The organism is Kutzneria sp. 744 (assembly GCF_000568255.1).
Classification (GTDB): domain Bacteria; phylum Actinomycetota; class Actinomycetes; order Mycobacteriales; family Pseudonocardiaceae; genus Kutzneria.
The window spans coordinates 6,791,874-6,832,809 of record NZ_KK037166.1 but is presented as its reverse complement, the minus strand read 5'-3'; the positions used below and the strand labels follow the sequence as shown (position 1 = coordinate 6,832,809).

Genomic DNA, 40,936 nt, shown 5'->3' with positions numbered 1-40,936 from the left:
GCAGCTCCGGCGCGGAGGCCAGGGCCATCGCCGCGCCGAGCAGCACGGCCGTGTGGGCGTCATGCCCGCAGGCGTGGCAGGCACCCTCGTTGGTGGACGAGAACGGCAGGCCGGTGTTCTCGGTCAGCGGCAGCGCGTCGATGTCCGCACGCAGCGCCACGCAGCGCTCGCCGGAGCCGATGTCGCAGATCAGGCCGGTGCCGCCGGGCAGGATCTCGGGGTGCAGGCCCACGGACCGGAGCACGCCGGCGATCAGCTCCGTCGTCTCGTGTTCCTGCCGGGACACCTCAGGGTGGGCATGGATGTGCCGTCGCCAGGCCACGACGTCGGCCGCTCCCGATGTCAGCCACTCGTCGAGCCAGGCCGGGCCGCGCCCGGCGCCCATGTCCACCACGTCGGACATGCTGACCCCGGAATCGGTGATCAGCACGTCGGACGCCTCGTCGTGCCGGCGGCCGTCGCCCTCCATGGGCAGTTCGGGCCGCGAATCCAGCACGGTCACGCCGCACCTCCAGCGCGTGCCACGCGGTGTCCAGCGCCGGTCAGCAACCGCTCCCGCTGTACGGGGTCGGTCGCCGCGGCCACCGCCGTCCACGCCAGGGCGAGCGCGCCGTCCAGCACGGCTCGGTCCCCGGTCGGCGTGGCGCAGGCGGCGGCGAACTCCGGCTGGTGGTTCACCGCGTCTCCGCAGTCGATCGATATTGACGGGTGGATACCGGGCAGCGCTCGGGTGACGTTGCCCATGTCGGTGCTGCCGGTCAGGCGGAGCAGCTCGTCTTCGTGACTCATCGGCGCGCGGCCGAGTTCCGTCACGGCCTCGCGGTACGCGGAGGCCAGCCAAGGGTCGGGCGCCAGCTCGGTGTACTCCGCCGAGATCGCCCTGACCTCGTGCGTGCACCCGGTGCCGACGGCGCCGGCGGTGAAGCAGCCCTGGATCCGGTGGACCAGGCGCTCAAGGGATTCGTGATCGGCCGCGCGCAGGTAGAACTGGCCGGCGGCCGTCACGGGACGATGTTCGGGGCGGCCCCGCCGTGCGTGACTATGCCGTGCACCATCTGCTTGGGCTCCAAGTGCTGCCTGGCCAGGCCGATCGCGACCTGCGCGATGGTCAGCGCGTCGGCCGCGTTCACGCCCAGCTCGGGGGCGGCGGCGGCGTGCGAGGCCCGGCCGGAGTACTCGACCTCCAGGTCGACGATGGCCAGCGACGGCGAGGCGACCGCCTCCCACGGCGCCGGGTGCACCATCATCGCCAGCCCGACGCCGTCGAACACTCCGTGTTCCAACAGTTGGACCTTGCCGCCGCCGGATTCCTCAGCGGGGGTGCCCACCAGTTTGACCGTCACACCTAGATCGTCCGCCACATCGCGCAGCGCGATGGCGGCCCCGGTCGACGCGGCGGCGATGATGTTATGTCCACAGGCGTGGCCGACCTCGGGCAGCGCGTCGTACTCGGCGCACAGGCCGACGACCAGGTCGCCCGAGCCGTAGGTGGCGGTGAACGCGGTCTCGAGGCCGGCGACGCCCCGCTCGACCTGGAAGCCCTCGCGCTCGGCCAGATCGGCGACCTTGGCGGCGCTGCGGTGCTCCCGATAGGCCAGTTCGGGCTCGGCGTGGATGCTCCGGGAGAGTCCCACGAGGGCGTCCGCGTACCGCTCAACGGATGAACGGCAGGTCGCCTTGGGGTGGCTCACCCTGTTCATCCTGCACCAAGCGTGCTGGGGGCTCGCTCGACTTTCGCCCTTCCAGGGCTAGCCGGCAGCCATATTGCGACGAACGGCGCAACCGACCCGTGGAAGTTATGCCTGGCTGTAGCGGGTGCCCGGCCGATGATCATGAAATCGGCGACAGGCGGTCAACTGTCCCACATAGTGAGACAGGGGATCAGCTGGCCTTCTGGCGCTTCTTGCGCACCCGGCGGCCGTACCAGACGATCGCGAACAGCACGACGACCACCACGAAGATGATCACGCGCTGTCGGGCGTCGTCGCTGAGGCTCTGGTTCTGCGGCGGGTTGAGCGACGGTCCGGGCGGCGGTGTGGTGGTCTGCGCCCAGGCCGGGCCCGCGAACAGCACGCCGAACACCAGCACGGTGACGAACGCAGTCACCCGGGCCATGAACCGCCTCCTCCTGTTGATCACAAGCCTACGTGGCCGTGGATCTGGGCGACAGCCGCCGTGTAGGCGGTGCGCACCGCGCGCCGCCCTCGCTCCGCCCGATCGCCTCGGCCCGCATCGACCACTCGGCCGGTTCCGCCGCGCCGGACAAAGCCCACGCGGCCTGCCGTGCCGCGCCCAGCGCCACGTACTCGGCGGGCTCGGGGACCTCAACCGGCGCGTCGAACAGGCCAGACGCGACCGCCTGCACCGCAGCCGACCGCGCGGCGCCGCCGATCAACAGCACCCGTCGCGCCTGCACGCCGACTCGACGCAGTTCGGCGAGCCCGTCGGCCAGGCCGCACAGCATGCCCTCGACCGCCGACCGGGCCAGGTTCTCGGGCGTGAGGTTGCCGCGCCGGATGCCGGTCAGGGTGCCCGACGCGTCCGGCAGGTTCGGCGTGCGCTCGCCGTCGAGATAGGGCACGAAGACCAGGCCGCCCGATCCGGGTTCGGCCCGCAGGGCCAGCTCGTCGAGGCCGGCGAGGTCGGTGCCCAGCAGCGCGGCGGTCGTGGTCAGCACCCGCGCGGCGTTGAGCGTGCAGACCAGCGGCAGGTAGCGGCCGGTCGCGTCGCAGAAGCCGGCGACGAAGCCGGTCGGGTCGGCGGTGCCCTCCTCCGTGACGGCGAAGACCGTGCCGGAGGTGCCGAGCGAGACGACGACATCGCCCGGTCCGGCGTTGAGGGCCAGGGCCGCGCCCATGTTGTCGCCCGTGCCGGCGGCGACCAGAACACCGTCGGCGGTACGTCCGGTGACCTCGGCCGGCCCGAGCAGCCGGGGCAGCCTGGGCGTGCGGCCGCCGAAGGCCTCGGAGAGCAGGTCGGGCAGCCATTCGCCGGTACGAGGCGAGAAGTAGCCGGTGCCGGACGCGTCGCCACGGTCGGTCGCCGGTTCCGTGCCCGGCTCGGCCAGCGCCCAGCTCACCCAGTCGTGCGGCAGCATCACGCGGTCGACCCGGTCCGCGGCGGCCGGCTCGTGCTCGGCCAGCCAGGCCAGCTTGGTCACGGTGAAGCTGGGCACCGGGACCGAGCCGGTCAGCTCGGCCAGCCGGTCGGCACCGTGCTTCGCGACGAACTGCTCGGTTTCCGCCGCAGACCTGGTGTCGTTCCACAGCAGCGCCGGACGCACCGGCTCGCCGTCGGCGTCCACGGTGACCATGCCGTGCTGCTGGCCGGCGACCGCGATCGCGGCGATCGGCTCCGACACACCGGCCCGCGCCTCGGCGATCGCCCGGTCGCAGGCGACCTGCCAGGCCCGGGGATCGACCTCGGTGCCGTCCGGGTGCGGCTGCCGGCCCTCGCCCACGACACGGCCCGTCTCGGCCACGACCACCAGCGCTTTTGTCGACTGCGTCGACGAGTCGACACCGATCACCAAGGTCACGGCGTCGATCCAACCGGAGCAGCGGGCCGTGCGGAAGGCTTCAGCGCCGCTCGCCGCCGTAGACCGAGGCCGCGATCGCCGACTCCACCGCCGCCAACACCTCGCTCGCCGCCGGCGGCATCGGCTTCGCGGCGCGGTCCAGCCACGCCCGCAGCATCCGTCGGTCCAGCTGCGGCTCGCACAGGTCGTCCAGGCCCAGGTGCCAGGCCAGCAGCGCCAGGCTCACGTTGTAGACGTCCGGTTTGCCCGGCCCCAGCACCGCGGCCCGGATCTCGGCCCGGCCGCCGGCCGCCACCAGCAGGTCGACCGGCGGATAGCGGTGCGTGCGGCGAAGGAGGCTCCGCTCGGCGATCGGCGTGACCAGACCGGCGTCGGCGAGCTGGGTGACGACCTTGTCCACGACGACCGGCCGCAGGTGGTCGATCCACTCCCGCAGCGGGTATCCAGTCGGCTCGGCGGCGATCTCGGCCAGCACTTCGGCGGATGCCCGGTCGCCGCGCGCGGCCTTTCCCGTGGCCTCGGGACAGCCGTCGTTGACCGATATCCGCCCGGTGAACAATAGGTCGCAGATAATTGCGCCCGACAAACATATTTCCAGCGACGCCCGCGCCACCTGGGCTTTTCCCGTGAACTCGTCGTGCGCGAGGAAGAACAGCGCCTCCGCAAGGGGCAGCCGGGAGTTCGTGTGGGCCACGTGCCGGAAACGTAGCCGCTGCGGGAAGCGGTGTCGAATGGCTAGGGTTGCCCGGAAATGGTGGGACGACTCCTGGGGGAGTAACAAAGGTGGCCACTCGTACGCCGCTGCGTGAACGCGGCCTCGCCCGACCTCGTCTCGGTGTCGCGCAAATTCTGTTCTTCGTCGTCGCCGCGTCCGGCCCGCTGTACGCGATCGCCGGCGGCGTCACCGCGACCTATGCGGTGACCGGTGTCGTCGGCGTGCCGCTGTCCTTCGTGCTGCTGGCGCCGGTGCTCGCGCTGTTCGCCGTCGGCTACGCGGCCATGAGCCGGTACATCACCGGCGCGGGCGCGTTCTATCCGTACGTGGTGAACGGCCTGGGCCGGCCCGCCGGCGTGGCGATCTCGTTCGTGGCGCTCGTCGCCTACAACGCGATCCAGATCAGCGTGTACGGCCTGTTCGGCTGGTCGCTGTCGAACTGGATCAACCCGCTACTCGGGCTGGACACGCCGTGGTGGCTGTGGGGCCTGGCGATCGCGCTGGTCATCGGCGTGCTCGGCGTGCTTCGCGTGGACATCAACGCCAAGGTGCTGGGCGTTGTGCTCCTGCTGGAGTGCGCGGTGATCGTCGTGACCGACATCGCGCTGCTCGGCTCGCCCGCCGGCGGCGGCGCGCCGTCACTCGCGCCGCTCGCGCCGAGCAGCCTGTTCACGACCGGTGTCGGCGCGGTTTTCGCCTTCTCCGTCGCCGTGTTCACGGGCTTCGAGGGCGCGGCCTCGTACAGCGAAGAGGTGCGGGATCCCCGGCGGACCGTGGCTCGCGCGACCTACCTCGCGGTGGCCCTGACCGCAGTGCTGTACACCCTGTCCGCACTGGCCATGGCCGACGCCGCCGGTCCCGCCAATGTCGTCGGCGCCGCGCAGGCCCAGGGGCCCGGCCTGTTGTTCGGGCTCAACGCGCAACGGCTCGGCAGCCTGTTCTCGGACGTCTCCTATGTCCTTTTCCTCACGAGCCAATTCGCGTCGCTGCTCAGCTTCCACAACTCGATCGCCCGCTACTTCTTCGCTTTGGGCCGCGAAGGCGTGCTGCCCGAGGCTTTGGCGCGCACCAATCGCCGCACCGGCGCGCCCGCCGCCGGGTCCGGATTGCAGACCGCGCTGGGCCTGATCGTGGTGGCCGTGTTCGCCATCGCCGGCCGGGACCCGTTCACCGAATTGTTCAGCTGGCTCGGCACGATGGCCTCGACCGGCGTCGTTTTCGTGCTGGCCGCGGTGTCCGTGTCGGTCATCGGCTTCTTCCGCAAACGGGAACACGACGAGCCCGCGTGGCGGCACACCATCGCGCCCACGCTGGCCGCCGTGGCTCTGCTGGTGATCCTGGTGCTCATTCTCTGGAACTTCGACGTGCTTCTCGGCACCGCCGGGGATTCGCCGCTGCGCTGGATCCTGCCCGGCATCCTGCTGCTGGCCGCCGTGATCGGCCTCGTGCGCGGCTCGATCCTGCGCCGCCGCAAGCCCGAGGTCTACGCCGGCATCGGGAAGGTGGAGTGATGGACGACGTCGTCCGGCCCGCCTCACGGTCCGAAGTGGACATCGTGGCCCGCATCCTGTCCGAGTCCTTCCAGGACGATCCGGTCAACGCGTGGGTGTTCCCCGGCGCCGAGCACCGGCGCTCGGCGCATCCCGTGTTCTTCAAGGCCTTCACCGAGGCCGCCTTCGCCGACGGCGAGGTGTACCTGGCCCACGACCACTCCGCCGCGTCGCTCTGGTTCCGCAGCGAGGGCGGCGAGAGTCCCGAGGAGTTCCTGGACCGGTTCGCCGCCCTCGACGCCGAGGACTTCGCCCGCCTTGTCGCCGTCACCGAGCTGCTCGGCGCCCACATGGGCCCCGAGCCGCACCTGCACTGGCAGTTCTGCGGCGTTGTGCCCACGTCCCAGCGTCATGGCCTCGGCAGCGCCATCGCCCGCCAGCATTTCCGGCGGATCGACGCCGAGGGCATCCCATGCGCCGGCGAGGCCAGCAACCCCGACAGCGCCCGGCTCTGGCGGCGGCACGGTTTCGTCGACGCCGGCGAGCCGTTCGGTCTGCCCGGCGGGCCGCGGTTCTTCCCGATCTGGCGGGAGCCCCAGGGCTGACGCCGGGGGCCGACAACACCCGGGGGTCTGCGAAAACCGGGCGGACGCGACTCGTGGAGAATGGCCGCATGTCCACGCCGGAAACTCCACCGCCCGCCCGGTCCCGCGTGATCGCCGGCCGGTACCGGCTCGAACACGTGCTGGGCAACGGGTCGATGGGCACGGTGTGGGCGGCCTATGACGAGTTCCTCCAACGCAAGGTGGCGGTCAAGGAGGTGCTGCTCCCGCCGGGCATCCCGGCGGGAGAGGCGGACGCGCTGCGGGAGCGGACGCTGCGGGAGGCGCGGGCGATCGCGGTGCTGTCGCACCCCAACGTGGTGACGCTGCACGACATCGCCCGCCATGACGGCGAGCCGTTCGTGGTGATGGAGCTGGTGCCCTCGCGCAGCCTGGCGGAGGTGGTGCGCCAGCAGGGCCCGCTGAACACGCAGCAGACGGCGGCGGTGGCCGACGCGGTGGCGGCGGGACTGGAGGCGGCGCACCGGGCCGGCATCACGCACCGTGACGTGAAGCCGGGCAACGTGCTGGTCGGGGACAGCGGCCAGATCAAGCTGACGGACTTCGGCATCGCCCGCAACGTCGCCGAGAACACGATGACCAGCACGGGCATCATGCTGGGCTCGCCGGCCTACATCGCGCCGGAGGTGGCCTCGGGCCAGGAGGTGACGCCGGCGGCGGACCTGTGGAGCCTGGGGGCGACGCTGTTCGCGGTGGTGGAGGGCGTGCCGCCGTACGACGCGGACGACGACCCGCTGGCCACGGTGACCGAGGTGGTGCACGGCGACGTGCCGACGCCGACCTCGGCCGGCCCGCTGGAGCCGGTGATCACGGGCCTGATGGTGAAGGACCCGGATTCCCGCATGACGCTGGCCGAGATGCGCCGGCGGCTGCGCCCGCTGCTGCCGGAGCCGGGCACGGTGCTGTTCCCGGTGCCGCACGCGGACACCCCGCCGGTGGCGCCGCCGCCGAAGCGCCGTTCGCTGTCCCAGCAGTTCGCGCCGCCGAAGGCCCCGCCCCCGCCGACCGACACGCCGCTGGCCAGCGACCCGGGCCCGCTGCCGTTCATGGTGACCAACCCGGCGGCGCCCGCGGTCCCGACAACACCGGCCACGAAGCAGCGGCGGCGGCGCGGCAAGGTCGCCACGGCGGTGCTGGCGCTGGTCGCGGCGGCGATCGTGGTGGTGTCCATGGCCGGCGGGTTCGTCCTCACCCGCTACCTCGGCGGCCAGGTGCTGCTGCCGACGACGGTGGCGTTCGGCAGCACGCCGAGCTCGATGCCCACCTCGGCCACCGTGGCCAAGGTGCCGACGACCCGGATCCGCGCGAAGGCGATCGTGAAGGTCGGCGACGGCGCCAGCGACTTCGCGGTGGACGTGCCCAACGACTGGCAGCAGTTCACCCAGAACCGGCCGGCCACCGACTCGCTGCCGGCACGGGCCCAGGTGTTCTTCCTCAGCAAGGACGGCACTCAGGAGCTGTCCGTGCAGCACTTCACCAACTTCCCCAAGCCGGACGCCTACCTGGACGCGGTCCGGGCGCTGCCCAACGTCAACGTGTCGCCGGTGCAGCCGGCGTCGGTGCCCGGCTTCACCAACGGCCAGCTGCTCGACTACAAGCAGGACACCGGCGGCTCGCTGCTGCCGCAGACGGTCGCGGCGGCGCTGGTGAAGGGCAACGACCTGTGGGTGGTGGCGGTGAAGGGCACGACCGGCGGCAACAGCAACGCCGACGCCTCGGCCCGCAACCTGTTCAACCAGATCTACCCGCAGTTCGAGGTCACCGGCTGAGGGTGTTTTAGGCTCGCCGGTGTGACCGGTATCAGCGAAGACTCCATTTCCCCCGACGCGCTGGCGACGGCCGCCGCGGCGGCGCTCGTCGAGCGCACCGGCGTCGACCAGCACGACGTCGCCGTCGTCCTCGGCTCCGGCTGGCGGCCGGCGGCCGACGTGATCGGCGCGGCCGAGCACGAGGTGCCGATGTCGGAGTTGCCGGGATTCCGCGCGCCGACCGCGGTCGGGCACGGCGGCACGATCCGTTCGCTGAAGCTGGGCGACAACCGCGTCCTGGTGATGCTCGGCCGGACCCACCTGTACGAGGGCTTCGGCATCGACCCGGTGGTGCACAACGTGCGCACCGCCACCGCGGCCGGCGTCCGCACCGTGATCCTGACCAACGCGGCCGGCGGCCTGCGGCAGGGCATGACCGTCGGCCAGCCGGTGCTGATCAGCGACCACCTGAACCTGACGGCCCGCTCGCCGCTGGTCGGGGCCCGTTTCGTGGACCTGACCGACCTCTACTCGGCCCGGCTGCGTGACGTGGCCCGGACGATCCGCCCCGATCTTGAGGACGGCGTGTACGCGGCGCTGCCCGGCCCGCACTTCGAGACGCCGGCCGAGATCCGGATGCTGCGCACGATGGGCGCGGACCTGGTCGGCATGTCGACGGCGCTGGAGGCGATCGCCGCCCGCGCGGCCGGCGCCGAGGTGTTCGGCCTGTCGCTCGTGACGAACCTGGCCGCCGGCATCACGGGCGAGCCGCTCAACCACGAAGAGGTCCTGGAGGCCGGCCGCCTGGCCGCCACCGACATGGGCACCCTGCTGCGTGACCTGGTGGCGAAGGCGTGAGCCTGGCGCCGTCTGCTCGTGACGCCGCGTTCCGGTGGATCGCCGACGACCCCGACCAGGCCACACGGGCCGAGCTCCAGGGCGTCGTGGCCAAGGCGATGGCCGGTGACCAGGGGGCGATCGACGAGCTGGCCGATCGGATGTCCGGGCCGCTGACCTTCGGCACGGCCGGGCTGCGTGGCCCGGTGCGGGCCGGCGCGAACGGCATGAACGAGGCCGTGGTGGTGCGGACGACCGCGGGCCTGGCGGACTGGTTGCGCCGCAACGGTCATGGCGGCGGCGTGGTGGTCGTCGGCCGGGATGCGCGGCATGGATCGGAGCAGTTCCACCGGGCCGTCGCGGGCGTGCTGGCGGCCGCCGGGTTCGACGTGCGGGTCCTGGACCGGCCGCTGCCGACGCCGGTGACGGCGTTCCTGGTGCGGCAGCTGAACGCGGTCGCCGGCGTGCAGATCACGGCGTCGCACAACCCGCCCGCGGACAACGGCTACAAGCTGTACATCGAGCATGGCGCCCAGATCGTGCCGCCGACCGACCGCCAGATCGAGGCCGCGATCGCCCAGGTGCCGGCCGCCGTGTCGGTGCCGAGGGCCGAGACCTGGACCACCGTCACGGAGGCCGAGGTCGGCCAGTACGTGACGCGGGCGGCGAGCCTGCCGGTCGGCGGCGTTCGAGAGCTGCGGGTGGCCGCGACGCCGATGCACGGTGTCGGGGCCGTCACGCTGGCCGAGGTGCTGACCGCCGCCGGCTTCACCGATGTGCACTTCGTCACGCAGCAGCAGGATCCGGACGCCGACTTCCCGACGGTCTCGTTCCCGAACCCGGAGGAGCCGGGCGCGACGGACCTGCTGCTGGCCCTGGCCGCCGAGGTCGACGCCGACCTGGCGATCGCCCTGGACCCGGACGCCGACCGGTGCGCGCTGGGCGTCCGCGACCGCGACGGCTCGTGGCGCATGCTGCGCGGCGACGAGACGGGCGTGCTGCTCGGCGAGCACGTTCTGTCCACAATGGACTCCACCGACGCCTTGGTGGCGACCACCATCGTGTCGTCCTCGCTGCTGTCCAAGGTCGCGGCCGCGCACGGCGCCCGCTACGACGAGACGCTGACCGGCTTCAAGTGGCTCGTGCGGGCCGGGGACGGCGCCGGAACCGGTCTCGTCTACGCGTACGAGGAGGCGCTCGGGCACTGCGTCGACCCGGACCACGTGCGGGACAAGGACGGCATCTCGGCCGCGGTGCTGGCCTGCGACCTGGCCGCCGGGCTGAAGGCCGAGGGCCGCTCGCTGCTGGACGTGCTGGACGACCTGGCCGTCGCCCATGGCTGGCACCTGACCGACCAGGTTTCGCTGCGGGTGACCGATCTGAGCCGCATCGGCGAGCTGATGGCCAAGCTGCGCACCGATCCGCCGACGGCGCTGGCGGGCGTTTCGGTGACTGCCGAGGATCTCCGGCCGCGAGCCGACGTGCTGGCGCTGCGCGGCGAGGGGGTGCGGGTGTTGATCCGGCCCTCCGGCACTGAGCCGAAGCTCAAGGCGTACCTGGAGAGCGTGGAACCGGTACCGGACAAGGACCGGCTGGCCACCGCGCGGGAGCGGGCCGTGGCCCGGCTGGCCGCGCTGCGCGGCGAGGTGGCTGCCCTGTTCGAATAATGCGCTGTTCGAGTAGGCGGCTCAGGCGGCCGCGATGACCAGTGAGACCACCGCGATCGCCAGGAATCCGCCGGCCAGCAGGTAGGGCAGGTTGCCCGGTCCCGACACCGGTCGGGGCCGGTCTTCCGTCATGCCCGCGACGGCCGCGCGGCCGAACGCGTAGGCGATGGTGCTCAGGCACAGTCCGAAGGCGAGCAGGACCGTGTTGGCCGAGTAGGGGGTGTGGTCGATGCCGGGCCACAGCGACAGGACCACCAGGGGTGCACCGATCAGGCCGATGCCTACGGCGAGCCAGCCCGCGTAGATGACACGCTTGCGCCGGCTGCCGGACAGGAGAGTAGTTGTGACGTCCACAGTTCTTCCATCTATACCAGCGTTTCCTCTTTGTGAGACGGCCGGGGTGGCGGTGCGGTTGCCTGTTTCCCGCACCGTTTTTCCTTGACCCGCCGGCACATCCGTGCGCCACACTGCGTCACCCGATCGGACACGCTCCGCCGGAATCGTGCTGGCAGCCCGGTTTTCGCCCGGTTCGGCGACTACGCACCGTCGACCGGTTGCGCTCCCGGCGGCCGCTCGGCATCGTCCTACCGGTGCCCCGACTGCTGATCGTGCACCACACTCCGTCGCCGAACCTGCAGGCGATGTTCGAGTCAACTGTGGCCGGAGCCACAACCCCGGAGATCGAGGGCGTCGAGGTCGTCCGCAAACCGGCGCTGGCCGCCACCGCCGTCGACGTCCTCGAAGCAGACGGCCTGATCCTGGGCACGCCCGCCTCTTTGGGCTATATGTCCGGCGCGCTGAAGGTGTTTTTCGACCTCGTCTACTACCCGTGCCTGGACGCGACGCAGGGCCGCCCCTACGGCCTGTACGTGCACGGCAACAGCGACATGTCCGGGGCTGTGCGCAGCGTGGAGGGCATCACCAAGGGCCTCGGCTGGAACCGCGTCGCCGAGCACGTGCTGGTCACCGCGACGCCGTCCAAGGACGACCTCCAGGCGTGCTGGGAGCTCGGCGCGACCGTGGCCGCCGGTCTGATGGCATGACAAAGCCGCCGACCCCCCGACGGCCGGCGGCTTTGTGGAGCTACTTGCTGAGGGAGCGCATGCCCGCCTCGGGGTAGCGCGCGCCGGCGACCGCGTCGAGCGGAACCGCGGCCTCGATGGCGGCGAGGTCGTCGGCGGACAGCTCCAGACCGGCCGCGGCGACGTTCTCCTCCAGGTACTTGATCCGCTTCGTGCCGGGGATCGGCACGACGTCCTGGCCCCGGTGCTGCACCCAGGCCAGGGCGAGCTGGCCGGGAGTGACGCCGCGCTCGGCGGCGACGGCCTTCAGCGCCTCGACGATGGCCTGGTTCTTGGCCAGGTTCTCCTCGCTGAACCGCGGCTGCGCGGTGGCCCGGAAGTCGCCCTCGCCGAACGAGTCGGTGGAGGTGAAGCGGCCGGTGAGGAAGCCGCGGCCCAGCGGCGAGTAGGCGACGACGCCGACGCCCAGCTCACGGCAGGTCGGGACGATCTCGTCCTCGATGTCCCGCGACCACAGCGACCACTCCGTCTGCACCGCGGCGATCGGGTGCACGGCGACGGCGCGGCGGATCGTCTGCGGGCCGGCCTCGGACAGGCCCAGGTGGCGGACCTTGCCGGCCCGCACCAGCTCGGCCATCGCCCCGACGGTCTCCTCGATCGGCACGCTCGGGTCGACGCGGTGCTGGTAGTAGAGGTCGATGTGGTCCAGGCCGAGCCGGGCCAGCGACTTGTCGACGGCCGCACGCACGTAGGCCGCGTCGCCGCGGACACCCCGCACGCTCGGGTCGTCGGGGTCGCGGACGAAACCGAACTTGGTGGCCAGCACGACCTGGTCGCGACGGTCCTTGAGGGCCCGCCCGACCAGCTCCTCGTTGGCGCCTATGCCGTACATGTCGGCGGTGTCGAACAGGGTGACGCCGAGGTCGATCGCGCGGTGGACGGTCGCGATCGACTCGGTGTCGTCGCCCTGTCCGTAGAACTCGCTCATCCCCATGCAACCGAGGCCCTGAGCGGACACCTCAAGGTCGCCGAGCTTGCGCGATTCCATCTGTCTCCTTCTCAGCGTCCTACGAGCTTCTGCATTTCGGGCCGGTACCGCTCGCCGGCGACCGCGTCCACGGTGCCGGCGATGGCCGCCAGGTCGTCGGCCGTGAGCTCCAGCTCGGCGGCGGCGACGTTCTCTTCGAGGTACTTGCGGCGCTTGGTGCCCGGGATCGGCACCACGTCGTCGCCCTGGTGCTGGACCCAGGCCAGGGCCAGCTGGCCGGCCGTCACCCCACGCTCGGCGGCCAGGGTGTTGAGCCGCTGCACGATCGCGAGGTTGCGGTCGAAGTTCTCGCCCTCGAACCGCGGCAGGCTGCGGCGCATGTCGTCCGCGGCCAGGGTCTCGACCGAGGTCACGTTGCCGGTCAGGAAACCCCGGCCGAGCGGGGAGAACGGCACGATGCCGATGCCCAGCTCGCGGCAGGTCGGCCGGACCTCCGCCTCGATGTCCCTGGTCCACAGCGACCATTCGCTCTGCAGCGCCGTGATCGGGTGCACGGCGTGGGCCCGGCGGATCGTCTCCGCGCCGGCCTCCGACATCCCCAGGAATCGGACCTTGCCGGCCTGCACCAGCTCGGCCATCGCCCCGATCGTCTCCTCGATCGGCACGTTCTCGTCCACGCGGTGCTGGTAGTAGAGGTCGATGTGGTCCACGCCGAGCCGGGCCAGCGAGCGGTCCACCGCCTCGTGCACGTAGGCACGGTCGCCGCGGACCGCGGGCCCGCCGCCGTCACCGGGCACGAACCCGAACTTCGTCGCGATCGCCACCTGGTCACGGCGTCCCTTGAGGGCCCGTCCCACCAGCTCCTCGTTCGCGCCGAGGCCGTACTGGTCGGCCGTGTCGAACAGGGTCACGCCCAGCTCGACGGCCCGGTGGATGGTGGCCACCGACTCGGCCTCGTCGCCCTGGCCGTAGGACTGGCTCATGCCCATGCAGCCCAGGCCCTGCGGGCCGACCTCCAGCTGGCCGAGCCGCCTCACGCCGACACCTCCTGGACCAGGGTCTGGCCGGCCAGCTTGGCCTCGACCTCGGCGTAGTTGGTGATCTTGTAGTCGAGGATGGCCAGGCACGCCTGCAGTTCGGCGATGCGCTGCCGAACGTCGGTCCGGTGGTCGTGCAGCAGCTGCTTGCGACGGCCGGCGGTGGCCAGCCCCTTGTGCCGGAGCTGGGCGTACTCCCGCATCATCCGGATCGGCATGCCGGTGGTGCGCAGCTTGGTGAGGAACTCCAGCCAGCTGAGGTCCTCGTCCGAGTACGAGCGACGTCCCCCGGAGTCCCGGGCCGGCGGATCGACCAGCCCGATTCGTTCGTAGTAGCGGAGGGTGTCGATGGACAACCCGCTTCGTTCCGCTGCCTGGGCGATCGAGTAAGTCACGACACCGACCGTAGAAGCTGGAGTGCGCTCCAGGTCAAGCGCAAAGGCCCGACCGGGTGCCGCAAACGTTTGCTGGTCCGATTGTGGCAGGCTCGGATCCATGATCGACGAATTCGCGAAGGAGTATCTGCACGGCGACCTGCGCGAGGTCCGGGCCGAGCTCCTCGGCAAGCTGGACGGACTGGGCGAATACGACATCCGGCGGCCACTGACCGTGACCGGGACCAACCTGCTCGGCCTGGTCAAGCATCTGACGCTGTCGGAGGCCCGGTACTTCGGCGAGGTGTTCGGCCGGCCGTGCCCGGACCCCATGCCGAGGTGGGACGACCTCGCGGAGCGCGGCAAGGACCTGTGGGCCACCGAGCACGAGACCCGTGGGGAGATCGTCGACCGCTACCGGCGCGTGTGCGCGCATTCGGACGCGACGATCGACGCCCTGGCCGTGGACGCCGCCGGGCACGTGCCGTGGTGGCCGCGGCCGGACGTGATGCTGTTCAACGTCCTGGTCCACATGCTCACCGAGACGAGCCGGCACGCCGGGCACGCGGACATCCTGCGCGAGCAGCTCGACGGCGTGACGGCGGCCCCGCGGCGGGATGCGGCGTTCTGGCAGGAGCGGCGGGCGGAGATCGAGCGAGCGGCGATCAGGTTTTCGGCAGGGACCAGTTCTCGAACCGAGTAGCCAGGTCCGTGACGTCGAGGCGGCCGTGGGCGACGGCGCGGACGACGCCGAGGGCCTCGTCCTCGTCGGCGTCGATCCACCAGCCGTTGATGTCGCACAGGGCGACGGCTGCGACCCAGCCCAGACGCCAGTTGCCCTCGGCCAGCGGCCGGGTGCGGACCACGGAATGCAGGACGGCGGCGGCCTTGAGCCACAGGGTGTTGTAGGCCTCCACGCCGAGCACGGTGGCGCGGGGACGGTAGGCGGCGGAGTCGAGCAGCCCGAGATCGCGGACCACCAGGTCGCCGCCGGTGACGGCGGTGGCCAGCACCAGAAGGTCGCCGGCGTCGAGGTACTCGGTCAACTCAGGCGGAACCGAGCCGTTCGAGCAGGCCCTGGTACCGGGGCAGGACCCGGCCGAGCACCTCGCCCAGCTGCTCTTCCTTCTGCAGCCGGGCCCAGCGCTCGGCCAGCGCGAGCCGCATGATCTCCTGCTTGGAGCGCCCCTCGGCCGCCGCCAGCGCGTCGAGCTGGCGGTTCTCCTCTTCGCTCAACCGCAGAGTCATCGCCACGCGGCCACGGTACCAATCTGGTATCAGGCGGGTCCAGCGGTCGCCAGGCGCTTGCGCGAGCTGTTGCTGTCCTTGGTGATCTGCTCGTGCGTGAAGGCCGCGCCGAGGCCGAAGGCCGGCATGTTGGCGTAGACGACCTCGGCCTGCCCCGGCTTCACGACGTAGGTCTCGTGCCAGACGCCGACGGTGCCGTCCGCGCCGACGGCCCGGTTGTAGGCCTTCCACGCCTCCAGGTGCGGCGCCTCCTTGGCCGCGGCGAAGTTGATGAGGTCCTCGGCGCTGCGCCAGTACGACATGAGGATCGTGGTGCGCCCGAACCACGAGTGCCCGCCGAGAAAGCCCAGCTCGGGGTGCTTGCCGAGGTGCACGAGCATGCGCGGCATGGCCGAGGCCACCGGCAGCCACTTGTCCACCCGCCACGGCTTGTTGACCCGCATGCCGATCAGGAAGACCGCACCGCCCTCGGCCGGCAGCCGTCCCGTCCATCGTCCGTCGAAAACCATCTCTGACCCCTCCCCGCGATTTGTGACGCCGTTATAAAACACCGTTTCGGATACACTCGTCAAGTGCCACGACCGAAGACCCACGACGAGGCCCTGCGCGGCCGACTGCTGACCTGCGCGGCGGAACTGATCTCCCTGGACGGGGTGGACGCGCTGAGCCTGCGCAAGCTGGCGGCCGACGTGAACACGTCGACGACGGCGGTGTACTCGCTGTTCGGCGGCAAGCCCGGCCTGATCAGAACCGTCTACCTGGAGGCGTTCGAGGGCTTCTCGCGGGAGCTGCGGGAGACGCCGGTCTCCGACGATCCGGCCGAGGACCTGATCCAGCTCGGCCTGGCCTATCGCCGGTACGCGCTGGCCCAGCCCCACCTCTATGCGCTGCTGTTCACCGACGCCGCGCGGGCGCACATCAACCAGGACGTGCTGCTGGCCGAGGTGTCGGGCTCGGCCTTTCGCGTGCTGCGCGACACCGTGCTGCGGGGCGTCGACCGAGGCGTTTTCGTCGACGAGAACCCGGACCTCATCGCGATGGCCGCCTGGGGCATCGTGCACGGGCTGTCATCACTGGAGCTGCAAGGGAATCTGCCGCCGCGGGAGCTGATGGACCCGGCCTTCGAGCGGGCGGTCCGGGCGCACGTCGACGGCTGGCGCCGGGTCCGCGGACACGAAACGAGGCCCGGGGAAGTGGCCGCCACGTGACCTCCCCGGGCCTCGCCCCTCGAATAATGTGGTCCAGACCACCTTTCGTCAAGGTCTAGACCAGTGCGGACACTCGAAAGACGCAGCCGGAAAACTGGCAAACGTTAGATGTAAAGCTTTTCTCAGACCGCCCCGTACTGACGGTCGCCGGCGTCGCCGAGACCCGGCACGATGAAGCCGGACTCGTTGAGCCGCTCGTCGATGCTCGCCGTGACAACCCGCACCGGCAGGCCGGACTCCTCCAGCCGACGGATGCCCTCGGGCGCGGCCAGGGCGCACACGGCGGTGACGTCGGTGGCGCCACGCTCGGTGAGCAGATTGATCGTGTGGACCATGGACCCGCCGGTGGCCAGCATCGGGTCGAGCACCAGCACGGGCCGGCCGGCCAGCGACTCGGGCAGCGACTCCATGTACGGCGTCGGCTGCAGGGTCTGCTCGTCCCGGGCCAGCCCGACGAAGCCCATCTGGGCGTCGGGAATGAGCTTGTGCGCCTGGTCGGCCATGCCCAGGCCGGCCCGCAGCACCGGCACGAGCAGGGGCGGGTTGCTCAGCCGGTAGCCGTCGGTGCGGGCGACGGGCGTGTGGATCCGCTCGGTGGCCACGGGGGCCTCCCGGGTCGCCTCGTAGACGAGCATCACAGTCAGCTCGTGCAGGGCGGCCCGGAACGCGGCGCTGTCGGTGCGCGCGTCCCGCATGGTGGTCAGGCGGGCCCTGGCCAGCGGGTGATCGACGACGAGGACGTCCATGGGTGGTCACGTTAGCCGCCGGATGTCCGGCTTTCGCGTGACAGGTCCCCCATCTGGTTGACAGTGCGCCACGGGCTGTTTTAGATAGCCTCGCCTTACCTACAGGTTAGGCACGCCTATTGGGAGACCTGATGCTGCCCACGTTCGTGATCGGACTGCGCGAAGGCCTGGAGGCCTCGCTGATCGTCGGGATCATCGCCGCGTTCCTGGCCCAACAGGGCCGCAAGGACACGCTGCGGCAGGTCTGGATCGGCGTCGGCATCGCGGTGGCGCTGTGCGTCGTCATCGGCGTCACCCTCCGGATCGTCTCCCAGGAGCTGCCGCAGCAGGGCCAGGAAGGCCTGGAGACCGTGGTCGGCGCGCTGGCCGTGGTCATGGTCACGTACATGGTGCTGTGGATGGCCAAGCACTCCCGCGGCCTGAAGAAGGAACTCGAGGGCGCCGCCGCCAGCGCGCTGGCCCAGGGCTCCACCATGGCGCTGGTCGTCATGGCGTTCCTGGCGGTGCTGCGCGAAGGCTTCGAGACGGCGGTGTTCCTGCTGGCGCTGACCCAGGCCAGCGGCAACGCCACGCTGTCGTTCCTCGGCGCGCTGCTGGGCATCCTGGTCGCCGCGGCCATCGGGTACGGCATCTACAAGGGCGGCGTGCGGCTCAACCTGAGCCGGTTCTTCCGCATCACCGGCATCGTCCTGGTGATCGTCGCCGCCGGCCTGGTGATGTCCACGCTGCACACGGCGTTCGAGGCGCACTGGCTCACGTTCGGCCAGGAGCGGGCGCTGAACCTGTCGTGGCTGGTGGTGCAGGGAACCCCGCTGTACTCGCTGTTCAGCGGCGTGCTGGGCGTGCAGCCCTACCCGACGGTGATCGAGCTGACGGGCTGGCTGGTCTACGCCGTCCCGATGCTCGCGTACGTGTTGTGGCCGAGGACGGCCGCGAAGAAGAAGCTGATTGGAGCGAGCAACCCGTGAGAAGCACCATCGGCCTGACCGCGATCGCGGCGGCGGCGACCCTGGCCCTCACCGCCTGTGGGGGCAGCAGCACCAGCGGAAGCGCCCCGCAGAACAACGCGCCCGCAGGCGAAGGTGGCGACGTCACGGTGGCGATCACGGCCGACGGCTGCCAGCCGACGCCCTCGTCGATCTCCAGCGGCACGGTGAACTTCAAGGTGTCCAACAAGGACGCGGGCGCCGTCACCGAGGCCGAGCTGATGTCCGGCACGCAGATGCTCGGCGAGCAGGAGAACCTCACGCCCGGCCTCGACGGCGGCTTCTCCCTGGAGCTGGCCAAGGGCGACTACCAGATCTACTGCCCCGGGGCCAAGCAGGAGAAGTGGGACTTCCACGTGACCGGCCAGGCCAGCAAGTCGTGGAAGGACAACCCGGCCCTGGTCACGGCGACCACCGACTACGGCAAGTGGGTCCTCGACCAGGTCAACCAGCTGGTCACCAGCACGCAGACGTTCGCCGACGCGGTCAAGGCCGGCGACATCGCCAAGGCCGGTGTGACCTACGGCCCGGCCCGCGTGTTCTACGAGAAGGTCGAGCCGGTCGCGGAGATCTGGGGCGACCTCGACAAGAACATCGACGGCCGCGCCGACGACTTCGACAACCCCGCCGACTTCAAGGGCTTCCACAAGATCGAGCAGGCCGTCTTCGAGGCCAAGAAGCTCGACGGCATGGGCCCGATGGCCGACGAGCTCGTCGCCAACGTGACCAAGCTGCAGCAGCTGGTGGCCAAGGCGGGCTACCAGCCGGCCGAGATCGCCAACGGCGCCACCGAGCTGGTCGACGAGATCCAGAAGTCCAAGGTCACCGGCGAGGAGGAGCGCTACTCGCACATCGACCTGGTGGACTTCAAGGGCAACCTGGACGGCTCCATGGAGGCCTTCAGCGTGCTGCTTCCGGCGTTGCAGCGCAATGCGCCCGACGTGGCCAAGACGGTGCAGGACCGGGCCGCTGCGGTGTCGGCGGCACTCAAGCCGTACGAGCAGAGCCCCGGCTACCTCAACACCGGCTACGTCGACTACTCGACGGTGACCAAGGACCAGCAGAAGGTGTTGTCCCAGGCCGTGAACGCGTTGGGTGAGGCGATGTCGCAGGTGGCCGGGAAGGTCGCGCAGTGACGCCGAGTCTGTCCCGCCGCCGGTTGCTCTCCGGGTTGGGCGCGGTCGGCATCGGCGGTCTCGTCGCGGCCGACGCCATGGCGACGTCGGTCAGCGCGGCCAACGCCACCCAGGTGGTGCCGTTCAACGCCGAGCACCAGGCCGGAATCACCACGCCGCAACAGGATCGGCTCACGTTCGCGGCGTTCGACGTGATCACCAAGGACCGTGACGAGCTGGTCCGCGTGCTGAAGACGTGGACCGCCGCGGCCGAGGCGATGACCAAGGGCCACCTGGTGCCGGGCGGCGCGGCCGATCTCCAGGCGCCGCCGGCCGACACCGGCGAGGCCGACGGTCTCAAGCCCGGCAACCTGACTGTGACGATCGGCTTCGGCACGTCGCTGTTCGACGACCGGTTCGGACTGGCGGCCAAGAGGCCGAAGGCGTTGACACCGCTGCCGAAACTCGTGCCGGAAGACCTGGATCCCGCCTACACCAACGGTGATCTGTGCATCCAGGCCTGCGCCGACGACCCGCAGGTGACCTTCCACGCGGTGCGCAACCTGGCCCGGCTCGGGGCGGGAACCGTTGTGCTGCGATGGATGCAGCTCGGATTCGGCCGCACGGCGTCGACCTCCAGCGCGCAGGCCACGCCGCGCAACCTCATGGGCTTCAAGGACGGCACCCGCAACCTGCGCTCGGAGCAGACCGACCTGATCGACCAGAACGTGTGGGTGGGCCAGGAAACCGACCAGGAGTGGCTGCGCGGCGGCAGCTACCTGGTGGCCCGGCGGATCCGGATGTACATCGAGACCTGGGACCGTGACTACCTGGGCGACCAGCAGAAGGTGTTCGGGCGCTACAAGACCAGCGGCGCCCCGCTGGGCGGCGCCGAGGAGTTCGACACGCCCAACCTCGGCAGCACCGACATCCCCGACGACGCCCACATCCGGCTCGCCTCGCCGGAGCACAACGGCGGCATCCACCTGCTGCGCCGGGGTTACTCGTTCACCGACGGCACCGACTCCACCGGAAACCTGTTGGGGGGCCTGTTCTTCATCGCCTTCATGAAGGACCCCAAGCAGTTCGTCACCGTGCAGAAGGCATTGGCCGCCGACGCGCTCAACGAGTACATCCAGCACATCGGCAGCGGGCTGTTCGCGTGCCCGCCCGGGGTCACGCCGGGACAGTTCTGGGGACAGGGCCTGTTCACGTAGCGTTCCCGCGGTTCCCGGCGATGTTCACGTCGTCGGGAGCGGTCTCGGGAGGCGGTGCGGCATGGCGGATTCGGGCTGCGTCGGGGTGCCGTGCCGATGTTGGGCGTGCACCCTGCGCCGGTCACGGCGGCCGGTGCCGCGCCGGCCGCCCAATGGGCCTGCGCGGGGGTAGGCCGGGGCTCTAGGCTTTCGACGTGAGCGAGCAGCCTGACCCCATGTCCATGCGGGCCTCGGACGCCGACCGTGAGCGGGTGGCGCAGGTGCTGCACAAGGCGATGGCCGACGGTCGGCTGACCGTGAGCGAGCTGGACGAGCGGCTGGCCGGGCTGTACAAGGCCAAGACCTTCGGTGAGCTGGTGCCGTTCACCCGTGACCTGCCGGACGCGCCCGTGCCCATGCCGCTGGTGCCGGCCGTGGGCGGGCAGTTGTCGCCGATGGTCGGCGGCTCGGCCACGTCGACGGCGTCCATGGCGATCATGAGCCAGACCGTGCGCAGTGGCGACTGGGTCGTGCCGGCGCACTACACCGCCTCGGCGTTCATGGGCGAGGTGAAGCTGGACCTGCGGGACGCCGGCTTCGAGGCCGCCGAGTGCACCATCACCGCCACGGCGATCATGGGCGCGATCCGGATCATCGTGCCGCCGGACCTGACCGTGCGCATCGACGGCATCGGCTTCATGGGCGAGTTCAAGCGCGCCGCCGACGGCCCCGGCGTCCCCGGCTCCCCCGTCCTGCGCATCACCGGCCTGGCCCTGATGGCCGAAGTCTCCGTCAAACGCCGCCCCCGCAAACCCAACCCCCGCCAACTGGACCGCTGAAAACCGCGAATCCCGCTCTCGGGCAACCCTGTGTCGACTTCCGTGAGTCACGCTCTCGGACCCACCGAATCACGGTTTCGGCACGCCTGTCCCTCAATGGCGGGACACCAGGCGTTTTCACCCGCCTGGCCGGCGATCCCGGATCTAACCTGTGGCGAACATCGGGTCAACTCCAGGAGTCGTCATGGTGAACGTGGTGGCTTTGACGCTGGACGACGGCGACAACGTGCTGGTCGAGGTGGACGGGGCGCTCGACCGCTCCGGCAACCTCGTAACCGAGGCCGGCGGCGCGCTGCGCGAGGCGGTGGAGAAGGTCCGACCGACACTCCAGGCCGCGCTGGCCAACCTCCGCAACGGCGCTGAGCCGCCGAGCGACGTGACCATCCAGTTCGGCTTCACGGTCACGGGCGGCACCGCCTCGGAGGCCCGCTGCACCATCACGGCGAACTGGGTCCCGTAGCCGAACCCACGTGTCCCCAACCGGTTTCATGGTTGCCCGAGAGCGGGACTCGCGGTGTGCCGGAAACCGTGTTTCGGTGTGCCGGAGAGCGTGACTCGCGGGGGTCACATGGCGGGGCGGTAGTGGGCGGCGGCCAGTTGGACCTCGATCATGTCGATGAAGGCGTCGACCTCCTCCTGGTCGTAGCCCTCGCCCTCGATGAGGGCCTCGCCGAAGGTCACCTCGCGGACCTGGGCGGCGGTGAGGCGGCCACGGCCGCGCAGGGTCGCCTCCACCCGGTCGAGGAAGCTGTCGACCTCGTCCTCGTTGTAGCCCCGGGTGCCCTTCTCGGCGGTGTGGAAGCCGACGGCGACGATGTCGTCGGCGGTCAGCGCGCGCGGCCGGCCGCCCAGGCGCTCCAGCACCCGGGCGATGATCAGCAGGAAGGCGTCGACACCGTCCTCGTTGTAGCCGTCGGCCCCGCCGGTGGCCCGCCGGAACTGCACGCCCCGGACCTCCTCGACGGTGAGCCGCTCGGTGCCGTGCAGGGCGTTGACCACCCGGTCCAGGAAGGCGTCGACGTCGACCACGTCGTAGCCGCAGCCGAGCGACTCGGCGGCCAGGGCCAGGAACTGGTCGACCTCGTAGTCGAAATAGCCCTCCTCGCCGGCCGGCGGCTTGTGGAACTTGACCTTGTTCACCTCCTGGCCGGTGAGGGTGTCCTCGCCGCGCATCGTCGCCTCGATGCGGTCGACGAAGTCGTCCACCTCGCCCGAGTGGTAGGCCCGGCGGCCGGGCGGCGGCGGGTTGAAAACGACTGCGTGCACCTCGTCCGGGGTCAATGTCACGGCGCCCTCCTCACGTCTATGAGGACATACGCACGCAATGGCCACTTAGACTCGATCCCATGTCAGCCCCTTCTCAGACAGAACTGTCGGAGGTCACGCGCGACGACGCGTCCCTGCGGCGCTTCCTGCACGGACTGCCCGGGGTGGACCAGGTCGGCGTCGAACAGCGCGCGGCCACCCTCGGCACGCGGAGCATCAAGAAGGCCTCCAAGATGTGGGCCATCGACACCGCGATCTCCATGGTCGACCTGACCACGCTGGAGGGCGCCGACACGCCTGGCAAGGTCCGCACCCTGGCCGCCAAGGCCCGCAGGCCCGACCCCGAGTACGCGGACGTGCCGCACGTCGGCGCCGTCTGCGTCTACCCGGACATGGTCGCCACGGCCGTGGCCGGCGTGGGCGACAGCGGGGTGGGCGTGGCCAGCGTGGCCACGGCCTTCCCGTCCGGGCGCTCCAACCGCGCGGTCAAGCTGGCCGACACCGCGATGGCCGTCGAGGCCGGCGCCACCGAGATCGACATGGTGATCGACCGGGGCGCCTTCCTGTCCGGCCGCTACGGCCAGGTGTATGACGAGATCGTGGCGATCAAGGCGGCCTGCGGCGGCGCGCACCTCAAGGTGATCCTGGAGACCGGCGAGCTCTCGACGTACGACAACGTGCGCCGGGCCTCCTGGCTGGCGCTGCTGGCCGGCGGCGACTTCATCAAGACCTCCACCGGCAAGGTCTCCCCCGCCGCCACGCTGCCCGTGACGCACGTGATGCTGCAGGCGGTGCGCGACTGGCGGGACCGCACCGGCGAGCTGCGCGGCGTGAAGCCCGCGGGCGGCATCCGCACCACCAAGGACGCGATCCGCTACCTGGTCGCGGTACACGAGGTGGCCGGCGAGGAGTGGCTGACGCCGACGCTGTTCCGATTCGGCGCGTCCAGCCTGCTCAACGACCTGTTGATGCAGCGACGCACCCAGCTTGAGGGCCACTACAGCGGCCCCGACTACGTGACGGTGGACTGACGAATGAGCAATTGGGAGTACGCACCCGCGCCGGAGTCGCGCGACATCGCGAACCTGAAGCCGGCCTACCGCATGTTCGTCGACGGCAAGTTCGTCGAGGGCTCGGGCGATCCGCTCAAGACCGTCAACCCGGCCACCGAGGAGGTGCTGGCCGAGGTCAGCACGGCCTCGCCGTCGGATGTGGACACCGCGGTCAAGGCCGCGCGCCGCGCCTACGACCGGGTGTGGAGCAAGATGCCCGGCGCCGAGCGGGCCAAGTACATCTTCCGCATCGCCCGGCTGATCCAGGAGCGCTCGCGCGAGCTGGCCGTGCTGGAGAGCCTGGACAACGGCAAGCCAATCAAGGAGTCGCGCGACGTCGACGTGCCGACGGCCGCCGCGCACTTCTTCTACCACGCGGGCTGGGCCGACAAGCTCGGTTACGCCGGCTACGGGCCTGATCCGCGGCCGCTGGGCGTGGCCGGGCAGGTCATCCCGTGGAACTTCCCGCTGATGATGGCCGCCTGGAAGATCGCGCCCGCCCTGGCCTGCGGCAACACCGTGGTGCTCAAGCCGGCTGAGACGACCCCGCTGACCGCGCTGGTGCTGGCCGAGATCTGCCAGCAGGCCGAGCTGCCGCCGGGCGTGGTCAACATCCTGCCCGGCGCCGGCGACGTGGGCTCGGAGCTGGTCAACCACGCCGGCGTCGACAAGGTGGCGTTCACCGGGTCGACCGAGGTCGGCAAGCTGATCCAGCGCGCGCTGGCCGGCTCCGGCAAGAAGATGACCATGGAGCTCGGCGGCAAGGCGGCCAACATCGTCTTCGACGACGCGCCGCTGGACCAGGCCGTCGAGGGCATCGTCAACGGCATCTTCTTCAACCAGGGCCACGTCTGCTGCGCCGGCTCCCGCCTGCTCGTGCAGGAGTCGATCGCCGACGAGCTGCTGGACAAGCTGCGCCACCGGGTCTCGACCCTGCGCGTCGGTGACTCGCTGGACAAGAACACCGACGTCGGCGCGATCAACTCCCGCGCCCAGCTGGAGAAGATCCAGGAGCTGGTGGCCGCCGGCGACGCCGAGGGCGCGCAGCGCTGGACCAGCCCGGTTCCCGTGCCGGACAAGGGTTTCTTCTTCGCCCCCACGGTGTTCTCCGACGTGCAGCAGTCCATGCGCATCGCCCGCGAGGAGATCTTCGGGCCGGTGCTGTCGGTGCTCACCTTCCGCACTCCCGACGAGGCCGTGGCCAAGGCCAACAACACCCCGTACGGGCTGTCGGCCGGCATCTGGACCGAGAAGGGTTCCCGGATCCTGTGGGCCGCGCAGCGGATGCGGGCCGGCGTGGTGTGGGCCAACACGTTCAACCGTTTCGACCCGACCGCGCCGTTCGGCGGCTACCAGGAGTCGGGCTTCGGCCGCGAGGGCGGCCGCGCCGGGCTGGAGGCGTACCTCGATGTCTGACCGCATTTCCGTCGCCAAGACGTACAAGCTCTACATCGGCGGCGCGTTCCCGCGCTCCGAGTCCGGCCGGTCCTATCCCGTGAACGACTCGCGCGGCGGCTTCCTGGCCAACGCCGCGCAGGGTTCGCGCAAGGACGCCCGTGACGCCGTCGGCGCCGCCCGCAAGGCGTTCCCCGGCTGGTCCGGCGCCACCGCCTACAACCGGGGGCAGGTGCTGTACCGGGTCGCCGAGCTGTTGGAGGGCCGGCGCGAGCAGTTCGTCGCCGAGGTCGCCGCCAGCGAGGGCACCAAGCGCGGTGAGTCCATTGTGGACGCCGCCATCGACCGCTGGGTCTGGTACGCCGGCTGGACCGACAAGATCGCCAGCGTCTTCGGCGCCGCCAATCCCGTTGCCGGGCCGTACTTCTCCTTCACCGTGCCCGAGCCCACCGGCGTCGTCGCCGTGCTCGCGCCGCAGGCCTCGTCGCTGCTCGGTCTGGTCAGCGTGGTCGCCCCGATCATCGCCGCCGGCAACACCTGCGTCGTCGTGGCCAGCCAGGACCGTCCGCTGCCGGCCATCACCCTGTCCGAGGTGCTCGCCACCTCCGACGTGCCCGGCGGCGTCGTCAACGTGCTCACCGGCCGCACCGCCGAGATCGCCCCATGGCTGGCCGCCCACGCCGACGTCAACGCCCTCGACCTCACCGGCGCCCCCGAGGCCATCAGGGCCGACCTCGAACGCGCCGCCGCCGGCACCGTCAAACGCCTCGTCCGCGGCGGCCGCGGCGAGCCCGACTGGGCCCGCGAACCCGACGTCAGCCGCATGCGCGCGGTCCTGGAGAGCAAGACCGTCTGGCACCCGATGGGGGTCTGAGAGCTAGCAGGCGGGCCCGACCAGGGCTTGGGCGAACACCGACCGCAGTGGACCGGTCGGGCCCGTCATGCTCTCCCGGCAAGCGTCGAGGTACTCCTCCCGGTCGACAAGCGCGAAGTCCACGCGCCAACCGGCCTGGAGGCCGAACTGTCGGAAGAAGGCTCGCTGCGTCCGACCGTTGCCCTCCCGAAACGGGTGCAGGGCATTGACCTCGCTGAAGTAGTGCGTGAACCGGTCGAGGAACACGTCGCGGTCCAGACCCGCGAGCAACTTCTCGTCGGCTAGCTTGGTGAGTACCTCGCCGCCGTAGGACTCGATGTGCCGCCAGTGCGCGAACGGCGCCGTCCGAGCGACATCGACCCGTCTGAGCTCGCCGGCCCAGTCGTACACGTCGCCAAATATCCTGCGGTGGAACGCCGCGAGATGCGCCAAGTCGTAGCGACCAGGCAGCGGACGCTGCTTGAGCTCCTGGTCACGCAGGTAGCTCATGTCCGCCTCAGCCTGGCACAGCCTGCCGGCGTCGGTGATGTCGAGCCGGTTCCTCAGGACACCAGCTGCCTGATCGAGGTAGGGGTCGTCGAACGTCACCGGCCGCGCAGAGCCTCAATCCGTTGCGCCACAGCTTGATCCGTCGACAGCTCACCATTGCGCACCCGCTCGGCCGCCGTGACCGCGTCAGCCGAGACCTGAAGTCCCTCGATGTGGACGGAAGCCAGGGCCTCGGCTGCGGCAGTAAGAGGATCCGTCACCTGTCGGCGGAAGTACGCAGCCATCACCGCCCGCGACAGCGGAGCGCTACTCGGCTCTGAGTCGGGCAGGCCAGCGCGCGCACGCTGCCACGGCTCCTCGTCGTGGGTCATAGCGCTGAGGTCGTCGCGGTTGAATCCGCCGTACCGAGCCACAACCGACGCCACCAGTTGACTCTCGCGCGGAGTCAGCGCAGTCGCGTCGCCCTCATCCCATGCTTCCACTCGGTTCTGGTGTCGGTGCCGATCCCAGACCGATCGCACGACAGGCCCCATGCGCCACGCCTCGATCTCGGCATCGAACAGCGGCTCACCGTGTTCGGCGAGATGCCACGCCTGCGCGTAGTAGAGCAGTTTCTGCAACTTCATCGGCGACTCGGGGCCGGTCCTCGCGATCACGGCTGCCGCTACGTCATGCACGTCGGCCATCGCTCACCTCCCGGCCCTGAGCTGCTGAAATACCCCAACCAATGGTACCTCAGAACACCGTTCGACGGCCGCTTGCCCGCCAGATCGCGACGGTTCAGAGGCGTTCGATGATGGTGGCGTTGGCCAGGCCGCCGGCCTCGCACATGGTCTGCAGGCCGTAGCGGCCGCCGGTCTGCTCCAGGACGCCGAGCAGGGTGGTCATCAGGCGGGCGCCGCTGGCGCCGAGGGGGTGGCCGATGGCGGTGGCGCCGCCGTTGACGTTGACCTTGCCCAGGTCGGCGCCGGTCTCGGCCTGCCAGGCCAGCACAACGCTGGCGAAGGCCTCGTTGACCTCGAAGGCGTCGATGTCGGCCAGGGTGAGGCCGGCCCGGTCGAGGACCTTGCGGGTGGCCGGGATGACGCCGGTGAGCATGTGGAGCGGGTCGTCGCCGACGACGGCGAAGGAGTGCAGCCGGGCCCGGGGGCGCAGGCCGAGGCGGGCGGCGGTCTCGCTGCTGGTGATGAGGACGGCGGCGGAGCCGTCGTTGATGGGGCTGGAGTTGCCGGCGGTGACCCGCCAGTCCAGCTCGGGGAAGCGCTGCTGCCAGAAGTCGGACTTGAAGGCGGGCCGCAGCCCGGCCAGGACCTCGGGAGTGGTGCTCGGACGGATGGTCTCGTCGAAGGTGACCTCGGCGGCGTCCACCTTGATCGGGCTGACCTCGGCCGCGAACCGGCCCTCGGACCACGCGGCGGCGGCCCGGCGGTGGCTCTCGGCGGCGAAGGCGTCCAGCTGCTCGCGGGACAGGTCCCAACGCTTGGCGATCAGCTCGGCGCTGATGCCCTGCGGCACCAGGCCTTCCGGGTAGCGGGCGGCGACGCCCGGGCCGAGGAAGTCCTGGCCGGCGGCCTGGCTGCCGATCGGGATGTGGCTCATGGACTCGATGCCGGAGGCGATCACCACGTCGTACGCGCCGGCGATCACGCCCTGGGCCGCGAAGTGGATGGCCTGCTGGCTGCTGCCGCACTGGCGGTCCACGGTCACCGCCGGCACCGACTCCGGCAGCCCCGCCGCCAGCGCCGCCCAGCGGGCCGTGTTGCCGCTCTGCTCCCCGATCTGGCCCACCGCGCCGCTGATCACGTCGTCGACCAGCGCCGGGTCGATGCCCGTGCGCTCGATCAGCGACCGGATCGCGTGGGCGTGCAGGTCGACGGGATGGATCCCGGACAGCGCCCCGCCCGGCTTGCCCTTGCCGATCGGTGTCCGTACCGCGTCGACGATGACGGCGTCCCTCATGACTCCTCCTCAGCAACGATATCTACCTGCTGAGTTGGATTTTACGACTCACGATCGTGAAAGAAGGACGCTGAGGTGAGCGGCGTCACCCCTCCCCCTTGTCTGCCACAGCCACCCCACCCCGCACCACTTTTTCTTCACATGCGCTTCCCATGTGGCACCAGGACGCAAATGGGAAGCGCATGTGGCAAAACCCCTGACACAGAAAACGGCCGCCCGCGGGAATCCCGCGGGCGGCCGTCAGAGCTGCTCAATCGGACGCGGTCAGGCGCCTTCGGCGGCCAGGTCGATGCCGTCGATGTCGACCTTGTCGCCCTTGCCGGCGATGGCGTTCTTCGGGGCACGGGCCCGACGCTGCGGACGGGGCAGCGCGGTGGGCGGCGGGGGCGGGGTGGGCGAGCCGCCGCCGAGGATGAGCTCGGCGAAGGTGGCCATGGCCTCGTCCAACTGGCTGGCGTTGCGGCGCTCGGACTCCTCGTTGGCCCCGCGGACCAGGGAGACCAGGCGGTCGGCGTCGGGGCGGGCGGACAGGGTGCCGTGCACGTCCTGCAGGCCGCTGTTGACGGTGCCGGCCAGGTCGACGATGCGCTCGCCGGTGGCGGTGCCGACGGCGTCGACACGGGTGTCGATCTCGTCGAGACGGCTGGAGACCTGCTCCAGGCGGCGGGCCAGGGCGTCGAGGCGGTCGGTGGGGTCGACGGCCGGGCGGGACATGAGGTCGTCCAGCTTGGCGTGCACGGAGTCGTGCGTCGCGCTGATCCGGTCGTTGACGGTGCCGTGAACGTCGGCCAGCTTGCTCTCCAGGACGGCGCGCGAGTCGGCGACGCTGCCCTCGAGCGAGGTGCGGGAGTCGCCGATGCTGGCGGCGGTGGCGGCGCCGGACTCGGTGACGGCGCGCTGCAGCGCTTCCTTGGTGCCGTCGAGGTGCTCGTGCACGCCCTCGTCGACCTCGTCGATGCGGCTGCGCAGCGCGGTCTCCAGCGCCTCGAGGCGCTCGCGGATCGGCGCGTGCAGCACGCCGGGCAGCGCTTCGGCCTTGGTGTCCTGCTTGTCCAGGTGGCCGTCGACGTCGTCGAGGCGCTTGTGGATGTGGGTCAGCTTGTCCTCGAGGCCGTCCATCCGGCCGGCGACGCCCTCGAAGCGGCCGCCGACGCCGTCGAGACGGCCGTCCAGCTGCGCGAAGGGCTTGGCCAGCTTGTCCACGACGCCCTCGAGCGCGCGGCCCAGCTCGGAGATGGCGCCGTCCTGCGCCTCCAGCTTGGCCAGCGCCTCGTCCAGGCGCTCGGCCAGCACGCTGACCTCGGTGCGGTCCGGCAGCTCCGACAGGCGCTTGCGAACGGAACCCAGCGACTCGAGCGGGGACATCCGCGCGTGGATCTCGTCGAGCGCGTCGAAGATCTGCTGCTGTTCGCTCTCACGGATCTCCGCGGCGCGCGTGAGCATGTTGCGCATCCGATCGAAGGACATCGTGGAGTTGTTGTTCTCGTTCACGGCTGGCGCCTTCGTCCATGGGGATGGGGAGACTCAGCGACTCTAGCCAGCTACTCACGGCGACACGAACCGGCCCCACGGATCTTGACGCAGCTGTGCTCTGTTTTGCGTCGTTCGGAGCATGCCGAGAGCCGTGTGGGACTTAGTCGATCTTCATCCGGTTGCTGACTGAAACCAAAGATCCCCTATATGAGTGATCCATACCCCGACATGGTGGCACACCGTGGCCGAGATACCACTCGTCGGCGGGGCTCGCCATACGAGCGGGTGGAATTCACCGGCACGGATAACACCGTCCATGATCATACCGCTCCAAGATCGCCACAGCGAGGAACGCGGCCGCTCGGAGGTACCGTGTCGCAATGCCTACGCCGATGACCCCCGAGGCGATCCGCCGCGCCCCCAAGGTGCTCCTGCACGACCACCTGGACGGCGGGTTGCGGCCGAAGACCGTGATCGAACTGGCCGACACGATCGGCTACACGGACCTGCCCACCACCGACCCGGCCGCGTTGGGCGCCTGGTTCCGCGACGCGGCCGACTCCGGCTCGCTCGTCCGCTATCTGGAGACCTTCGCCCACACCTGCGGCGTGATGCAGTCCGAGCAGGCCCTGGTCCGCGTGGCCGCCGAGGCGGCCGAGGACCTGGCCGCCGACGGCGTCGTCTACGCCGAGGTGCGCTACGCCCCCGAGCTCTTCGAGCCCAGCGGCCTGTCGCTGGAGCAGGTCGTCGAGGCCGTGCAGGAGGGCTTCCGACTGGGCGAGCGCAACACCGGCAACAAGATCCGGATCGGCACCCTGCTGTGCGCGATGCGGCAGAACGAGGGCTGGCTGCGCATCGCCGAGCTGGCCGTGCGCTACCGCGACGCCGGCGTGGTCGGCTTCGACATCGCCGGGCCCGAGGCCGGCTTCCCGCCCACCCGCGGCCTGGACGCGTTCGAGTACCTGCGCCAGCAGAACGCCCACTTCACCATTCACGCCGGCGAGGCGTTCGGGCTGCCGTCGATCTGGGAGGCCATCCAGCACTGCGGCACCGACCGGCTCGGCCACGGCGTGCGCATCGTCGACGACATCACCCGCGACGCCGACGGCTCCGTCCACATCGGACGGCTGGCCGGCTTCGTCCGGGACAAGCGCATCCCGCTGGAGATGTGCCCCTCCTCCAACGTGCAGACCGGCGCGGCCAAGTCCATCGCCGAGCACCCCATCGGCCTGCTGACCGACCTCCGCTTCCGGGTCACCGTCAACACCGACAACCGCCTGATGAGCGGCTGCACCATGTCCAGCGAGTTCGGCGCGCTGGTCGAGGCCTTCGACTACGGCTGGACCGATCTGCAGTGGTTCACCGTGAACGCGATGAAGTCGGCCTTCATCGGCTTCGACGAGCGGCTGGCCCTGATCAACGAGGTGATCAAGCCCGGCTACGCCGAGTTGCTGTCCTGAGTTTCAGCATCCGGGAATTTGTTGCCGTAGCCGAAGTATCACGGCTAGCGTCCAACATGTAGGCAGTGGTGTCCACATGTTGGGAGGCGGTCGGTGGCCGAGAACCCGCGCCGGTGGCTGATCCTGAGCCTGGGGCTGGCGGCCCAGGCCGCGGCGTGCACGTTTCTGTACGGCCTCCCGTTCCTCGTGCCGGACATCCGGGCGGCGGAGGGGCTGTCGCTGGCGCAGGTGGGCCTGATGGTGTCGGCCCCGACGGTCGGGCTGCTGCTGACGCTGATCGCCTGGGGCGCGGCGGCGGACCGCTACGGCGAGCGGGTGGTGATGGCGCTCGGGTTGGGGGCGGCCGGTGTGCTGCTGGCCGCCGGCAGCCTCGGCACGCACAGCGTCACGCTGCTGGAAGTGGTGCTGCTGTTGGCGGGCGCGGCCAGCGCGTCGGTGAACGCCGCCAGCGGGCGGGTGGTGATGGGCTGGTTCGGGCCACGCGAGCGGGGCCTGGCCATGGGGATTCGGCAGACGGCGCAGCCGGTCGGGGTCGGCATCGCGGCGCTGACGCTGCCGTTTTTGGGACAGGCCTTCGGTTATCGGGCGGCGCTGCTGTTCCCGGCCGGCCTCTGCGTCGTGCTGGCGGTGCTGGTCGCCGTGCTCGTGCAGGATCCGCCACGGCCGCCGCGCAAGGAGTCGGAGCGGACGAGGTCGCCGTATCTTGGGTCGTCTGCGCTGTGGCGGCTGCACGGCGCGAGCAGCCTGCTGGTGGTGCCGCAGTTCGTGATCTCGGCTTTCAGCCTGGAGTACCTGGTCAGCGTGCAGCACTGGACGCCGGGCGGGGCCGGGGTGTTCCTCGGCGTGGTGCAGGCGGCCGGCGCGGCCGGGCGCATCGTCACCGGGCGCTGGGCCGACGTGGTCGGCAGCCGGCTGCGGCCGATGCGACAGCTGGCGGTGGCCAGCACGGTGGTGATGCTGCTGCTGGCGCTGGGCGACCGGGCCGCGCCGTGGCTGGCGGTGGCGGTGATCGCCGTCGGGGCCGTGATCACCGTGGCGGACAACGGTTTGGGCTTCACGGCCACTGCCGAGCTGGCCGGCACCGCGTGGTCGGGCCGTGCGCTCGGGGCGCAGAACACCGCCCAGAACGTGGCCGCCGCCCTGACGCCCCCGCTGCTCGGGGCCCTGGTCGGCGGCTTCGGCTACGCCACCGCCTTTGCCGTCGGCGCGATCTTCCCGCTGCTGGCGATCATCGCGACGCCCGTGGCCGCCGAAAACCTCCGCGCCGAGGCGAAAACCCCCTGATGCAGGGAATTGATATAAACAGAAAAATTTGCCTACGGATGTCAGTGGTGATCTAACACCGGATACATTACCACGTTTCTAATCGTGTCGAGGTTACTCCTTTACGCTTAAGGTGGCAGTTCGCCTGTTGGGCAGCGATAGAATCCAGAAAGTGGGAAAAACTTCCGGGGTGTGGGCTCCCCTAGCCTTTACTCATTTGTGCTAATATCACAGCTGGCTCTGATGAATAATGAATCCACCCTAATCGACACTTTGGTTAGAGGGGGTTGCAAATCGTCCAGGCCCTCGACAAGGGCCTTCCAGGCCTCGACCTCGGCGTTGAAGGGGGCGCTGGGGGCCAGCCGGGTGGGGTCGGGGCGGACGACGAAGGAGACCAGCCAGCCCAGGCTCTCGGACTGGGCCAGTGCCTCGGCCACGGAGTCGTCGCCGGCCCAGGCGGCGGCGTCCTCGAGCAGCTCGACGGCCAGGTCCAGCTGGACCGGGTCCATCGAGTCGGGGCCTTCGGCGATGTCCTCGGCGATGCCGTTGAACACGTAGACGTTGTCGTCGTGCACCTCGACCTCGAGCTCGCCGGCGGTGGCCTTGGTGGCGACCTCGTCCCAGGTGGCGACCTCGGTGATGTCGTTGCCGGCCAGCTCGTTGCCGGTGTTGACCAGGAAGCGGCCCAGGGCCTTGGCCGAGGTGAAGATGTCGATCTCGCCGGAGTGGCCGAGGAAGACCGGCTCGTCGTCGACGTAGCAGCGCAGCGTGTAGTACTCGTTGTCGCCGAGGATGATCTTGACGGGGTCGATGCCGACCTCGCCCCAGAAGCCCAGGTCCTCGGGCTCGTCGTCGGGGGCGCGCTCGGCGTCCTCGTCGGCGTCGGTCTCGGCGGCCAGCTGGGCCTCGGCGTCGGCCAGCTCCTGCTCGGCCTCGGCCAGGGCCTTCTCGTCGACCTCGGGCACCGTGACGATGCCGTCGATCGCGTCCAGCACCTCGTCCCAGCGCTCGACGACGACCTTGGCCAGCTCGGTCCAGCGGCGCTCGCCGTCGCGGCCGGTGAAGGGGAAGGTGCCCTGCGGCAGCAGCGCGAAGCCGTCCACCGAGTCCAGCACCTCGTTGACCTTCTCCAGCTCGCACACGTCGGCGAGGGACCGCAGGATCGACACCACGTCGGCCAGCTCGCCGATGGTCCAGGTGTCCGGGTCCTCCGAGACCAGCTCGGGCACGCCGACCAGGTCGAACTGGTGGTTCTCGTCGGGCACGAGCTCGACCGCCGACAGCGCGGGCAGCACGTGCCACGCGGGGTGGTCGGTCAGGTCGTGCTCGGTGACGGTGCGCACGAAGGCGGCCAGGCGCGCGGCGTCCGGGAAGGCGTAGAGGTCCTCCTCGTGCCCGAGGAACGCCTCCCACTCCTCACCTTCCTCGCGCCAGCGCGGCGCCCACAACGTGATCAGGTCACCCTGGGGGAGCCCGAGCTCGATCGGGACGATGTCCTGAGCCATCTGGAGACCTCCCGGTCACGGCCAACGCTGTCTGCGAGAACGGGGCAGAGCCTACGTGGTCGCTCGATCATCACAGTTGACTAGGGGGTCTTCTCCCACACGGTGAGGTCGAAGGTGAGCTGCCCACCGACCGCCGGATGGAACACGACCAGCGCGAACCGGCCCTGGGCGCTGGTCGTGCAGTACGCGCCGCCGGCCAGGATCTGGTCCACGCCCAGCTGCGGCGTGTACGCGGTGGCCGCCACGCAGTCGGCGTAGCCGGCGTTGGGCTGGGCCGGCGCGAAGCCACGGCCGGCGCCGTACACGGTGTTCTGGTTGTCGAAGCGGAGGTCGTTGAAGTACACCGGGTCGCTGTTCTGGACCACGTCCCAGTTGGGCTGGGTGCTGTCCAGATTCACGCCGTAGCCGACGTTGAGCACGATCGGCGAGCCGCCCGGGGTGGAGTTGCGGATGGCGCCGGGGCCGATGGCCGTCGTGGTGGTGACGGTGGTCGTGTCGGTCGTGGTCGTCGTGTCGGTGGTCGTCGGCGGCGGCGTGGAGGTGGTGGTCGGCGCGACGGACGACGGCTGTGCGGCCAGTTCGGACTGCGCGGTGTGCAGGCCCAGCAGGTAGCCGCCCATCACGGCCGCGGCCAGCAGGGCGATGACCAGCACGACAAGGAAAGCGATCATCGGCCCGCGCTCCGGGCGCCGCGGCGGGCGGCCGTCGTCCGGGGGCGCCCACATCGTCTCGGTGTCCGACACGGCAGCCTCCCTCGCACGCGTCCGGGCAGGTTAACCCGTTGGGCCCGATGCCGTCAGCCGGAGACCGGATTCGCCCGATCGTCCTCCGATGAGCGGTACCGGAGCCCCCGTTCTTACTCGATCATGAACGGATGGCAGTGGCCGACGCGTGGGGTCGGATCGTGCGCTGGCTGTCCTTCTTCGCACCGTCGACCGGGTCGGTGCTGCGCACGATGGCGGACCGGGAAGATGTCGTGATCCTCGAGCAGGAGATCGGTGTCGAGCTGCCCGACGACCTGCACGAGTGGTGGTCGGTGTGCGGCGGCACCGGGAACTCGGCGTTCGCCGAGATCATCCCGCCGTTCTACACACCGCACGGCCCGCAGGGCGCGCTGGACTCCTTCCGCGTGCAGCGCAAGCTGTGGGCCGACACCTGGGACACGCCGGAGTGCGGCCCCGACGCGGGGTCGGCCGGCATCAGCTACCACCCGCTCTGGGTGCCCTTCGCCTTCGACGGCCTCGGCGACGCGCTCGTGGTCGACCTGCGGGCGGGCCCGCTGCGTGGCTGCGTGCTGGAGTGGGACCACGAGCGGGCCGAGGCGCACAGGCCGGAATGGCGCAGCATCACGGAGATGCTGGAGCAGATCGCCACCGCGCTGGAGGAACGGACCAAGGTGCGGCACTGCCGCCCCGAGACCACCACCGACGGCCGCATCGACTGGCGCACCAGCTAGCAGCCCGCTCAAGATCGAGGGACCGATCCTCTCGTTGAACGTCAGGAAGGGCCCCTTACTGACGTTCAACGTCAGTAAGGGGCCCTTCCTGACAAAGTCAGCCGCGGATCGTGTCGATGACCAGCGGGGTGCGGTCCTCGGCGGACTCTCCGATGACGATGCCGTCGGCCAGGGCGTCGCGGCCGGCGTCGAGCAGCTCCGGGGTGTCGGTGCGCAGTTCCAGCAGCGGCTGTCCCTTTTCGACGGTGTCGCCGGGCTTGGCCAGGCACAGCACACCGGCGGCGTGCTGCACCGGGTCCTCCTTGCGGGCCCGGCCGGCCCCGAGACGCCAGGCGGCGACGCCGACGGCGTAGGCGTCCAAGCCGGTGAGCACGCCGTCCTCGGCCGCCTCGATCACCTCGACGTGCTTGGCCACGGGCAGCGGGGCGTCCGGGTCGCCGCCCTGCGCGGCGATCATCCGGCACCACGTCTCGTAGGCGTTGCCGGACGCCAGCACCGCGGCCGGGTCCACATCGGACAGTCCGGCCAGCGAGAGCATCTCCTGAGCCAGCGCGACGGTCAGCGCCACGACGTCGGCCGGGCCGCCGCCCTTGAGCACCTCGACCGACTCGGCGACCTCGACGGCATTGCCGACGGCATAACCCAATGGCACGGACATGTCGGTCAGCACGGCGCTGATGCGAAGGCCGTGGTCCACGCCGATGGACACCAGCGCGCGGGCCAGTTCCGTGGCGTCGGCCAGGTTCTTCATGAACGCGCCCGAGCCGACCTTGACGTCCAGCACGAGCGAGCCGGCGCCCTCGGCGATCTTCTTGCTCATGATGGAGCTGGCGATCAGCGGCACCGACTCGACGGTCCCGGTGACGTCCCGCAGCGCATACAGCTTGCGGTCGGCCGGCGCGAGTCCTTCCGTTGCGGCGCAGACCACCGCGCCCACGGACCGGAGCTGGGCGCGAATGTCCTCAGTGGACAGCTGGGCCCGCCAGCCGGGAACGGACTCCAGCTTGTCCAGCGTGCCGCCGGTGTGCCCGAGGCCGCGGCCGGAAAGCTGTGGCACGGCCGCGCCGCAGGCGGCCACCAGGGGCGCCAGCGGCAGCGTGATCTTGTCGCCGACGCCGCCGGTGGAGTGCTTGTCCACGGTCGGCCGGTCCACGTCCAGGGACAGCCGCTCGCCCGACTCGACCATGGCCCGCGTCCACCGGGCGGTCTCGTCGGACGTCATGCCGTTGAGCAGAATCGCCATGGCCAGCGCGGACATCTGCTCGTCGGCAACCACACCGTGGGTGTAGGCGTCGATCACCCAGTCGATCTCCGGACCGGTCAGCACCCGCCGGTCCCGCTTGGCCCGAATGATCTCGACAGCGTTGAAGTGACTCACGGCAGGTCCTCTGGTCCGAACGCGTCTGGCAGAACTTCCCGCATCGTCAGCACACCGCGCGGGGTGTCCACCAGACAGTCGGGGCCACCCAGCTCGTAGATGATCTGACGGCAACGTCCGCACGGCATGAGCAGCTCGCCCTCGCCGCTGCGGCAGGCCACCGCCACGAACCTGCCGCCGCCGGTCAGCCGCAGCTGCCCGGCCATCGTGCACTCGGCGCACAAAGCGACGCCGTAGGCGGCGTTCTCGATGTTGCAGCCGGTCACGACACGACCGTCGTCACACAGGGCGGCGGCCCCGACCCGCAACCCCGAGTAGGGGCAGTAGGCCGACGCCGCCGCGGCCACGGCCTGTCGCCGCAGCTCATCCCAGTCCACAGTGGACAACTAACTTCCCTGTCCTCGTCGATATATCAGTCCGTCGGCCGCGGGCATTCGCAGTCGTTGCGACGACATGGCCAACACCACGATGGTCACGATGTGCGGCAGGTAGGTGGTCAGCTCCTGCGGCAGCGAGTCGATCGACAGGTACAGCAGGTACAGCGCGCCGCCGACCACGATCGAGATCAGCCCGACTATCCACTTGCGACGGATCAGCTGCACCAGCGCGATCACCCAGATCAGCAGGGAGATGCCGTAGAACAGGCCCAGCACCGTCTTGCCGTCGGTCAGCGTCTGGAGGCCGTCGGCGTAGCCGAACAGGGCCGCGCCGCCGAGCAGGCCGCCGGGCCGCCAGTTGCCGAAGATCATGGCGGCCAGACCGATGTACCCGCGGCCGTTGGTCTGGTTCTCCAGGTAGCCGTTCTGGCCGGGGGCCAGCACCAGCGCCGCGCCGCCCAGGCCGGCGAAGCCGCCGGAGATCACCACGGCGATGTACTTCTGCAGGTACACGTTGACGCCGAGCGACTCGGCCGCCACCGGGTTCTCGCCGCACGACCGCAGCCGCAGGCCGAACCTGGTGTGCCACAACACGACGAAGCTGATCGGCACCAGCAGGATGGTGATCATCGTCAGCGGGGACACGCCGCTGAGCACCCCGTGCAGGATGCCGGCGACGTCGGAGACGACGTACCGCTGCTGCTTCTCCAGGTCCGCCAACCAGTCCGCGACCGGCTGCGCCGAGTACGTGTCGAAGGACGGCACCTTCGGCGACTGCCGCGGGTTGTGCGACACCGGCGCGAACAGCAGCGTGGACAGGTACTTGGCGACACCGGCGCCGAGCAGGTTGATCGCCACACCGGAGACGATGTGGTTGACGCCGAAGGTGACGGTGGCCAACGCGTGCAGCAGGCCGCCCAGCGCGCCGAACACGATGCCGCCCAGCACGGCGGCCCACGGCCCCCACTGGTAGCCGGCCCAGGCCGCGCCCCAGGTGCCGAGGATCATCATGCCCTCAAGGCCGATGTTGACCACACCGGCCCGTTCCGCCCACAGACCGCCGAGGCCAGCCAGCAGCAGCGGCACCGCCAGCTGGAGTCCGGCCTGGATGGTCGACGTGGCGGTGATGTTGGGCAGGCCGGTCAGGTCCGCGGTCGCCGTGAGCAGCACGACGGCCGCCAGCGACCAGAGGACTCCGTTGGCCCAGCCGGGAATCCGGCGCTTGACCGGGGCGGCGGCACGGGTGACCGACGCCGGCGGATTCATGTCGATCACGACGCGCTCCCGGTGGTCGCGGCGGCCAGTTGGCTGCCGACCCTGCGTTGCTCGGCGGCCAGTTCGAGCCGGCGGATCACCTCGTAGGACACAACCACGGACAGCACGATCGCGCCCTGCATGATGGTGACGATCTCGCGCGGCACCTGGATGACGTCCAGCGAGACCGCGGCCTGGTCGAGGAACGCCCACAGCACCGCGCCGAAGGCGATGCCGCCCGGGTTGTTGCGGCCGAGCAGCGCGACCGCGATGCCGGTGAATCCGTAGCCCTGCGGGGAAATCAGGGTGTACGTGTGGTCGCGGCCGAGCAGCTCCGGCAGCGCGGTGAGGCCGGCGATCGCGCCGGACAGCAGCATCGCGATCACGATCATGCGCTTGGCGTCGACGCCGCCCGCGGTGGCCGCGGTCGGCGACTCGCCCGAGGCCTGGAGCTCGAAGCCGAACCGGGTGCGGTTGAGCATCACCCAGTAGCCGATGCCGACCAGGATCGCGATCACCACGAAGCCGAAGACGGTGCCGGCCGAACCGAGCGGGATGCCCGGGATCCAGTTGGACGACGGGATCGTCGGCGTGCCGATGTTGTTGTTGCTCAGCACGCCGAACGCGCCCGGCTTGATCAGCAGGGCGATGATGCCGCCGGCGATGGCGTTCAGCATGATCGTGGTGATCACCTCGCTGACGCCGCGGGTGACCTTGAGGATCGCCGGCAGCGCCGCGAACACCGCGCCGCCGAGCATGGCGACCACGATGATCACGATCTGGCCGAGCACCGGCGGCAGGTTCAGCTCGCCGCCGACGATGGCCGCGAACACCGCGCCGATCCGGTACTGGCCCTCGACGCCGATGTTGAACAGGTTCATCTTGAACCCGATCGCCACCGCGATGCCGACCAGGTAGTACACGCTGGCGCTGTTGACGATGTCGACGGCGGTGGTGCCGTGGCCGACCTGCACCACCATCGCGACCAGCGCCGAGGCCGGGTTGCGGCCCGAGATGATCAGCGCCACCGAGCACAGCAGGGCCGAGAACACGATCGCCGCCACCGGCGGCAGCAACTTGCCACGCAGTGAGCGCATCAGACCTCTTCCTCTCCACCGGTCGTCGCGCCGGTCATGGCACTGCCCAGCTCCTCGGGCGTGACCGTCGCCGGATCGGCGTCCGCCACCAGCCGTCCGCGCAGCATCACCTTGATCGTGTCGGACAGGCCGATCAGCTCGTCCAGGTCGGCCGACACCAGCAGCACGGCCAGGCCGGCCGCGCGGGCCTGCTTGATCTGCTCCCAGATCAGCGCCTGCGCGCCGACGTCCACGCCGCGGGTGGGATGCGAGGCGATCAGCAGCACCGGGTCGCCGGACAGCTCGCGGCCGACGATGAGCTTCTGCTGGTTGCCGCCCGACAGCGCCGCCGCCGGCACCTCGATGCCGGGCGTGCGGACGTCGAACTGCTCGACGATGCGCCGGGTGTCGGCGCGGGCCCCCTCCACGTCCAGCCAGCGCCCGTTGACCACCGGGCGTCGGGTCTGGAAGCCGAGGATCCGGTTGAACCACAGGGACTGCGTGAGCAGCAGGCCGTGACGGTGGCGGTCCTCGGGGATGTAGCCGATGCCGGCCTCGCGCCGGTGCAGCGTGTTGACCTTGGTCAGGTCGGAGATGCCGCCGTCGGTGTTGACCAGCAGCACCGAGCCGCTGTCGGTCCTGCGCATGCCCATGATGGCCTCGACCAGCTCGGTCTGGCCGTTGCCCTCGACGCCGGCGATGCCGAGGATCTCCCCCGCGTGCACGGCCAGGTCGATCTCGTCGAGGATGGCCCGGCCGCCGCTGTCCCGCAGCTGGAGGCCGGCGACCGTGAGCACGGCCCGGTCGGTGACCGTGGACTCTCGGGTCTCCGGGCTGGGCAGCTCCGAGCCGACCATCATCTCGGCCAGCTGCCGTGACGTCACGGACTTCGGGTCGACGGTGCCGACGGTGGTGCCGCGGCGGATCACCGTGATGCTGTCGGCGATCGCGCGCACCTCGTCCAGCTTGTGCGAGATGAACAGGAAGGTGAAGCCCTGCTCACGCATGCCGCGCAGGGTGTCGAAGAGCTCGTCGACCTCCTGCGGGACCAGCACGGCCGTCGGCTCGTCCAGGATGATGATCCTGGCGCCGCGGTAGAGGACCTTGAGGATCTCCACCCGCTGCCGGTCGGCCACGCCCAGCTGCTCCACGAGCACGCCCGGGTCCACGCGCAGGCCGGTCTGCCCGGCCAGCTCCTGGATGCGGGCCCGCGCCCGGCCGCCGATGCCGTGCAGCGCCTCCGCGCCCAGCACGACGTTCTCCTGCACGGTGAGGTTGTCGG

45 protein-coding genes are annotated in these 40,936 nt (G+C 70.5%); 19 read left to right on the top strand and 26 right to left on the bottom strand.

The window, feature by feature from the left end:
- The 6 genes from KUTG_RS31260 to KUTG_RS31240 all read right to left on the bottom strand — a co-directional run.
- Positions 1-502 (bottom strand): M20/M25/M40 family metallo-hydrolase (locus tag KUTG_RS31260; protein ID WP_043721851.1); only part of this gene is annotated, 502 nt, incomplete at its 3' end.
- Positions 499-1,005 carry a zinc-binding metallopeptidase family protein gene (locus KUTG_RS66480; RefSeq protein ID WP_369794535.1) on the bottom strand — a complete coding sequence of 169 codons (507 nt, stop codon included), beginning with the start codon at positions 1,003-1,005 and terminating at the stop codon, positions 499-501. The genes KUTG_RS66480 and KUTG_RS31260, both read right to left, overlap by 4 nt.
- Positions 1,002-1,691 carry a M20/M25/M40 family metallo-hydrolase gene (locus KUTG_RS66475; RefSeq protein WP_369794534.1) on the bottom strand — a complete coding sequence of 230 codons (690 nt, stop codon included), beginning with the start codon at positions 1,689-1,691 and terminating at the stop codon, positions 1,002-1,004. Before KUTG_RS66475 ends, KUTG_RS66480 begins: the two co-directional genes overlap by 4 nt.
- Before the next feature lie 190 nt (positions 1,692-1,881).
- Entirely contained in the window at positions 1,882-2,115 is a 234-nt protein-coding gene (locus tag KUTG_RS31250) for a hypothetical protein (RefSeq protein WP_043721850.1), read from the bottom strand.
- A 28-nt stretch (positions 2,116-2,143) separates the two neighbouring features.
- The gene (gene xylB / locus KUTG_RS31245) at positions 2,144-3,538 is read right to left on the bottom strand and encodes a xylulokinase (RefSeq protein ID WP_084580000.1); all 1,395 of its coding nucleotides are present in this window, start codon (positions 3,536-3,538) and stop codon (positions 2,144-2,146) included.
- Between the two features lie 40 nt (positions 3,539-3,578).
- A complete protein-coding gene (locus tag KUTG_RS31240) occupies positions 3,579-4,232 on the bottom strand; it encodes a GOLPH3/VPS74 family protein (RefSeq protein WP_043721849.1) in 654 nt (217 codons plus the stop codon).
- An 89-nt stretch (positions 4,233-4,321) separates the two neighbouring features.
- On the opposite strand from KUTG_RS31240, the gene KUTG_RS31235 reads away from it, so the two are divergent.
- The 5 genes from KUTG_RS31235 (at position 4,322) to KUTG_RS31215 (ending at position 10,618) form a co-directional block, all read left to right on the top strand.
- On the top strand, positions 4,322-5,764 hold the full coding sequence (locus KUTG_RS31235; RefSeq protein ID WP_043721846.1) for an APC family permease: 1,443 nt from the start codon (positions 4,322-4,324) through the stop codon (positions 5,762-5,764).
- Complete coding sequence (locus KUTG_RS31230) at positions 5,764-6,348, top strand: GNAT family N-acetyltransferase (RefSeq protein WP_043721845.1); 585 nt, start codon at positions 5,764-5,766, stop codon at positions 6,346-6,348. Before KUTG_RS31235 ends, KUTG_RS31230 begins: the two co-directional genes overlap by 1 nt.
- 68 nt (positions 6,349-6,416) lie before the next feature.
- Positions 6,417-8,135, top strand: a complete 1,719-nt coding sequence (locus tag KUTG_RS31225) for a serine/threonine-protein kinase (protein WP_198047370.1) — start codon at positions 6,417-6,419, stop codon at positions 8,133-8,135.
- A gap of 21 nt (positions 8,136-8,156) precedes the next feature.
- Positions 8,157-8,972 (top strand): purine-nucleoside phosphorylase, encoded by an 816-nt coding sequence (locus KUTG_RS31220; RefSeq protein ID WP_198047369.1) that lies wholly within the window; start codon positions 8,157-8,159, stop codon positions 8,970-8,972.
- On the top strand, positions 8,969-10,618 hold the full coding sequence (locus KUTG_RS31215; RefSeq protein WP_043721839.1) for a phospho-sugar mutase: 1,650 nt from the start codon (positions 8,969-8,971) through the stop codon (positions 10,616-10,618). Before KUTG_RS31220 ends, KUTG_RS31215 begins: the two co-directional genes overlap by 4 nt.
- A 21-nt stretch (positions 10,619-10,639) precedes the next feature.
- Here KUTG_RS31215 and KUTG_RS31210 read toward each other — a convergent pair whose 3' ends face one another.
- Positions 10,640-10,972 (bottom strand): hypothetical protein, encoded by a 333-nt coding sequence (locus KUTG_RS31210; protein ID WP_043721837.1) that lies wholly within the window; start codon positions 10,970-10,972, stop codon positions 10,640-10,642.
- Positions 10,973-11,208: 236 nt separating this feature from the next.
- Here KUTG_RS31210 and KUTG_RS31205 point away from each other — a divergent pair, with 236 nt between their 5' ends.
- A complete protein-coding gene (locus tag KUTG_RS31205) occupies positions 11,209-11,661 on the top strand; it encodes a flavodoxin family protein (protein WP_043731241.1) in 453 nt (150 codons plus the stop codon).
- 40 nt (positions 11,662-11,701) lie between these two features.
- On the opposite strand, the gene KUTG_RS31200 is transcribed toward KUTG_RS31205, so the two are convergent.
- The 3 genes from KUTG_RS31200 to KUTG_RS31190 are packed head-to-tail and all read right to left on the bottom strand — an operon-like array spanning position 11,702 to position 14,060.
- Positions 11,702-12,688: an aldo/keto reductase gene (locus tag KUTG_RS31200; RefSeq protein ID WP_043721835.1), complete on the bottom strand. Its 987-nt coding sequence runs from the start codon at positions 12,686-12,688 to the stop codon at positions 11,702-11,704.
- A gap of 11 nt (positions 12,689-12,699) precedes the next feature.
- The gene (locus KUTG_RS31195; RefSeq protein WP_052396716.1) at positions 12,700-13,617 is read right to left on the bottom strand and encodes an aldo/keto reductase; all 918 of its coding nucleotides are present in this window, start codon (positions 13,615-13,617) and stop codon (positions 12,700-12,702) included.
- Positions 13,618-13,661: 44 nt separating this feature from the next.
- Positions 13,662-14,060, bottom strand: a complete 399-nt coding sequence (locus KUTG_RS31190; RefSeq protein ID WP_043721829.1) for a MerR family transcriptional regulator — start codon at positions 14,058-14,060, stop codon at positions 13,662-13,664.
- Between the two features lie 100 nt (positions 14,061-14,160).
- On the opposite strand from KUTG_RS31190, the gene KUTG_RS31185 reads away from it, so the two are divergent.
- Positions 14,161-14,742, top strand: a complete 582-nt coding sequence (locus KUTG_RS31185) for a DinB family protein (RefSeq protein ID WP_043721827.1) — start codon at positions 14,161-14,163, stop codon at positions 14,740-14,742.
- Here KUTG_RS31185 and KUTG_RS31180 read toward each other — a convergent pair.
- From KUTG_RS31180 to KUTG_RS31170, 3 genes are read right to left on the bottom strand one after another with little or no spacing between them, the layout of a single operon-like run.
- Entirely contained in the window at positions 14,705-15,085 is a 381-nt protein-coding gene (locus KUTG_RS31180; RefSeq protein ID WP_043721825.1) for a type II toxin-antitoxin system death-on-curing family toxin, read from the bottom strand. The genes KUTG_RS31185 and KUTG_RS31180 overlap by 38 nt on opposite strands.
- A gap of 1 nt (position 15,086) precedes the next feature.
- A complete protein-coding gene (locus KUTG_RS31175; RefSeq protein ID WP_232241498.1) occupies positions 15,087-15,287 on the bottom strand; it encodes a ribbon-helix-helix domain-containing protein in 201 nt (66 codons plus the stop codon).
- Positions 15,288-15,316: 29 nt separating this feature from the next.
- Positions 15,317-15,796 (bottom strand): DUF4188 domain-containing protein, encoded by a 480-nt coding sequence (locus KUTG_RS31170; RefSeq protein WP_043721820.1) that lies wholly within the window; start codon positions 15,794-15,796, stop codon positions 15,317-15,319.
- Positions 15,797-15,859: 63 nt separating this feature from the next.
- On the opposite strand from KUTG_RS31170, the gene KUTG_RS31165 reads away from it, so the two are divergent.
- Positions 15,860-16,495 (top strand): TetR/AcrR family transcriptional regulator, encoded by a 636-nt coding sequence (locus tag KUTG_RS31165; protein WP_052395609.1) that lies wholly within the window; start codon positions 15,860-15,862, stop codon positions 16,493-16,495.
- A 122-nt stretch (positions 16,496-16,617) separates the two neighbouring features.
- Here the strand turns inward: KUTG_RS31165 and upp are convergent, their stop codons facing one another.
- Complete coding sequence (upp, locus tag KUTG_RS31160; RefSeq protein WP_043721817.1) at positions 16,618-17,241, bottom strand: uracil phosphoribosyltransferase; 624 nt, start codon at positions 17,239-17,241, stop codon at positions 16,618-16,620.
- A gap of 131 nt (positions 17,242-17,372) precedes the next feature.
- Here upp and efeU point away from each other — a divergent pair, with 131 nt between their 5' ends.
- From efeU to KUTG_RS31135, 5 genes are all read left to right on the top strand, one after another.
- Positions 17,373-18,209 carry an iron uptake transporter permease EfeU gene (gene efeU / locus KUTG_RS31155; protein WP_052395608.1) on the top strand — a complete coding sequence of 279 codons (837 nt, stop codon included), beginning with the start codon at positions 17,373-17,375 and terminating at the stop codon, positions 18,207-18,209.
- Entirely contained in the window at positions 18,206-19,363 is a 1,158-nt protein-coding gene (efeO, locus tag KUTG_RS31150) for an iron uptake system protein EfeO (RefSeq protein WP_063753585.1), read from the top strand. The genes efeU and efeO overlap by 4 nt, the downstream gene beginning before the upstream one ends.
- Positions 19,360-20,559, top strand: coding sequence for an iron uptake transporter deferrochelatase/peroxidase subunit (gene efeB, locus KUTG_RS31145; RefSeq protein ID WP_052395607.1), 1,200 nt, complete (start codon positions 19,360-19,362; stop codon positions 20,557-20,559). The genes efeO and efeB overlap by 4 nt, the downstream gene beginning before the upstream one ends.
- A gap of 194 nt (positions 20,560-20,753) precedes the next feature.
- Positions 20,754-21,377: a DUF1707 SHOCT-like domain-containing protein gene (locus KUTG_RS31140; RefSeq protein WP_043721814.1), complete on the top strand. Its 624-nt coding sequence runs from the start codon at positions 20,754-20,756 to the stop codon at positions 21,375-21,377.
- Positions 21,378-21,561: 184 nt separating this feature from the next.
- A complete protein-coding gene (locus KUTG_RS31135; RefSeq protein WP_043721813.1) occupies positions 21,562-21,837 on the top strand; it encodes a CU044_2847 family protein in 276 nt (91 codons plus the stop codon).
- Between the two features lie 104 nt (positions 21,838-21,941).
- Here KUTG_RS31135 and KUTG_RS56815 read toward each other — a convergent pair whose 3' ends face one another.
- A complete protein-coding gene (locus KUTG_RS56815; protein WP_052395606.1) occupies positions 21,942-22,664 on the bottom strand; it encodes a DivIVA domain-containing protein in 723 nt (240 codons plus the stop codon).
- A 59-nt stretch (positions 22,665-22,723) separates the two neighbouring features.
- Between KUTG_RS56815 and deoC the strand changes: the two genes are divergently transcribed.
- From deoC to KUTG_RS31115, 3 genes are read left to right on the top strand one after another with little or no spacing between them, the layout of a single operon-like run.
- On the top strand, positions 22,724-23,674 hold the full coding sequence (gene deoC, locus KUTG_RS31125; protein ID WP_043721810.1) for a deoxyribose-phosphate aldolase: 951 nt from the start codon (positions 22,724-22,726) through the stop codon (positions 23,672-23,674).
- A 3-nt stretch (positions 23,675-23,677) separates the two neighbouring features.
- Positions 23,678-25,111, top strand: a complete 1,434-nt coding sequence (locus KUTG_RS31120; protein WP_043721807.1) for an aldehyde dehydrogenase family protein — start codon at positions 23,678-23,680, stop codon at positions 25,109-25,111.
- Positions 25,104-25,964: an aldehyde dehydrogenase family protein gene (locus tag KUTG_RS31115; RefSeq protein ID WP_043721806.1), complete on the top strand. Its 861-nt coding sequence runs from the start codon at positions 25,104-25,106 to the stop codon at positions 25,962-25,964. The genes KUTG_RS31120 and KUTG_RS31115 overlap by 8 nt, the downstream gene beginning before the upstream one ends.
- 3 nt (positions 25,965-25,967) lie before the next feature.
- Here KUTG_RS31115 and KUTG_RS31110 read toward each other — a convergent pair whose 3' ends face one another.
- The 4 genes from KUTG_RS31110 to KUTG_RS31095 all read right to left on the bottom strand — a co-directional run bounded on the left by KUTG_RS31110 (position 25,968) and on the right by KUTG_RS31095 (position 29,903).
- Entirely contained in the window at positions 25,968-26,552 is a 585-nt protein-coding gene (locus KUTG_RS31110; protein ID WP_043721804.1) for a Fic/DOC family protein, read from the bottom strand.
- Complete coding sequence (locus KUTG_RS31105; protein WP_043721802.1) at positions 26,549-27,139, bottom strand: type II toxin-antitoxin system antitoxin SocA domain-containing protein; 591 nt, start codon at positions 27,137-27,139, stop codon at positions 26,549-26,551. Before KUTG_RS31105 ends, KUTG_RS31110 begins: the two co-directional genes overlap by 4 nt.
- 94 nt (positions 27,140-27,233) lie before the next feature.
- The gene (locus KUTG_RS31100) at positions 27,234-28,412 is read right to left on the bottom strand and encodes a thiolase family protein (RefSeq protein ID WP_043721800.1); all 1,179 of its coding nucleotides are present in this window, start codon (positions 28,410-28,412) and stop codon (positions 27,234-27,236) included.
- A gap of 264 nt (positions 28,413-28,676) precedes the next feature.
- A complete protein-coding gene (locus tag KUTG_RS31095; RefSeq protein WP_232241047.1) occupies positions 28,677-29,903 on the bottom strand; it encodes a hypothetical protein in 1,227 nt (408 codons plus the stop codon).
- A gap of 362 nt (positions 29,904-30,265) precedes the next feature.
- Here KUTG_RS31095 and KUTG_RS31090 point away from each other — a divergent pair, with 362 nt between their 5' ends.
- Positions 30,266-31,345, top strand: coding sequence for an adenosine deaminase (locus KUTG_RS31090; protein ID WP_043721799.1), 1,080 nt, complete (start codon positions 30,266-30,268; stop codon positions 31,343-31,345).
- Positions 31,346-31,438: 93 nt separating this feature from the next.
- Entirely contained in the window at positions 31,439-32,629 is a 1,191-nt protein-coding gene (locus KUTG_RS31085) for an MFS transporter (protein WP_043721796.1), read from the top strand.
- 188 nt (positions 32,630-32,817) lie between these two features.
- On the opposite strand, the gene KUTG_RS31080 is transcribed toward KUTG_RS31085, so the two are convergent.
- Together KUTG_RS31080 and KUTG_RS31075 are read right to left on the bottom strand one after the other, a co-directional pair.
- Complete coding sequence (locus KUTG_RS31080) at positions 32,818-34,113, bottom strand: primosomal protein (RefSeq protein WP_232241045.1); 1,296 nt, start codon at positions 34,111-34,113, stop codon at positions 32,818-32,820.
- Positions 34,114-34,193: 80 nt separating this feature from the next.
- On the bottom strand, positions 34,194-34,856 hold the full coding sequence (locus tag KUTG_RS31075; RefSeq protein WP_043721795.1) for a hypothetical protein: 663 nt from the start codon (positions 34,854-34,856) through the stop codon (positions 34,194-34,196).
- 131 nt (positions 34,857-34,987) lie between these two features.
- Between KUTG_RS31075 and KUTG_RS31070 the strand changes: the two genes are divergently transcribed.
- Positions 34,988-35,569 carry an SMI1/KNR4 family protein gene (locus tag KUTG_RS31070; RefSeq protein WP_043721792.1) on the top strand — a complete coding sequence of 194 codons (582 nt, stop codon included), beginning with the start codon at positions 34,988-34,990 and terminating at the stop codon, positions 35,567-35,569.
- A 97-nt stretch (positions 35,570-35,666) separates the two neighbouring features.
- Here the strand turns inward: KUTG_RS31070 and KUTG_RS31065 are convergent, their stop codons facing one another.
- From KUTG_RS31065 to KUTG_RS31045, 5 genes are all read right to left on the bottom strand, one after another.
- Complete coding sequence (locus KUTG_RS31065) at positions 35,667-36,947, bottom strand: thymidine phosphorylase (protein ID WP_043721790.1); 1,281 nt, start codon at positions 36,945-36,947, stop codon at positions 35,667-35,669.
- A complete protein-coding gene (locus KUTG_RS31060) occupies positions 36,944-37,333 on the bottom strand; it encodes a cytidine deaminase (protein ID WP_043721789.1) in 390 nt (129 codons plus the stop codon). The genes KUTG_RS31065 and KUTG_RS31060 overlap by 4 nt, the downstream gene beginning before the upstream one ends.
- Positions 37,334-38,590 carry an ABC transporter permease gene (locus tag KUTG_RS31055; protein ID WP_043731218.1) on the bottom strand — a complete coding sequence of 419 codons (1,257 nt, stop codon included), beginning with the start codon at positions 38,588-38,590 and terminating at the stop codon, positions 37,334-37,336.
- 5 nt (positions 38,591-38,595) lie between these two features.
- The gene (locus KUTG_RS31050; RefSeq protein WP_043721787.1) at positions 38,596-39,675 is read right to left on the bottom strand and encodes an ABC transporter permease; all 1,080 of its coding nucleotides are present in this window, start codon (positions 39,673-39,675) and stop codon (positions 38,596-38,598) included.
- A partial coding sequence (locus tag KUTG_RS31045; RefSeq protein WP_043721785.1) for an ABC transporter ATP-binding protein occupies positions 39,675-40,936 on the bottom strand: 1,262 nt, incomplete at its 5' end. The genes KUTG_RS31050 and KUTG_RS31045, both read right to left, overlap by 1 nt.

What these genes read in the sequence shown, in the direction of transcription:
- KUTG_RS31250 (WP_043721850.1), bottom strand. Translation starts at nt 2,115, where the DNA reads ATGGCCCGGGTGACTGCGTTCGTCACCGTGCTGGTGTTCGGCGTGCTG.
- KUTG_RS31230 (WP_043721845.1), top strand. Translation starts at nt 5,764, where the DNA reads ATGGACGACGTCGTCCGGCCCGCCTCACGGTCCGAAGTGGACATCGTG.
- KUTG_RS31225 (WP_198047370.1), top strand. Translation starts at nt 6,417, where the DNA reads ATGTCCACGCCGGAAACTCCACCGCCCGCCCGGTCCCGCGTGATCGCC.
- KUTG_RS31200 (WP_043721835.1), bottom strand. Translation starts at nt 12,688, where the DNA reads ATGGAATCGCGCAAGCTCGGCGACCTTGAGGTGTCCGCTCAGGGCCTC.
- KUTG_RS31195 (WP_052396716.1), bottom strand. Translation starts at nt 13,617, where the DNA reads ATGGGCATGAGCCAGTCCTACGGCCAGGGCGACGAGGCCGAGTCGGTG.
- KUTG_RS31185 (WP_043721827.1), top strand. Translation starts at nt 14,161, where the DNA reads ATGATCGACGAATTCGCGAAGGAGTATCTGCACGGCGACCTGCGCGAG.
- KUTG_RS31175 (WP_232241498.1), bottom strand. Translation starts at nt 15,287, where the DNA reads ATGACTCTGCGGTTGAGCGAAGAGGAGAACCGCCAGCTCGACGCGCTG.
- KUTG_RS31170 (WP_043721820.1), bottom strand. Translation starts at nt 15,796, where the DNA reads ATGGTTTTCGACGGACGATGGACGGGACGGCTGCCGGCCGAGGGCGGT.
- upp (WP_043721817.1), bottom strand. Translation starts at nt 17,241, where the DNA reads ATGGACGTCCTCGTCGTCGATCACCCGCTGGCCAGGGCCCGCCTGACC.
- efeU (WP_052395608.1), top strand. Translation starts at nt 17,373, where the DNA reads ATGCTGCCCACGTTCGTGATCGGACTGCGCGAAGGCCTGGAGGCCTCG.
- KUTG_RS31135 (WP_043721813.1), top strand. Translation starts at nt 21,562, where the DNA reads ATGGTGAACGTGGTGGCTTTGACGCTGGACGACGGCGACAACGTGCTG.
- deoC (WP_043721810.1), top strand. Translation starts at nt 22,724, where the DNA reads ATGTCAGCCCCTTCTCAGACAGAACTGTCGGAGGTCACGCGCGACGAC.
- KUTG_RS31120 (WP_043721807.1), top strand. Translation starts at nt 23,678, where the DNA reads ATGAGCAATTGGGAGTACGCACCCGCGCCGGAGTCGCGCGACATCGCG.
- KUTG_RS31115 (WP_043721806.1), top strand. Translation starts at nt 25,104, where the DNA reads ATGTCTGACCGCATTTCCGTCGCCAAGACGTACAAGCTCTACATCGGC.
- KUTG_RS31105 (WP_043721802.1), bottom strand. Translation starts at nt 27,139, where the DNA reads ATGGCCGACGTGCATGACGTAGCGGCAGCCGTGATCGCGAGGACCGGC.
- KUTG_RS31100 (WP_043721800.1), bottom strand. Translation starts at nt 28,412, where the DNA reads ATGAGGGACGCCGTCATCGTCGACGCGGTACGGACACCGATCGGCAAG.
- KUTG_RS31090 (WP_043721799.1), top strand. Translation starts at nt 30,266, where the DNA reads ATGCCTACGCCGATGACCCCCGAGGCGATCCGCCGCGCCCCCAAGGTG.
- KUTG_RS31080 (WP_232241045.1), bottom strand. Translation starts at nt 34,113, where the DNA reads ATGGCTCAGGACATCGTCCCGATCGAGCTCGGGCTCCCCCAGGGTGAC.
- KUTG_RS31070 (WP_043721792.1), top strand. Translation starts at nt 34,988, where the DNA reads ATGGCAGTGGCCGACGCGTGGGGTCGGATCGTGCGCTGGCTGTCCTTC.
- KUTG_RS31055 (WP_043731218.1), bottom strand. Translation starts at nt 38,590, where the DNA reads ATGAATCCGCCGGCGTCGGTCACCCGTGCCGCCGCCCCGGTCAAGCGC.
- KUTG_RS31050 (WP_043721787.1), bottom strand. Translation starts at nt 39,675, where the DNA reads ATGCGCTCACTGCGTGGCAAGTTGCTGCCGCCGGTGGCGGCGATCGTG.